Below are 55,663 nucleotides of genomic sequence, written 5' to 3'. Positions count from 1 at the left end.
ACGATCTTGAATGCGCAGTTCCGAGGCGCCGAGGGGAGCTGTGGGAAAAGGCGAGAAGAGCCCGAAGCCGCCGGGTCGATACTCCGAACTGCCCTCCGCGGAATTGGGCGATGAATTTATTTCTCGACGATGAACGTCTCCGGGGTCAGCGACTTGATTTTTCGTCCCAGGAAGCTTTTCAAGGCGGTCTCGGCGGCTTTCTGCTCGGCCGCTTTCCGGGACGCCCCCTTGGCCTTGGCCAGCGAGGTCCGGTTGGCGAAAACCTCGACGGTGAAGACCCGGTCATGGTCGGGGCCGGTGCAGGAGACCACTTTGTAGCTGGGCGAGGGAAGGTCCTCCTTCTGGAGGTATTCCTGGAGCGCGGACTTGTAATTGTCGACGGTGTAACCGATCGTCTGAACTTTTTGGAAGGTCGACTCGATCAGAGGCAGGAAGAAGTAGCGGGCGGCCTCGAATCCGCCGTCCAGGTAGATGGCCCCGATCACGGCTTCGAAGACGTCGGCCAGGATGTTCGACTTGTGGCGGCCGCCGCTGCGCTCCTCGCCCCGGCCCAGCCGGATATGATTGTCGAGGTGGATCTGCTTGGCGAACTCGGCCAAGGCGACCGTGGACGAGGCGGACGACTTCAGCTTGGACAGGTCGCCCTCGGTAGTGTCGCGGTAGTTGGAGAAGAAGTAATCGGCCGTGATGAGCCCGATGACCGAGTCACCCAGGAACTCGAGCAGCTCGTTGTCGCGGCATTGACCCTGGTTCTCGTAGGCATAGGAGCTGTGGGTCAGGGCCTGCTCGCGAAGGTCTTTGCTCCGGAAGAAATAATGGATCTGCTCTTCAAACGGGGTGGTCCGAGGCACCGGAGCCTGGCGGGGCGGGCGCGCCGCGGGCGGCGGCGGCGCGGGCTTAGCCTGGACGGGGTTTTCGGGCAGGGCCTGCGGCGGCCGCTGCCCTTGGGGCGATTTTCCCCGCCGTCGAGGCCGGGGTTGACCGCCCGACTGGTTTCGCTGCGGACTCCTCCCCCCCCGGCCCTGGGATTGTCCCTGGGGGTGGGGTTGGCCTTGCTGACTCCGTTGCCGGCCCGAGAGCTCCGGGCGCGGCCCTGACTGAATGCGGGGCGTAGCGGGATTGGGTTCCGGCTTGGGAGGATCCGGGAGCGTCGAGGGTGCGGGGGGCAGGCCGGGTTCGGCCGGCGACGGCTTGGCTTTTGGCTTTCCGAAGATTCTCATGGCTGTTCCTTTGGGAAAACGGGATGTCCGCCCACGATCGTCCGGACGGCGGCGCCCCGCAGGGCCCAGCCGTCGAACGGCGTGTTGCGGCTCTTGGAATGGAAAGCGCCGGAATCGACGACGACGGAACGGTCCAGATCGAGGATCGTCAGGTCGGCGTCGGCGCCGGCGGACAGGCGGCCTTTGTTCCGGAGGCCGAGGATCTCGGCCGGTCGGGTCGACCAGAGGGCCACGAAACGGGCCAGGCCGATCAGGTTCCGGCCGACGAGACGGTCGAGCAGGAGCGGGACCGCCGTCTCAAGGCCGACGATGCCGAATGGGGCGGCGGCGATCCCAACCGCTTTCTCGGCCGTCGTGTGGGGCGCGTGGTCGGTGGCGAGGACGTCGATCGTCCCGTCCGCCACGGCCTCGAGGAGCGCCGCCACGTCCTCCTCGCCGCGAAGCGGCGGGTTCATCTTGAAGCGGGCGTCCCCGGTCTCGAGGGCGGCGTCGGTCAGGGTCAGATGATGGGGGGTCGCCTCGGCGGTGATCGGGACGCCCCGCCGCTTGGCCTGGCGCACGATCCGGACCGATCCGGCCGTACTCAAGTGGGCGATGTGGACGGGCGCGCCCAGGGCCTCGGCCAGGATGGCGTCCCGCGCGACCATGACGTCCTCGGCGGCGGCCGGGATTCCCGACAAGCCGAGGCGGGCCGCCCAAGGCCCCTCGTGCATGACTCCGGATCCGGCCAGGGAGGCGTCTTCGCAATGGTCCGTGATCGGCTTCCCCAGGCCGCGGGCGGTTTCCATGGCCCTCCGCATCAGGGCGGCGTTTTGGAGGCAGCGGCCGTCGTCGGAGAAGGCCACGGCCCCGGCGGCTGCCAGGGCGGCCATATCGACGAGCTCCATTCCCCGAAGCCCCAGCGTCATGGCGGCGATGGGGAAAACGTTGACAACGGCTTTGCCGGCCGCCCGGGCCAGAATCAGCCTGGTGATCTCGGGGCGATCGTTGACCGGATTCGTGTTGGGCATGGCGCAGATCGAGGTGAATCCTCCGGCGGCCGCCGCCCAAGCCCCCGTCTCGATCGTCTCTTTGTGCTCTTGGCCGGGCTCGCGCAAGTGGACGTGCATATCGATGAACCCGGGGGCGACGACGAGCCCGGAGGCGTCGATCAGGAGGGCTTCCCCGGCCTCGATCCGGGGTTCGACCGCGACGATGCGGCCGTCTTCGATCAGGACATCGCGGCAACCGTCGACGGCGGTTCCCGGGTCGACGACCCGGCCGCCTCGGACGAGGAGCTTCAAGGCCGCGGCATCCTTGCCCGTTGCCGCGCCGCCGGCCGGCTCAGGGCGACCGGCTCGGCGATCAGGACCTCGTCGCTCTTGTCCGTCTCCCGAAGCCGCACCTGTACGATCTCGCGGCGGGAGGTGGGCAGGACTTTGCCCACATAATCGGCCCGGATGGGCAGCTCCCGATGGCCGCGATCGATGAGGACGAGGAGCTGGATCGTTTCGGCCCGGCCGATGTCGAAGAGCGAATCCATGGCCGCCCGGATGGTCCGGCCTGTGAATAGGACGTCGTCCACCAGGATGACGTTCTTGCGGGCGATCGGGAAGGGCAGAACGCTCCGGCCGGCGGCCGGAACGGGATGAGACGCGCTCCGGTCGTCGCGGTAGGGGGAGATGTCCAGGGCCGCCACGGGGATCTCCACTCCTTCCATGTCCCGGATCAGGCCCGCGAGACGGCGGGCCAGGGGAAGGCCCCGAGTCGGGATGCCGACGATGACCAGGTTCTTGAGGTCGCGGTTGCGCTCCAGGATTTCCGTGGCCAGGCGGAACAGAACCCGGCGAATTTTTGCCGCATCCATGATGGCGGCTTTGATTTTTTCTTTCAACTCGGTCTCCAGCGTTATTTATATCATTGAACGGGGTTTGGCCTCAAATGCCCTGGCCCAGAACCCGGCGGCGGAAATAACCCCTGGCCGCCTCCGCGTCGCGGGCGATCTGGGCTCGCAAGGACTCGGCGTCGGGATAGCGGGCTTCGTCGCGGAGCTTGCTCAGGAAGGCCAGCCGGACTCCGACTCCGTAGAGGTCGCCATGAAAGTCCAGGATATGCGTCTCGATGGTGACCTCGTGGCCGTGGAAGGTCGGGCGCACGCCCACGCTGGTGACCGAGGGGAAGACCCGCTCGTCCGAGGTTAGGACGGAAACGAACACGCCCCGAGGGATGAGCTCGTTGGGGGTGATCAGGTTGGCGGTGGGGAAGCCGATGCGGCGGCCCCGCCGGGCGCCTGCGACGACGTCGCCTTCGACGGCGTAGGGGCGGCCGAGCAGGGCGTTGGCCATCTCGATTCTCCCACTCATCAGGAGATCGCGGATCCGGCTGGAGCGGACGATCCGCCCGGCTCGTTTGACATGGGGGATGGTCCGCACGGCCAGGCCGTCCCGCCGCCCCCAGCGGCGGAGGTCGGCCACGGCGGCCGAGCGATCGGGGCCGAACCGGAAATCCGCGCCGACCACCACGACCCGGGCGTTGATTCCGGAGATCAGGGTTTCCCGGACGAATTCCTCGCCGGGGCGGCGGGCGAACTCCAGGCTGAACGGCACGATCACGACCGCATCCAAGCCGAGGTTGGCCAAGCCTTCGAGGCGCTGGTCGAGGGTTTGCAGCATGCAGAGCCGGTGGGGGCCGAAGACCTTCTCCGGGTGCGGAGCGAAGGTCACCGCGGCCGCCGGGAGTCCTCGTCGGGCGGCCGCGGCCTTGAGCCGGTCGATGATCCGGCGGTGGCCGAGGTGAAGGCCGTCGAAGTTGCCGATGGCCGCGGCCAAGGGCGGCTTGGAAGGGGGGATGGCGGCCAACGAGCGGAAAATGCGCATGCCGGGCGTCCGCTCAGACCTTGAGAATCTCCGCCTTCTGCACGTAATGGAGCTTCAGCTCCGACAGGCAGCCATCGAGGAAGTCGAATTCCGCAGGCCGCAGCCGGCCCTGGGTCCGGTCCTTGAGCAGGTCCAAAAGGTCGATCATCCGTTTGGCGTATTCGAGGTTCATGTCGGAACCGCCCTTAACGGGGTCCTCGTACACGAAGAACCGGGCCGCGTCCAGAAGCGATCTCGGCGGCGGCTTGGCCGGGGACCGAAGGTATGCTAAAAGATGGACCATGGAAGTCAGGGAACGAGAAAACATCGTAACACGGAATCCCGGCGAAGGCGCCGGCCCCAAGTTTCAGCGCCTGGTCGATATCCTGGCGGCTTTGCGCGGCCCCGGCGGATGCCCCTGGGATCGGGAACAGGACGCCAAGTCCATCGCCGGCTATTTCCTGGAGGAAGTCTACGAGGCCGTCGACTCCTTGGACCAGGGCGATCCCAAGGCCCTGGCCGAGGAGTTGGGGGATGTCCTGATGGAGGTCGTCTTCCTGGCCCGGATCTTCGAGGAGAAAGGGGACTTTGACGCCGCCGCAGCCCTGGACGGCATCAACGAGAAGCTGATCCGCCGCCATCCCCACGTCTTCGGCGGCCCGCCGGTGCAGGACGCCGCCGGGGTCCTCGTTGTCTGGAACCGGGAAAAGCGCAAAGAGAAGAACCGGACTTCGCCGTTCGAGGGCATCCCGGAATCGGCGCCCTCGCTGCTGCGGGCCTTTCAGATCGGCCAGCGGGCCGCCCACGAAGCCTTCGATTGGCCGGCCGCCGGCGATGCCCTGGCCAAGGTCCGGGAGGAGCTGGACGAGATCGACGCCGCTCTGGCCGGCGGCCGAAGCGGCGAGATCGAGGAGGAGATCGGGGACGCCCTGTTCGCCCTGGCCCAGGCCGCCCGCCTGGCGAAGGCCAACCCCGAGCTCGTCCTGCGCCGGGCCAACGCCAAGTTCATGGCCCGGTTCCTGGAGCTTCAGAAGGATTTCGCCGCCCGCGGCCGGGCGCTCCGCGACGCCACGCCGGCCGAGATGGACGCCGTCTGGGAGGAAATTAAAAAAGGTGCTTCTCCCATCTCCGGGAAATAAGCGCGGTTAGGGGTATTGGCCAACGGCGAAATTGCGAGGGCGGCGCCTTTTTCCACAACTCTCTGAGGGAACCTGGCTCTGGCCAGGCGCCGAGGGCTGTTTGAGCATGCGACTATTTAACGAAATCGAAACGGAGTGGGTGATCTCCAAGACCGGATGATCTCGAATGCGCAGTTCCGTAAGATCCTTAATTCCGAAGGCGCCGAACACTTTTGATTTTATTGATATCACCTCCCCAGCCCCTCCTTCCAAGGAGGGAGCCGGTTAGCGCCTTCGGCTGCATGTGCCGAGACGAGCTGTGGGAAAAGGCGAGAAGAGCCCGAAGCCGCCGGGCCAATACCCCGGACTGCGTTTCCCGGAGATGGGAGAAGACCTGAATAATTAGGCGGCCGGCTTTTTCCGCAGGAAGAGGGCGGCCTTGACGAACTCGTCCAAGCCCCCGTCCAGGACCCGCTCGGTGTCGCCGGTCTCGACCCGCGTTCGGAGGTCTTTGATCATCCGGTAGGGGTGGAGGACATAGGAACGGATCTGGTTGCCCCAGGCGATCTCGGTCTTGGCGTCCTCCATCTTGTCGATCTTCTCCCGCTTCTTGCGCTGCTCGAGCTCGTAGAGGCGGGCTTTGAGGACCTTCATGGCGGCGGCCTTGTTCTTGTGCTGGGACCGCTCGTTCTGGCACTGGGTGACGATGCCGGTGGGCATGTGGGTGATGCGGACCGCGGAGTCCGTGGTGTTGACGTGCTGGCCGCCCTTGCCGCCGGCCCGGTAGGTATCGATCTTAAGATCATCGGGGCTGATGGCGACTTCGACATCGTCGTCGACCTCGGGATAGACGAAGACCGCGGCGAAGGAGGTATGGCGCCGCTTGGCGGCGTCGTACGGAGAGATGCGGACGAGCCGATGGACGCCGTTCTCCTGGCTTAAGTTGCCGAAGGCAAAATCGCCCTCGATCCGGATGGTGGCGCTTTTAATGCCCGCTTCTTCCCCCGGCGTCACGTCCAGGGCCTCGGCCTTCCAGCCTTTCTGCTCGGCGTAGCGGAGGTACATCCGCAGCAGCATCGAGGCCCAGTCCTGCGATTCGGTTCCGCCCGCCCCCGGGTGGATGGTCAGGATGGCGTTGCGGGGATCGTCGGTTTCGGAGAACAGGGCCTGGAGCTCCGCCTCTTCCAGATTCTTGGCGAAGGCGGCGACGGCTTGCTCGAAGTCCTGGTCGACCGGCTCGCCTTCGCGGGCCAGCTCCAGCAGGACGTCGATGTCGTCTTTCTTGCCATAGAGGCTGGCCAGAAACTGGATCTCGCGTTCCAGCCGCTTCTTGCTCTGCTGCAGGGTTAGGGACCGCTTCTGATCGCCCCATACGGCCGGGTCGGACAGCTCTTTGGTCAGGGCCTCGAATTCGGTTCGCCGGGAGGCCAAGTCGAAAAAGGCGCGCAGCTCTTCGAACTTGGTGAAAAGGACTCGGGCTTTGGCCTCGAGGTCGTTGAAATGGCCGGAAGTGGCCGCGTTTTGCTGGGTCATGGGCGTCTCTTGATGAGGGCTAGGATTAGGGAAAGGCCCGCAATCGCCACGGAGGCGACGGAGAAGGCGTCTCCGTAGCGGGAATAGAAGGTGGTCTCGGTCTGCGGCGTCACGTCGCCGGCCAGGAAAGTCCGAACGCCGACTTCGCTCTGGGCTACGACCCGGCCGAAGGGGTCGATGATGCCGCTGACTCCGGTCGTGGCGGCGCGCAGGACGAAGCGGCGATTCTCCACGGCCCGAAAGACGGCCTGGGCGAAGTGCTGGTAGGGGGCCGATGTGGCTCCGTACCAGCCGTCGTTAGTGATGGTGACCAGGAAACGGGCCCCGTTCTTGACGAAGCGGCGGACCTCGTCTGGGAAGGCGATCTCGTAGCAGATCGGCGATCCGTAGGGGATGTCGCGGAAGGAGTGCAGCGTCCGCCCTCGGCCGGGCGTCAGGGCGCCGACCGCCGGAGCCAGCCGCTCGACGAACCCGAAGATCGGGCGATAGGGGATGTATTCCCCAAAGGGCACGAGGTGCATCTTGGCGTATTTGGAAACGGCCCGGTCCGGCGATAATTGGAGAGCCGAGTTGTAAAATCGCCGCGCGTCGGGTTCGCCCGACGTCTCGATGGTGCCCAGCAGTAGGCTCGCGCCCGATTCCCGGACGAACCTGGTCAGGATGGCCTCGAGCCGGTCATGAAAGGAATCGTCGCAGCTGAAGCACAGGGGTACGGACAGCTCGGGCCAGACGATGAGCTTGGCGCCCTGGTCACGGGCCTGCCGGGTCAGATCCATGTGCTCCTCGAAGAGAGCCATGATCTTATCGGCCCCGGCGCCGTTCCAATCCATGTCCGGCGAGACGTTGCCCTGGATGACCGCGGCCCGGAATGTCTGGGGGCCGGGCACGACCTTGGCCTGGCCCAGAAATCCCGCCACATGCACGGCGGCTAGGGCGATCGTGCCGAAGGCGAACGGCAGGCGTTTCATATGGGTGATGGAACCGGCGAACAAGGATTGGAACATGACCAGGAGGAACGACACCCCATAGACGCCCGTGACCGCGGCGACCTGGATGAAGGCCGTGTTTTTATATTGGCTCAAGCCCAGAAGGCCCCAAGGGAAGCCCGTCAGGACATGGGTGACGCCGTACTCCAGGGCGACCCAGAGAAACGGCGCGACGAAGAACGCGGTTTCACCCAGCCGGCGGCGGAGGATCGCAAATCCGAGGCCGAAGAGGGCCCAAGTCGATGCCAGGAGCAGGATGAGAAGCAGATAGACGAGCAGGCTGACGACGATCGGAAGATTCCCGTAGTGGGCCGGGACGTTGGGAATCCAGTAGAGGAGAAGGCCATAGAAAAAAGCGCCCGCAACCCAGCCCAGAACCAGGCCCTGGCGCGGCCGGGCTTTGACCAGCAGGAAGAGCAGCGGCAGGAGCGAGATCCAGGCGAAGAACATCAGGTTGAGCTTGGGGAAGGCGAGGGCGGTCAGCGCTCCCGAGGCCGCCGCGCCGAGCAGGTCAATCACCGCCAGCCGGCCGGATTTGGGATCGTTCGTCATGCGGGATGGCCTCAACGCCGGCGGAAGACCGGTCAGCCCTTGACCAGGAAATAGTCGGCGTTCTTCTTTTTGGCCGCTTCGGCCAGCTTGATCCTGGCCTTGTCGGCCTCGGCCTTGTTTTCGTAGGGACCGACGCGGACGCGATAGACCGTCCTCTTGTCCCGGGCCAACGGATCCAGCACGAGAGTCGGAAAGCCGTCTTTCTCCAGCTTGCGGGCGACCGATTCGGCCGCGGCCCTCTCGTCGACGGCGGCGACTTGGACGTACCATACGCCGGCCGTGACGGCGGGCGCTTGAGCCGGCTTCTTGACCTCGGCCGAAGGCGCGGTCGTTTTGGCGGCCGGTTTATCCAGGGGCTTGTTCTCGGGCTTATCGGCAGGCTTATCAGAAGGCTTAACGGCCGGCTTCTCGCCGGGGCCGGATGCGGGAGCGGCGGCCCCCGATTTCACAGCCGGGGGGTCGGCCTTCGGCACGATCGCGCCGGGCTTGGCTTCGGGACCGGCGCTGCGCGCATGGGCGTCGAGCTCGGACTGGATCGTTCCGGCGGGTATGGCCGGTTTGGCTGTTTTCTCCCCAGCCTTGGCGGCCAGGGACGTCTTTTTGCTGCCCATGGAGATGCCCAAGAGGAAGACGAAAGCGCACAGCGCGATCAGGCCCAGAAAGACCCCTACCAGCTGGTGGGTGGCGAACTGCAGTTCACGCCCGCGCTTGGCCATGTCAGTGTTCTTGCTCGGATGTCTTCACGCTGATTCCATTATAGAAAGGGCATTAGCGGAAGTCAACCGAGCCGAGCGGGAGTCTTGACATTTGGGGGGCGAAAAACTAAAGTAAGGCTTTCCACGCAGGAGATTTCAATGATCAAGAACGATATAGCCCTGGCCATCGAGAAGAAGTCCAGCTTCAATGCGGCGAAATCCCTTCTGATTGTGGAAGCCATTCTCGATGCCCTCAAGGACGCCTTGGCCAAGAAGGAAAAGGTCGAGATCCGGGGCTTCGGCAGTTTCAAGGTCATGGCCAAGAAGACCGGCTACGGCCGCGATATCCGCCGCAAGAAGCAGATCCACATCACCGAAGGCAAGCGTATCAAGTTCCGTTGCGGCCAGGAGCTGAAGAACATCCCGTCCGAATGACCGGGTCCTGTCCCGAGGCTCCGCCTCTTCCCGATACGCCGGAGGAATATCCCATGGCCCGTATCGTCCGCCCCCTGACTCCAGACGGCATCCGCACCTACCCCCTCCGCTCCCGGCCCAGCAAGGTCGGCCTGGCTGATTTTGCCCGCCCCCTGGCGCCGGGCGCGTCCGTCGCCGAATTCTTTGAGTCCCTGCCGGGCTTCTTGGCGGCGGCGGACTTTCGGGCTTTCGTGGCGGCCTGCCGGGCCGGGCGCGACCGGGGCAAGCCGTTGGTGTGGGGCATGGGAGCTCACGTCATCAAGGTCGGATTGAGCCCGATCATCCTGGACTTGATGCGGGAGGGATGGGTGTCCGGGCTGGCCCTCAACGGCGCCGGCATCATTCATGACTTCGAAATCGCCTTCGCCGGCCGCACCTCCGAGGATGTCGAAGCCCGCATCCGCGACGGCCGCTTCGGCATGGCCAAGGAGACCGGCGAGCTTTTGAACGTGGCCATCCGGTCGGGCGCCGCGGCGGGGCTGGGGCTCGGCGAATCCGTCGGCCGGATGATCGCCGGATCGAAGTTTCCCCATCGCGACTCGAGCCTGCTGGGCACCGCGGCCCGCTTGAAGATCCCGGTCACCGTCCATGTGGCCATCGGGACCGATATCATCCATGTCCATCCCCAGGCCAGCGGCGAGGCCATCGGCCAGGCCTCGCTGCGGGATTTCTTCCGCCTGGCCGGGCTGGTGAAAGAGATGAACGGCGGCGGCGTCTACCTCAACGTCGGATCGGCCGTCCTCCTGCCCGAAGTCTTTCTCAAGGCCGTCTCCTTGGTCCGTAACAAAGGCCACAAGCTGGACGGCTTTTCCACCGCCGTCTTCGATTTCATGCGCCACTACCGGCCGTCCGAGAACGTGACCAAGCGGCCGCTGGGGAAGAAGGGGAAAGGCTATTACTTTGTCGGCCCGCACGAGATTCTCATCCCGCTGCTCGCGGCCGCTCTCAAGGAATCAAAGTCCTAAGCCGATACTTACGCAAGAACCCTTGATTCAAGGCTCGAGACAAGGGGGTTCGCTATGGCGGAAATTTTTGCGCCGTGGCGTCTCGTTTTTCTCGGCGGCTCGGAACTCGCGTCCCGCATTGATTTTACGGTCTTTGTACGGTCCACTCAGACATCCTCACCGGCCGGCCTCTTTCCGGGCCGCACCTTTCGGAGCCGCATGACGAATCCTCCCCTGTTATAGGGGAGGCAGGAGGGGTAAGACCAATAAGAGAAATTGGAATGCGGCTCCGCTTGGGCGAAATTTCCGCCCTCGCGACGACGGGCGAGGCGCCGGTCGTTACGAGGACTGCGAAGCGACCGCATCGGCGCTCACCCCCATGCTCTTCGCCCAATTTAAGAAAACAGCCATTTCTGAAGAACTTGAGAATTAGACAAACGAGAAAAGCTAAAGGAAATATGATCCGGCTACTCGGGATTATTTTCGTTTAGCGGAGGCGGACTCGTCCAAGAGAAGCGTGTATACCGCTTCGGCCCGGGCCAGGGTCTCTTCCAAGGCGCCCGAAGTATTGATCACGTAATCGGCCCGGCGGGCTTTTGCCGCGGGATCCATCTGCGCCGCCAGTCGGCGCTCGGCCTCGGCCTTGGTCAGGCCGTCCCGCTCCATGAGCCGCTTGGTCTGCGTCCGGCGATCGCACTTGACCACGACCACCCGATCGAAGAAATTCTCCAACCCCGTCTCGTAGATCAAGGCCGCTTCCGAGACGAAAATGCGGACGCCGCCGCTCGTCTCGGCCTTGGCGGCGGCGGCCCGCAGGTCCGCAAGGACCAGGGGGTGCAGGATTTTTTCCAAGTCGCGCCGGGCTTTGGCGTCCCGGAAGACGACCGCTCCCAAGACCTTGCGGTCGATGGTCCCGTCGGTGCGGACAATGCGGGCTCCGAAACGATCCCTGACCGCGGTCCAGGCGGGCCCGCCGGGATTCATCAGACGATGGGAGGCCTGGTCGGCCCGGTGGAGATACGCGCCCCGGCATTCGAAGACGGAAGCGACGACGGTTTTGCCGCAGGCGATGCCGCCGGTCAGGCCGACTCGCAGCATGACGGTTCGTTTAGGACTTGGCTTCGAACTCAAAGTCTTTGTCGAAACGGACGGCGACGCCCTGTTTCTTAGCTTTTTTGTCGGGCTTCTCCAGGCGGATGGTCAGGCCGCCGATGCGGAGCTTGACCTTCTTGCCGTCGGTGGCCTTGGGCGGAATCTCGATCACCAGGTGGATTTTAGACCCGACAATCACGCCGGAGTCCAGGCAAAGGTACGCCCCGGTCGAGCTGATGTTCTCCAGGGTGGCCTCTTCCTTGAATTTCTTGCCCTGGGGCAGGCGGCCCTCGACGACGGCCCGCAGGGGCAGGTAGAACCGCCATTCGCGGCGGCGGTTCAGTTCGGCGGCGGCGGCTGCGGCGGCGGCTGCGGCGGCGGTCTGGCGTTTCCGGGGCTTGCTCTTGGCTGCGGTTTTCGTCATGGGGCATTTCCCTTGTCGGATGGGATTAAAACAAAGCCGAGTTGATGGCGTAGAGAGCCAACTGAAGGCGGCTGTGGGTGTCCAGCTTGGCGTAGATGCTCTTGATATGGGAGCGGACGGTGTTTTTGCTGATGAACAGGGTTGCCGCGATCTCGTCGTTGCTCCGGCCCTGGCCGATGAGCTTCAGCACCTGGAACTCGGTCGGAGTGAGCTGGTCGAGGGTCTTTTCCTTCATGTCGCGGCCGACGACGGCGATGATGCGGTCCATGATGCTGCTCATCTTGTCCCGCGGCAGCCAGATCTCGCCCCGGGCGATCACCCGGATGGCCTCGGGCAACTGATGGGCCTGATCGTTGAGGTCGAAATAGCCCCGGGCCCCGACGTTGATGAGGCCGACGATCTCCTCGTGCGACGGGATGTTGCCCAGGATGAGCATCTGGGTTTTGATTGGGTCCTTGGAGGCCTCCCGGATGGCCTTGCAGATCTCGCGCATATTGGGCAGGGTTTCGATACTGGCGAAGAGGACGACATTCGGCTTGAGCAGGCGGAGCGTCTGCATGAGCGAATCGATAGTCGTCTTTTCGACGTTGACGACTTCGATCTCGGGATCGGCCTCGATGGCCTTGAGGATTCCGGACAGAATCAGGTCGGAGGGGCAATAAACCAAAACCTTGACGCTGGCGGCCGCGACGGCGGGAGTGGGTTTCTTTTTGTTCATACAGGCCCCTTCATGGGAGTTCGATCATCTGACTGTATCGTATTCGAACACCCCGGGCGTGTCAATAAACCCGCTCGATACCCCGGGCTTCGGCCCGTCCTCATTCGCTTCGCGAGGGAGGACTGCAACCCCGTCGTCGAACCGCCGGGGCGGAAGCCGAGTCCGGGGTACTTATGGGGTTAATGCTGAGCGGCGCTTATAAACCCGATTTGAAAACTGGGATTCGGCGCCGCAAATGTATCGAACCGGTGAGAGAAGGGGCGAAACGCCGCCTCAGGCGGTGTTGGGGGTGACGCGAAAGCCGGGATTGAGCCGCAGGCTGACGAGCCGCTCGGGACGGCCCGCCGAGGGGCACGGATGGATGTCCAGGACGGTGCCCGAGAGGGACAGGCGGAACGACGAGCCCAGGAACGTCGTCCTCGGCACGGCCATGGAGAACAGGAGCTTGGCTCCCGGCTCCACCGCCGATTTCAGCCATAACCGGGCTTCCTCGGCGCTGACCGAGGCCAAACGGGCCGGCTCGACGAAGTCCTCCGCCCTGGCGTCGCGGCCTCTGACTACGGTCGGCAGATCGAGCTCGAAGGCTCGTTCGCGTTTGTCCATGCGGTCCTCAGGCATCCGGCTTGATGATGTAGCGGCTGTCAAAGTGAACGGTCACTTTTTGGCCGGCGGCCGGATTCCGCTTCATTTCGACCATGACCACCCGGCCCTTGATTGCGAGCTTGAGGCTCTTATCTTCGGCCAGCTTCTCCGGCAGGTCGATGACCAGCTTCAGGCGGGCCCCGATGGCCACCGGGCTTTTAAGGCTGAAGGTCGATCCCTGGTGGTTGATAAACGTCAGGACGGTGCCTTCGCTGAACTCCAGCCCTCTGGCGTTCGTGCCCTCGACCTGGGTGGGGAGGGGGAAGCTGAACCCTCTCTCTCCTTCAGTCAGGTCGGAGGCCTCGTCCGCGGGCCATTTTTTCATCATCTCGAGTTCCTCTAAGATCCTTTACTTCCTTGGCGGGTATAGAATGACATGACCCTCCCGGGTGGTCAATCACCCCCAAGGGTGATGAAAAGGGTGAAAAACCGTTTCCAGGCCCTCCCCCCCTGGCTTGGTTGACAACCCGGCCGGCCGGGTCTAGAATGACCGAGCATTTTCCTCCTTGGAGCCCTCCATGAGCAAAGACGAGCGTTTGGTCCGCCAAATTACCCCGAAAACAGAGGATTTTTCCCGCTGGTACCTCGAGGTCGTTCAGAAAGCCGAGTTGGCCGATTACACCCCGATGAAGGGGATGATGGTCATCCGCCCGTACGGCTACGCCGTCTGGGAGAACATCCAGCGCTTACTGGACCGCCGGATCAAGGACACGGGCCACGTCAATGCCTATTTCCCGCTGTTCATCCCCGAAAGCTTCCTGCAGAAGGAAGCCGAACACGTCAAGGGCTTCTCGCCCGAAGTGGCCTGGGTCACGATCGGCGGCAAGGAAGAGCTGGAAGAAAAGCTGGCCGTCCGCCCGACCTCGGAGGCCATCATCGGGTTCATGTACTCCAAATGGATCAAATCCTGGCGCGACCTGCCCGTCCTCTACAACCAGTGGGCCAACATCGTCCGCTGGGAGAAGGTCACTCGGCCGTTCCTGCGGACGACCGAGTTCCTCTGGCAGGAAGGCCATACCTGCCATGAAACGGCCGAAGAGGGGGAAGCCGAAACCCTGAAGATTCTGGACATGTATAAGGAATTCTGTGAGACCGAGCTGGCCGTCCCGGTCATCGCCGGGCGCAAGACCCTGCGTGAGAAGTTCGCCGGAGCCAGCATGACCTACGCCATCGAGGCGCTCATGTCGGACGGCAAGGCCCTCCAGATGGGCACTTCGCACAACCTGGGCCAGCATTTCTCCAAGGCTTTCGACATCAAGTTCGAGGATCGCAATCAGACGATCCAATACGTCTGGCAGACCTCCTGGGGCATGACCACCCGGACGATCGGGGCCCTGATCATGGCCCACGGCGACGACTCCGGGTTGCGCCTGCCGCCCCGGATCGCGCCGATCCAGGCGGTCATCGTCCCCATTCCGGCCGCGAACTGGAAGGACACCGTCCTGCCGGTCGCCCAGAATGTCCGGGATACGCTGCGGGCGGCCGGATTCCGGGTCGACCTGGATGCCAGGGAGGAATTCACCCCGGGCTGGAAGTATTCCGAATACGAGATGCGGGGCGTCCCGGTGCGGATCGAGATCGGCCCCCGCGACGTCAAGTCCGGCCAGGCCGTGCTTGTCCGGCGCGATCTCAAGAGCAAAGAGTTCGTCAGCCTGGACGCTCTGTCGACGCGCCTACCGGTCCTGCTCGACGAGATCCAGGCGACCCTTTTGAGCCAGGCCCGCGAGTTCGTGGCCGCGAATACCCGAACCGCGTCCAACTATGAAGAGTTCAAGGAAGTCCTGGAGTCCAAGCGCGGCTTCATCCAGGCCCCCTGGTGCGGCGGCGAGGCCTGCGAAGACAAGATTAAGACCGAAACCATGGCCACGATCCGGGTCATCCCGTTGGCCCTGGACGGCGTTCCCGTGACGGGGGGCTGCATCTGTTGCGGCCAGCCGGGCCAGGCCACGGCCCTCTTCGCCCGGGCGTACTGAAGCTCCACGGCTCATGAGCCGCTCCGTAGATCAGGAATGGGCCGACCGCCGCGAGGCTATGGTCTCGGACCAGATCGAGGCCCGGGGCATCGCCGACCCGCGCGTTCTGGCCGCGATGAGGAAAGTCCCCCGTCACGAATGCGTCCTTGAAGCTACGCGCGGCGCGGCCTATGCCGACGAGCCTCTGCCCATCGGCTATGGGCAGACGATCTCCCAACCCTACATCGTGGCCTATATGTCCGAAGCCTTGGGCCTAACCGGGAACGAACGCGTCCTGGAGATCGGGACCGGCTCCGGCTACCAGACGGCCGTGCTGGCCGAGTTGGCGGCCGAAGTCTTCACCATCGAGACGGTCGGCCCTCTTCTGGAGCGGGCCCGCGGTGTCCTCGGGGGACTGGGATACCGAAACGTCCGGTTCCGGGAGGGCGACGGATCCGGCGGCTGGCCGGAAGAGGCGCCTTTCGACGCCATCCTGGCGGCGGCCGCGCCGGCCGCCGTGCCGCCGGCGCTCCGCGACCAGCTCGCCCCGGGCGGCCGTCTCATCCTTCCCGTCGGCTCGGCCCACCAAGATCTCGTCCTGATCCGGAGGCGGGCAGGCGGCTTCGAGGAACGCATCCTGATCCCGGTCCGCTTCGTGCCCATGATCCAAGGAGGTCCCGCGTGAAAAAGATACCGGCCCTGATCGTCTTGGCCGCCCTGGCCGTTGCCGCGCCTGTCTTCTCTGCCCAAAACGGCCCTGAGTTCCTGAAGGTCTATATGCCCGACGGGCGCTCGATCACCGCCGAGCTGGCCGCTACCGAGGCCCAGCGGGCCCGCGGCCTGATGGGCCGGCCCCGGATAGGGCCCGACCAAGGCATGCTCTTTGTCTTCGACACCGAGGGCATCCACTCGTTCTGGATGAAAAACACCTTGGTGGCGCTGGACATGGTCTGGCTTGATCGCGACCACCGGATCGTTCATATCGCCGCCGACGTCCAACCTTGCCCCCGCGATCCCTGCCCCTCCACGACCCCGGCCCGGCCGGGGCTCTATGTCCTGGAGCTCAAGGCGGGGATAGCCGCGGAATTCAAGCTCAAGCTTTTCGACCGGTTGGATTTCGCCCTGCCGCGCCGTTGAGGCCAAGGCGGCCGTCGGCGCGTTGACCCTCTCCCGGCGAAGGGGTATAATTTCCCGCTTGGCCGCGCCGATTGTCGGGCGCGAGCCCTGTGAACCCAACCCCGAGGGAGAGAGAACTTGGCCCAAGACATTATCTATCTGGACCGCAACGAGAACAACTACGGCCCGGCTCCGGCTTGCTACGAAGTCCTCCGGACCGCCACTCTCGAGCAGATGAGCTGGTATTCCAAGGATTTCGCCCGCGGCGTCAAGAGCTCCCTGTCGGAGCGGCTGGCCAAGGAATACGGTGTCCCCGAATCCATCGTCCTGCTCGGCTACGGCGGGGAGGATCTTCTGAAGCAGACCGTCCACTGCTACCTGGCCAAGGGCGACACGATCATGATCCCGACCCACTCCTGGTGGTACTACAAGGCCATCGCTGCCGAGAAGGGCGGGTTCACGGTCGAGTACCCCATGCTCCCGGGTCCCGACTCGTTCGTCTACGACGTGGACGGGCTGCTCCGCCTGGCCCGCCAACACGGCCCCCGGGTCGTCCTGATCAGCTCACCCAACAATCCGACCGGCAACTCGCTCGAAACGGCCGACCTGCGCCGGGTCCTGCACGAGCTCGTCGGCAGCATTGTGGTGCTGGACGAGGCCTATTGGGGCTTCGGCGGCACCCGGACCAACTATGTCAAGGAGTTGATCAACGACTTCCCCAACCTGATCATCATCCGGACCTTCTCCAAGTTCTTCGCCATGGCCGGGATCCGCATCGGCTATGCCTTCATGGGCCGCGGCCTGACCCAGCTGGCCCAGTTCAGCGCCCGCTATTTGGGCTACAACAGGCTTTCCGAACGGCTGGCCTTGGCCGCCCTCGACTCGCCCGAATATTACAATGGCATCAGCGCCCGGATGATCGAGGACAAGGAGATGCTCTACCGGGAGATCAACCGCATCCCCGGTTTCAAGGCCTATCGGTCCAACGCCAACTTCATCCTGGCGGACATCCCGCCCGCCCAAAAAGACGCCCTCAAAGACGACCTGACCAAGCGAGGCCTGATCATCAAGTTCTTCAAGAACGAGCCGTTCCTGGACTACTGCGTCCGGATCACCATCGGCACCCGCGAACAGAATCAGGCCCTGGCCGCCGCCCTGGCCGCCTTCGCCGCGGAGAAGAGACTGCGGTGAGCCTATTTGCGGACTTCAAACGGTCCCTCAAGATGGTTGAGGTCGAGGAGATTTTCGATCTCTATCTCTTCCGGCCGCTGGCGTATCTCCTGGTCAAGGCCATCTACAGGACCAAGACCACGCCCAACCAGATCACCCTCTTCTCGATTTCGGTGGGTGTCGCGGCCGGGGTATGCTTCGGGCTCGGCAATCGTGATGTTGTCATCGCCGGCGCCCTGCTCTACGCCGGGTCGGTCATCCTGGATTGCGCCGACGGCCAGCTGGCCCGATTGAAGAAGAACGGCACCCGGATGGGCCGGCTGCTGGACGGCCTGGTGGACTACATCACCGGATTCGCGGTCTACCTCGGCGTCGCCATGGGCCTGCAGCCGGAGGGCTGGAAGGACGGCCGCTGGTGGCTCCTGATGGCGGCCGCCGTGGCCAGCAACGTCTTCCACTCCATGCTCATCGATTACTACCGCAACCGCTTCCTCAACGTGGTCAACGGCTTCCCCGCATACGAGAACGAGGATTACCATAGCTTTAAGGTCGAAAGGGAAGGCCTGCGCGCTTCGGGTCGGCATTCGATCCGCCGCTCGTTCATCAGCTTCTATCTGGGCTATTTGGAGCTGCAGCGGCGGCTGACTATGCGCTGGCAGCCGGACAGCCCCTTTCGCCGGGTCGCGGCGGCTGATTTCCGGACCGCCAACAAGGCCATCATGCGCGGCTGGACGTTTCTTGGATCCACCACCCAAATCGTCCTCCTGATTGCCGCCATCCTATTTGGCCGGATGGACATCTATTTCTGGATGATGATCGTGGTCCTCAATGTCGCCGCCGCCGTGCTGTTTCTCATCCAGGCCCGAATCGACATCCACCTGGAGGGGAGCTCGATCGAATGAAGGGCGTCATCCTGGCCGCCGGGATCGCCTCGCGGCTGCGGCCGCTGACCGACGCCACGCCGAAATGCCTGCTTCCGCTCGGCGGCAGCACTCTGCTTGGCCGAACCCTCGACAACCTGGCCGCGGCTGGCATCCGCGACATCGTCATCGTCACGGGCTACCTGGAAGACCAGATCCGCCGCTATGTCGGGGCGAATCATGCCGGCTTGAAGACGACCTTCATCCGCAATGACGTTTACGCCTCCACCAATAACATCTACTCCCTCTGGCTGGCCCGCGAAGCGGTCCGGCGGGAAGGTATGGTGCTTCTCGACAGCGACATCCTCTTCGACCCCTCCGTTCTTCCGGCCGTGCTGGGGGCGGACGCTCCGGCCGGGCTGGCCGTCAAGACCGGGCGCGAGCTGGGGGAGGAGGAGATCAAGGTCGAGGTCGACGACCTCATGCATGTGCGGATGATCGGCAAGCATGTGCCGCCGGACTTGGCCGCGGGGGAATCGATCGGGATCGAGGTTTTCTCTCCTGCCGCCATGGAACGGCTGTTCGCGGCCATGGAGCGCAAGGTCGTGGCCGAGGGCCAGGTCAACGTCTTTTACGAAGCCGCCTTCCAGGCCATGATCGACGCCGGGGGCACGATCATGGCCGTCGACATCGGCGACGCGCTGGCCATCGAGATCGACACCATCGACGATTTCCGGCGGGCCGAACGGGATATCCTGCCCCAACTGCCGCGAACCCGCTGAGCCTCAGACGGGCGGGGCTTCGCGCTTCGTCTGTTTCAGGAGATCCGATAATTCCCGAGCCGCATTGAGGGAGGCCGGCCGTCCGCCCAGGCCGGCTCGGATGTCGGCGAAGCGGACTTTCATCCGGTCCCTGCGCTCCGCGGACCCCAGCCATTCGATCGCCGCATCGGCCAGGCGGGCCGCCGTGAAGTCCTTCTGGATGAGCTCTGGCACGAGCGGCTCCCCGGCCAGGATGTTGACGATGCTGAAGAGCCGGATGCGGATGAGCTTGACGCCGAGCAAATAGGTCAGGGGGGAGACCTTGTAGAAGGCGATCAGGGGAACGCCGAGCAGGGCGGCCTCCAGGTTGGCGGTGCCGCAGGCCGAGAGAGCGAGATCGGAGGCGGCGATGGCGTCGTAAGGCGACCGGTCGACGACGGTCAGCCCGACCAGAGAGGGGGGGATGAAGCTGCGCAGGAAGCCCTCGTCCAGGTCTTCGGCTTTGATCAACGCGAAGCGGGCGCCCGTGGCCGCCGCGATCCGCGGCACGGCCTCCATCAGCGTCGGCATGTGGCGGGCCACTTCGCCCCGGCGGCTGCCCGGCAGGAGGGCGACAAGGGGGCGGCCCGGCTCGACCCCCAGGCCGGCCCGGACTTCGTCGCGGCCTTTTTCCGTCCGGACGCGCTCGAGCAGGGGGTGGCCGATGAATCGGGCTGGCACGCCCGCCTCGGCGTAGATCTTCTCTTCGAACGGAAAGATAAGCATCATCCTAGCGATGTTGCGGCGGATCGTCTTGATCCGCCCCGGCCGCCAGGCCCAAATCGTGGGGCTGACATAGTAGAGCACCGGGACGCCCAGCTTCTTCAAGCGGGCCGCCAGCCGGAGATTGAAATCGGGCGAATCGATGAGGACCGCCGCGTCGGGCCGCCGGCGGCGGACTTCCGCTTCCAGAGAACGGAAGAGTCGGCGCAAGCGGGGCAGGTGGCCGACGATCTCGGCCAGGCCCATCAGGGCCAGGTCCTCCATCGGGTAGAGCCGCTCGAGGCCCGCGGCCTGCAGGGCCGAGCCCCCGACCCCGAAGGCCGTGGTCTCCGGATGACCGGCCCGGAAGGCCGTGAGAAGGGCCGCGCCGTAGTTGTCGCCCGATTTCTCGCCGGCGACGATGAAGATCGACGGACCGCTCATTTATCGGTCCGTCCGAAGCGGATGATTTCCGGCTCCGAGTCCGGGCTCTGGCCGTAAAAGAACAGCCAGGCGTCGTAGGTATCCCGGTCGTTGTAGATGCGCAGTGAAGTCTTGGTCGAGCGGCTGACCACGCCGAGGATGCGGGCGTTCTCCACCGACCTTACCGATTCCTGGGGCACCACGAAGATGCGGTTGACGGCGGGACGGCCCGCCGCACTGGTCCCTTGTCCGGTGCGAGCGGCAGCCCCGCGTCCCGAGGAAGCCTGGTTTCCTCCGGATGCGGAATCGGCCTGCAGAATCAAGTCCCATTTGCCGTCGCGGGTCATGGGATCAGGGAAAGGCTTGCGGAGGCAGCGGGCTTTGATCAGGTCATCGATCGAGGCCGGGAACTTGCCCGGGTTTTTGATCTGATAGATCCGGACGGCTTCGACATATTGCCGCCCCCGGAAGATGAGCTCCTCCTCCGCTTCGCGCTGGATCTGGGTCTTCCAGACCGGCACCGCGGCCAGCAGGCCGATGGCCAGGACCGTGATCATGGCCATCAGGATGATGAAGGTGTATCCGGCTTGGCGTTTCATCACCAGGTGTTGTAGGCCGTTCCGTCCAGGCCGACCCGTTCGGAGCCCGAGTGGACGTCGGTGATGCCGGGGACGTATCCAGGCTCGATCTCGTCCGCCTTGGGCTCTTCCCTCACCTCGATCCAGGTGTCGGCGCTGCCGGTCATCGGGTCGACCGGCTTTTTGAGCAGGTAGCCGTCGTCGACGAGAGCCTGCAGGGACGAGGGGTACTTGGACTTGTCGGTAAAATACTGGCTGATGAGCTTGCGGATCGTGAAGAGGTCTTCCTTGAGCGTGGATTCGCGGGCCTTAGTGGCGGCGTTCTTGAACTGGGGCAGGGCCAGGCCGACCAGGATCCCGATCATGGTAAAGACGATGATCATCTCGATCAGGGTGAAGCCTTTTTCCCGCATGAGTCCCCCGTTATCACCAGTCCCTGTACTTGGTCCCGTCGATGGCCGTGCCGCGGGCCCGGGTGTAGACGTCGTAGACATCTTCTTCGCCCCAGGTCGTCGCGTCCGGCGGGTCTTGGGACGAAAGCAGCCCCCAAACCGCGGTCCCCGTCATGGGATCGACGGGAATGCGGCGGAGGAACTTGATGATCCGGCCCTCGCCCTTGCCCTCGGAACGCCCGGCCGTCGGGCCGGCGGCTTGGGTCGCGGCCAGAAGCTTGACGCCCTTGACCAGGACATCCAGGGTCAGCGGGTAGCCGTCCTTGGCCTCGCCGACCTCGATCTTCTTCTCGTCGGCCATCTTCTTGTAGGCGTCGATGGCCTCCCGAATCTCCCGCAGGCTGCGCCGCAGCTCGATCTCCTTCTCCCGCTTGACGGCCGTCTTGGCCAACGGCAGGGCGGCCCCGGCCAGGATGGCCAGGATGGCCGCCGCCACCGTCATCTCGGCGAGGGTGAAACCCGCCCGCCGACGGAAGAAGCTGCGCATGGCGCGCGCCTCCTTGATCTGTTTTTAATACCGGTTGCGGCGGCCGCCGCGGTCTCCGCCGCGATCGCCGGACGGACGGCCGCGATAGCCGCCCGCCTCGCCTTCGGGCCGTCCAGCTTCGGGGACGAATCCCTCGGGCGGATCGGTCAGGGCCTTCATGCTCAGCCGGATCCGGTTGTCCTCGACGCTGAGGACCTTGACCTCGATGGTCTGGCCGAGCTGGAGGACGTCGCCCACACTGCGAGTCCGCTGGTGGCTGATCTCCGAGACGTGCATCAGGCCGACCAGATTGGGCATGATCTCGACGAAGGCGCCGTATTCCTCGATCCGGACGACGCGCCCGGTGTAGGTCTTGCCCACCTCGGCTTCGGCCGTGATGTCGTTGATCATCTGCTTGGCCCGCTCGGCCGCCTCGACGTCGTTGCTGGCGATGACGATGCGCCCGGATTCTTCGATGTCGATCTTGGCCTTGGTCGCGGCCACGATCCGCTTGATGACCTTGCCGGCCGGTCCGATGATCTCGCCGACCTTTTCGGGGTTGACGTAGATGAAAAAGATGCGCGGGGCGAAGGGGGAAATGTCCGGCCGCGGGGCCGGGAGGGCTTCCTTCATAGTCCGCAGAACCCGGAGCCGGGCGTCGCGGGCCTTCATCAAGGTCTCGCGGCAGATGTCGAGCGAGATGGCTTCGATCTTTAGGTCCACTTGGACGGCGGTGACGCCCTTTTCCGTGCCGGCGACCTTGAAGTCCATGTCGCCGAAATGATCCTCGCCCCCGGCGATGTCGGTCAGGACGGCATGGCGATCGCCTTCCTTGACCAGGCCCATGGCCATGCCGGCCGGGATCATGGTCAGGGGGACGCCGGCGTCCATCAGGGCCAGCACGCCGCCGCAGACCGTGGCCATCGAGGAGGAGCCGTTGCTCTCCAGGATGTCGGAGACGATCCGGATGGTGTAGGGGAAGGTGTCGTCGCTCGGGATGGCGGGGAGAATGGCCTTCTCGGCCAAGGCGCCGTGGCCGATCTCGCGCCGGCCGGGGCCTCGCAGAAAGCCGACTTCGCCGACCGAGAAGGGCGGGAAGTTGTAGTGGAGCATGAACCGCTTCTGGGTTTCCTCGCCCATCCCTTCGATGCGCTGGGCGTCCACGGTCGTGCCCAAGGTGACCGTGGCCATGGCCTGGGTTTCGCCCCGGGTGAAGAGGGCCGACCCGTGGGTCCGGGGCAGGAAGCCGGTCTCAATCGTGATCGGCCGGATTTCATCGAAGGCCCGGCCGTCGGCCCGGACGCCTTCCTCGATGATCATCTTGCGGGTGATCTTTTCCTGCAGCTTTTCGAACAGGGACTTGGCCGATTTGCGCTCGTCCTCGTTCTCCTCCGGGATGCCGGCCAAGAGATCAGCCTGGACCTTGGAGACGGCCGCTTCGGCGGCCAGCTTGCCCGTCGTCCGGATGGCGATCTTGAGGGCCGGCCCGAAGGCGGCTTCGATTTCGGCCCGCTTGGCCTCGTCGAGAGGCTTGGGCGTGAAGGGCCGCTTCTGGATGCCGAGCTTGGCCATGCCTTCCTTCTGGACGGCGATGATGCGGCGGATGGGCTCCATGGCCGCCTCGAGCGCGGCCATGATGAGCTCCTCGTCGACCTCGCGGCCGGCGGCTTCCAACATGGTGACGCCGTGTTCGGTGCCGACCACGAGCAGGTTGAGGGGGCTCTGTTCGAGCTCCTTGGCGGTGGGGTTGACCACGTAGTGGTCCTCCAGCCGGCCGATCTTAACGGCCCCGATCGGGGTGGTGAAGGGAATCTCGGACAGGCAGAGGGCGGCCGAGGCGCCGATCAGGGCCAGGGTGTCGGGCTCGTTCTCCAGGTCGGCCGAGAGAAGCATGGCCACGATCTGGGTCTCGTTGAAGTAGCCCTCGGGGAAGAGCGAGCGGACGGGCCGGTCGATGAGACGGCTGACCAGGATCTCGCGCTCCGTGGGGCGCCCTTCGCGCTTGAAGAATCCGCCGGGAATCTTGCCGGCGGCGTAGGTGGCTTCGCGGTAGTCGACGACCAGGGGCAGGAAGGGCTTGTCCTCGCGGGGCTCCTTCTTGGAGGTGGCGGCGACGAACACGACCGTGTCGCCGTAGCGGACGAAGGCCGAGCCGTCGGCCTGTTTCCCCATTTTACCGATTTCGATGGATAGAATGCGGTTCCCGATTTCCAGACTGAGAGTATGGGACATGGTTGGGTGCGTCCGTTACTTGCGCAGGCCGAGCTTGAGGATGAGCTGTTCGTAGCGTTGGACATCCTCCCTCTTGAGGAAGCCCAAGAGGCGTTTGCGCTGGCTGACCAGCGCCAGCAGGCCGTGGCGTGAGGTGTGGTCTTTTTTGAACGCGATCAGGTGGTGCGACAGCTGGCTGATGCGTTCGGACAGCAGCGCGACCTGGACTTCGGTGGACCCTGTGTCTTCCGGGTGGCGCTTGTGGGCGCCGACGATGGTGCTTTTTTTCTCTTTTGCGAGCACGTGTATCTCCTTTAAATCGTTGATAATCCTAACAGAAAGCAGGGTCCGGATCAATATACCGGGACCCGCAGGGGAAGGTTAAGGGCGACAAGAAAGCTTATTTACCCAGCGTTTTTTTGCGCTGGAGGATCATATGGGCATACTTGGATTGGAGTCCGCCCTGGCTTGTCTTCAGTTCGTTGAGCTTGTTGTCGAGATCGGCCGCCTTCATCTTGTTGAGCTTCTTGTTCTTGGCGGCTTTTTCTTTTTCGTCGGCCATAGTGATCAAATCCTTTGAATGTGGAGTCTTATTGATACATTCGCGCCGCCAAACCCCGATTTTCAAATCGGGGTTATAAGCACCGCTCAGTACTAACCCTATAAATACCCCGGGCTTTAGCCCGAGGTATCGAACGGGTTTGTTTTTTCCGATATATTTTAACATGCGAAATCAACGAACGCAAGGATTTATATCGGTTGTCTCGCCCGACGGCTTTCGGGTATATTCGAAGCCGTGTACGCCCTGTATTCGCTCCTCCTGCTGCTGGCCTTGGCGATCGTCTTTCCGGCTTATGCCGTGAGACTCCGCCTGCGGCGCGGCGATCCGCTCCGGTTAGCCGAGCGGTTGGGGCGCAGGCTTCCCGACCGCCCGCCGGATCGTCCGCTCCTCTGGATCCATGCCGTATCGGTGGGCGAGGTCCTGTCGCTTCAGAGCCTGACGACTGCGATCAAGGCCCGCCATCCGGAGTGGCTCCTGGCCGTCTCCGTCCTGACCGAATCCGGCCACCGGATGGCTCGGGAGAAGCTCGGCGCGGCGGACCTCGTTTTCTTCGTCCCGCTGGATTTCCGCTTCAGCGTCAGGCGGGTGATACGCCGCCTCGACCCGTCGTGCCTGGCGCTGGCTGAATCCGAGTTCTGGCCCCGCCTCCTGCGTGAGGCCGAGCGCCGGCGGCTCCCCGTCCTGGTCGTCAACGGCCGCGTCTCGACCCGGACCGGCGCCCGCATGAAGAAGCTTAGGATTCTCATCCGCCGGATGCTGAAGCCCGTGACCCGATTTCTCGTTCAAACCGAGCGCGACCGGGCGCGGCTGGTCGAGGCGGGCCTCCCAGTCGGGAAGATCGAAGTTGCCGGAAACTTGAAGTGCGAAGTCCGCCTGCCGCTTCTCGGACCCGAGGAAGCGGCCGCCGCCCGGGCGGCGCTCGGCCTCGCGGAGAGCGACCTCCTTGTCGTCGCCGGCTCCATCCACCCTGGCGAGGAACAGGCCCTTCTGAAGGCATTTCGGGCCGCCCGGCGAAACGGCCGTCCGATCCGGCTCGTCCTGGCGCCGCGCCACCCCGATAAGTTTGCGGGACTCGAGAAGGACCGCCTGGTCGAGGGCCTGTCGCTGCGAAGGAAATCGTGCCTCCGTCCGAACGAAGCCTGGGACGTGCTGCTCCTCGACACCATCGGCGAACTGGCCCGCTTCTACGCCCTGGCCGACGCCGCCTTCATCGGCGGCAGCCTGATCGAGTGGGGCGGACAGAACCTGCTCGAACCCGCCTTCTACGGCAAGCCCATCTTTTTCGGCCCGCATATGGACAACTTTGCCGCCCTGGCCGAGGCCTTCGTGCTCGACGGGGGGGCGCGGATCGTTCGAACCGACGGCGATCTGAAAGCGATGTTCGAGCTGGCCGGCACCGTCGAAGCCGGGGCGATGGGGCGGAAGGCCCGGGCGACCTTGGACTCCCTGTCGGGCGCGACGGAGCGGACGCTGGCGGCGATCGAGCGGGAGATGTCCCATGGCCGGATACGGGATTGACCGGCCGGCGTTGTCGAACTGGAAAGGAGATCCGCGCATGGCCCAAACGATCAGCCGCAGGCAGTTTCTTCGTCGGACGGGAGCGGCGGCCGCCGCCGCCTCCCTGGCCGGAGCGGGTCCGCTTCTGCAGGGCTGTGCGACCGGAAAAGCTTTCGACCTCGTCATCGTAGGGGGGCTCGTCTACGATGGCCTGGGCGGGCCGGCGACGGCCGCCGATCTCGGCCTCGTCGGTGGAATGATCAAGGCCGTCGGCCGCATTCCCGCCTCGCGGGGTAGAGCCGTCATCGAGGCCAAAGGGCTGGCCGTCGCCCCGGGCTTCATCGACGTCCACGATCACACCGACCTCGCCCTGATGGCCGATCCCAGGGCCGAGAGCGCCGTCCGCCAAGGGGTGACGACGCTGATCAGCGGACAGTGCGGATCGTCGCTCTTCCCCCTGGCCGAATCGGTTTTGGAAGAGGTCCGGAGCAACGCCAAAGCCCAGTACGCGGTGGAGGTGGATTGGCGCGACCTCAAAGGACTGCAGGCCCGCCTGGAGAAGGGCGGCACAGCCCTCAATTTCGCCACCCTGTCCGGCCACGGCTCTCTGCGCGGGGCGGCTATGGGCTTCAACGACCGCCCGCCCAAGCCGGAGGAGATGGAACGGATGAAAGCGCTCCTAGCCGAGGATCTGGCGGCCGGGTCGTTCGGACTTTCGACCGGGCTGGAATATACGCCCAGCGGCTTCGCCACGGCGGACGAGATCATCGCCCTCTGTCGGATGGTGGCGGCCCGCGGCGGCGTCTATGCGACGCATCTACGGGACGAAGGAGACCGCCTGGCGGAGGCGGTGGAGGAGGCGATCGCTGCCGCTCGGGCTTCCGGGGCATCCCTTCAGATCTCGCACTTGAAGACGGCTTTTCCGCGCAATTGGGGCAAGATCGACGAGGTTCTTGGCCTTATCGAGCGGGCCCGGGCGGAGGGGATCGATGTCACGGCCGACCGATACCCCTATATCGCCGGCTCGACCGGGCTGGACATCAATTTCCCGGCCTGGGCCCGCCAAGGCACGACCGACGAGTTCCTGGCCCGGCTGAAGGACGAGAAGCTGGACAAGCGCCTGCGCGAATATACGGCCGAGCGCGAGCGCAAGCTCGGCTCCTGGGATAAGGTGGTGATCTCGGGTGTCGTCGGCGAGAAGAACAAAGCTTATGAGGGCTTGGATGTCTTGCAGGCCGCCGAGCGGGCGGGGAAGCGGCCGTATGAATTCATGCGCGACCTGATCGTGGAGGAACGGGACAACGTGGATACGGTCATCTTCATGATGAACGAGGACAACCTGAAGCGGATCCTGGCCCATCCCCTGGTCCTGATCGGATCGGACAGCTCGGTCAGGGCTACGGACGGAATCCTGGCTCAAGGCAAGCCCCATCCGCGCGGCTTCGGCACCTTCCCGCGCGTCCTGGGCAAATATGTCCGTGAGGACAAGCTTTTCAGCTTGGAGACGGCCGTTAAGAAAATAACCTCGGCGGCGGCCGCGAAGTTCAAGCTGGAAGGGCGCGGGATCGTCAAGCCGGGCGCTTTCGCCGACATCGTCGTCTTCGACCCGGCCGCGATCGCAGACAACGCCACCTGGAAAGACCCGCACCGATATCCCACCGGCGTCACCCATGTCCTTGTCAACGGAAGGCCCGTCATCGCGGAAGGGCGGCACACCGGGGCGGCTCCCGGCCGCGTCCTGCGCAAGGGCGGGGCGGCATGAGGCGGTCGATCCTCCGAACCGCGGCGATCGCTGCGGCCTTCCTTGCGGCCGCGTTCGCCGGCTTGATCCCGGCTCAGGAAAGAGCTTCCTCGGCGGCGGTTCAAACGCTTGCTCCGGCCGAAGCTCCCTTCGTCCTCTCCTTCCGTTCCCTTCAGCCTGGCGAGGCCATTCTGGCCAGACTGAAAGACGATGCTGCCGTCAAACGGGTCACCCTGACCCTGGGCGACCAGGTTCGCGTTTTGGAGCCTGCCACAGACAGTGCAGGGACGCCCCTGGCCCTTCTGGGGATCGATCTCGGCAGGAAAGCGCAGCCGATGGCGCTAAAAGTCAAGATCGAGCGCGCGGACGGCACGACGGCTTTCCAGGAGATACCCTTGGTCGTGGCGTCCAAGGAATTCCCCTCGACCAATCTTCAGGTGTCGTCGACTATGACCACCCCGCCCAAGGCGCTGCTGGAGACGATTCGCCGCGAAAGTGAGCTTGTGGCCGAGGTCCTGGGCCGCGTCTCACCCGATTGGCTGGCCGAAGGGCCGTTCCAGTCGCCGCTTCCCGCGTTCGAGCCGTTCCCCAACTTCGGCCAGCAGAGGCTTTATAACAAGGTCTTGGGGTCGGTTCATTCCGGGATCGACATCGCCGCTCCCCGCGGGACGAAGGCCGCGGCCCCCAACTCGGGCCGGGTCGTCCTGGCCAACCGCCTTTATTATTCCGGCTGGACGGTCATCATCGATCACGGCCGGGGCGTGTTCACCTACTGCTGCCACTTCGACCGGCTGCTGGTCAAGCGCGGCGACGCCGTCCGCAAGGGGCAGGCCATCGCCGAGGTCGGCAGCACGGGGCGCTCGACGGGGCCGCACCTCCATTGGAGCGTGCGGATTCTCTCGGCCCGGGTCGATCCATTCTCGCTCGTCGCCCTGCCGCTTTGATCAGGCCGTCGCATTGAAGACTCCGAGAGTCAGTCCAACTCGATGCCCACCGGGCAATGATCCGATCCGAGCACGTCGGCTCGGATGAACGCCCGCTTGAGGCGCGGCCGCAGCGCCGCCGAAATCAGGAAATAGTCGATCCGCCATCCCACGTTCCGGGCCCGCACACCGGGCATCGGGCTCCACCAAGTGTAATGGCCGCCGCCGGGCTCGAATTCGCGGAAGGTGTCCACGAAGCCTCTCTTGATGAGAGCGCTGAAGCCGGCGCGCTCCTCGGGGGTGAAGCCGTGGTTGCCCTCGTTGGCCTTGGGATGGGCGAGGTCGATCTCCGTGTGGGCCACATTCAAGTCGCCGCAGAAGACGACCGGCTTGCGCCGCTCCAGCCTCTTGAGATACCGCAGGAAATCGGCATCCCATTGTTGACGGTACGCCAGCCGAGTCAGCTCGCGTTGGGAATTGGGCACGTAGACGTTCACCACGAAGAAATCGTCGAACTCGGCCGTCAGCACCCGGCCCTCGGAGTCGTGCGCGGGCCGGCCGATCCCGAAGCCGATGTGGAGGGGAGAAAGCTTGGTCAAGAGGGCCGTACCGGAATAGCCTTTCTTGCGGGCCGGATTCCAAAAAATCTTATAGGCGGAGGGCCAAAGCGCCTCCACCTCGTCGGGCTCGGCCCGGGTTTCCTGGAGACACAGCACGTCCGGCTGTTCCTCGGCCAAGTAGGCGAGAAAATTCCGCCGCAGGACGGCCCGCAGTCCGTTGACGTTCCAGGAAACCAGCTTCAAAGATTGCCTCCGGAAGGAATCGCTCCCCGGAATTATTCCGACCTGCCGTCGCTGCGTCAACCGTTTTCTACCTGCCCACCAACCGGGTGGATTCCGGCGGGGGAGGACTCGGAGCCCCGGCGCTCCGGACGCGCGGCGGCGCTTAGCCGCCGAGAGGTGTTGCCGAGAGGTTGAAATCGAGCCCGAAAAATGAGAGAAAAGGAGCGCTCTCTCGATGCCGGGAGCAAACGAGGCCGATCATGAACAGAAAACGAAAGCGCGCTCTTCGGGCGCTTTCCGTTGCCATCCCGATCGTCGCCATAGCCCTGGCCGCGGCCGCCGGATTATGGGCCCAGTCGCAGACTCCCGAGACGACGATCAATCTGGTCCGGCATGCCGAGAAGCGGGCCTCGCCTCCAGACGATCCGCCCCTGACTGAGGCCGGCCGAGCCCGGGCGGCGGAGTTGGCCCGCCTCTTGGGTCCGCTCGGCGTCACGACCATTTTTATTTCCCAATATCAGCGTACCGCAGAGACGGCCCGCCCTCTGGCCGAAGCCCTGGGTGTGATGCCGCTCGTCGTGGCTATGACCGCGGACAGGTCCGCCCCGGGCGGGATCGCGGAAACATCGATCAAGGAGCTGGTCGATCGGATCCTTGAACACAAAGGGGAGTCCATCCTGGTGGTCGGCCATTCGAACACTTTGCCCTTGATCATCAAGGGTTTAGGGGCAACGCCGGTTCCGGACATTCCCGACACGGAGTACGACAACCTGTTCATTGTCACGATCTCGCTTCAGGGGGAAGTCGCTCTGGCCAGGAAGAAATTTTGATTCGCTTCACGGTCGCCCGATTTTTTGGCTTGCCAATTTTCTCCGAGCGTGACAAATTAGGGCTCGGAAATTCATGAGCGGATTCCTTGTTTTCGACTGCGAGACGACCGGCCTGCCCATCCGCCGCAATCTTTCCGTCCGGGACGTGGACGGCTGGCCTCGCCTTGTCCAGCTGGCCTGGGCGGTCTATGACGCATTCGGCCGCCTCGAGGCGGCCGAATGCCGCATGGTCCGGCCCGACGGATTTCTGATCCCGCCCGACTCGACCCGGATCCACGGCATCAGCCACGAACGGGCTCTGGCGGAAGGGAACGCGGTCGGCGACGTGCTGGGGCTTTTCGCCCGAGCCTTGGATTCGCCCTTCGACGCCGTCATCGCCCACAATCTCGAGTATGACCGCAATGTCGTCGGGGCCGAGCTCATCCGGGCGGAATTGCCCAGCCGGCTCTTCGAGCGGCCCGGGCTCTGCACGATGAAGACGACAACCGACCTTCTCAAGATCCCCGGGCCCTATGGATATAAATGGCCCAAGCTGGAGGAGCTGTATCTATTCCTCTTCGAGGCGGGCTACGAAGGCGCCCACGACGCGGCCCTCGACGTCGAGGCCACCGCTCGCTGCTTCTTCGAGCTGCGACGCCGCGGCCATTACCCGCGGGCTTGATCGGCGCGGGCGGGGCCGCCGGCCCTTAATTCACAACCGAAAAATCCGTCCATTTCGAGGCCAGGACACGGTTGTTCGGGCCGACGATGTTCACCTGGATGGCGAAGGCGCCCGCATGGGCCGCCTTTACGTTGATGACCGGGAAGGTGTAGGTCCCCTGATTGCGCAGAACGATCGAGTCGCCGCAGCCCCCGCTCACTTCAGCCAGGCCGCCAGCCAGTCCAGCTTGGTCTTCCACCACAGCTCGGCGTTCTGGGGTTTGCTGACGAAGTGGTCCTCGTCCGGGAAGTAGAGGAATTTCGAGGGGACGTTCATCCGCTGCAGCGAGGTGAAAAGCTGGAGGCCCTGCTCCAGCGGCACCCGCAGGTCGTTCTGGCTGTGGATGACCAGGGTCGGCGTCTTGAAATTCTTGACGTAATAGCTGGGCGACCACTTGGTGTACTGTTCCGGGTTGGTCCAGGGCGTGCCTTTCTGCTCCCATTCCGGGAACCACAGCTCCTCGGTCGAGCCCCACATCGAGCGCAGGTCGAAAACGCCGTCGTGCGAGATCAGACACTTGAAGATGTCCGTATGGCCCAGAATCCAATTGATCAGGTAGCCGCCGTAGGAGGCGCCGGCCGCGGCGTTGCGGTCCATATCGATGAATGGATAGCGGCCGTGCAGGTATCCCAATCCAATAATAATGTCCGAGTAAGGCTTGCCGCCCCAGTCGCCGACGATGGCGTCGGAAAAGGCCTGGCCGTAGCCGCCCGAGGCGTGGAAGTTGATCTCGGCCACAACCCAGCCGCGGGCCGCGTACATCTGGGTGTTCCAGCGGTAGTGGAACTCGTCCTTCCAGGGGCCGTGCGGACCGCCGTGGATGAGCATGACCAGGGGATATTTCTTCTCGGCGTCGAACGCGGGCGGCTTGACCAGAAAGCCGTGGACTTGGTCCTTGCCCGCGCCCTCGAACCAGAACTCCTCGGCCGGGTTCATCTCCAGGCCGGCCAACAAGGCCTTGTTCACGTCCGTGATCCGTCGCGACGACTTGGCCGCCGCGTCGTAGGCCCAGACGTCGGCCGGCCGGTTCATGGCCTGGTCGAGCATGATGAATGTCTTGCCGTCGGGCAGAAGGTTTACTCCGGAGAACGTCCGGCCGCCCATGACCCGCTCGATCGTTCCGGCCGGGGCGGCGACTCGATAAAGCGCGTTGCGGCCTTTCTCGTCGGTGTTGAAATAGACGGCCGACCCGTCGGCCGCCCAGAATGTCTCGTCCACCGAGACATCGATCTTCTGGGTCAGATTAACCGCTTTCTTCATCGCGCGGTCATAGAGCATCAGGTCCAGCTTGTCCGATTCATATCCGGGCCGGGCCATGGCCTTGTAGGCGAGATACTTGCCGTCGGGGGAATAGCTGGGCTGGTTGTCGTTGGCCTTGCTGGTCGTGACGGCCGTGATCGTCCCGCCGGCGGCCGGGGTGATGAAGACATCGTTGTTGGTGCCGATGCCCTTGTTGAGATCGGGGTCGACGTTGCGGACGAAGGCGACCTCCTTGCTGTCGGGGGAAAAGGCGTAGTCGAGGTGCCCGCCCAAGTCCATCGGCGGCGCGTCGAAGTCGCCCGGGGTTACGTCCACGGCCTTGCCGCCCGCGGTGGGCGTCACGAAGACGTGATTCCGCGTCCCGTCCCGCCAGGCGTTCCAGTAGCGGAAGAAGAGGGTTTCAAACACGCGGCCCTTGACCTTGCTCTTCTCGGCCGCGTCGGCCAGCTTCTTGTTGGCCTCGTCGTCCTTGGCTTCGGGGTAGACCGAAGAGGTGAAGGCCAGGCTCTTGCCGTCCGGGGACCAGAGAATTCCAGTCGCCCCGGTCGAAAGGGTTGTGACCTGCCAGGCTTCGCCGCCTTCCATATTGATCCTCCAGATCTGGGGGGCGCCGGACCTCGTGGAGACGAAGGCGATGGATTTGCCGTCCGGCGACCAGCGCGGGCTATTGTCGGCGCCGGGGGCTGCGGTCAGCCGGCGCGGCTCGCCGCCCGCCGTCGGGACGATCCAGACGTCGCTGTTGCTCCGGTTGGCCTCCTTGTCCATGACGGTGACGACGAAGGCGATCCACTTGCCGTCCGGCGAGGGCTGGGGATCGGTCACCCGCTGGATCTTGATGAAGTCATCGAAACCGAGCGGCTTGCCGGCCTGGGCCGAGGCCAGAGATGCGGCCAGGAAAAGGCCGAGGGCGAGGATGGCGGCGCGATGTCTCATGGGAGCCTCCCGATGTTCGAAGTCCGGAACCCGATTATATGCCAGCCCCGGCCCGGGACAAAATATAGCGGTTCTCCCACCTCGTTCCCGATGATCCTCACGTGCTCAAACATCCCTCGGCGCCTGCAAAGCCAGGTTCCCTCGAAGAGGTTCGCAAAAAACGCTAAACCCGCGCGGTTTCGCCGTTGGCCGGATACCGTGACGCTTGACCATCCCCCGGAGATGGGGAAAACGCTCGATTTTATTTCTCGATTGAACTCCGGCCGGGAAAAAACGTAGATTAGGATGACGAACGAGGATCATCCCAGTGACCGCGACCGCCGAAACAAACATCGAGCTAAAAGGAATCCGCTTCCGCTACGGGGCCGTGCAGGCCCTGGATGGGGTGGACCTCACGATCGGTGGCGGGGCCTGCGGCTTGCTCGGACCTAATGGGGCGGGGAAAAGCACGCTCCTCCGCGTCCTCCTGGGTTTCCTGGTTCCGGACAAAGGCGAAGGCCGGGTTCTCGGGCATGACATCCGGCGCGACCCCTTCGCCATCCGCCGGCTGGTCGGCTATATGCCCGAGGACGATTGCCTCATCCCCGGCCTCGACGCGGTGTCTTTCACCGCCTATTTCGGGGAGCTGTCCGGCATGCCCCGCGGTGAAGCCATGAAGCGGGCCCACGACGTTCTTTTTTACGTCGGGTTGGGCGAAGCCCGCTACCGGCTGCTGGAAACCTATTCGGCCGGGATGAAACAGCGCATCAAGCTGGCCCAAGCCTTGGTCCACGACCCGCGGCTCCTCTTCCTGGATGAGCCGACCTCCAACCTGGATCCCCGCGGCCGGGACGAGATCCTGGCCCTGATCAAAGACATCTCCTCCAAGAAAGATATCAACGTTCTCATTTCGTCCCATATCCTCTCCGACATCGAGGCGACGTGCAGCACCGTCGTCATCCTGAATAAAGGGCGGGTGGCCGCCCAGGGCGAGCTGGAGGTCCTCCAACAGGTTGATTACAGCCTGTTCGAGCTGCGGCTCAAAGGCGAGGCCGAGCCCTTCCTGGCCGCGTTGCGAGACGCGCGCTGCCGGGTCGAAGAGACCGAAGACGGGCTGTTTAAGCTTTTTGTTCCGCCCGACGTCGGTCGCCTCGGCGTCTTCCGGGCGGCCGCCGCGACCGGCGTTCAAGTCCGCCACTTCGTTCAGAGCCGGACCTCGCTCGAGGACCTTTTCGCGCGCACGGTGGGAGCCGACTGATGCCGATCGCCGAACAGGGATATCTCCACTGGCAGGGCCGCCCGACGGAAACCCATCGTCCCTGGCGGGCCATCACTCGGCTCGGCCTGCGCCTGGCATTCAAGCGGAAGAACTTCAAGTTCGCCTTCGGCGTCTCGCTCATGCCGGCAGTTGTCTTCTCGATCGGCGTCTACTTGGCGGAGACGATCAATAACTTCAAGGTCACCATGGGCGGGCGCCGTCAGCTGCTGGCCGTCGATCCAGCCTACTTCCGGACCTACTTCACCTCCGACTTTCTGCTCTTCATGATGCTCATGCTGATGGTCTTGGCGGGGGCGGGGCTCATCGCCGACGACCTGCGGTCCAATAGCCTGCAGCTCTATTTCGCCCGGCCCATCCGCAAACGCGACTACCTGCTGGGCAAGGCGGGGGTGACCTCATTCTTCCTCCTGCTCATGACCCTGGTCCCGGGCACCCTATTCATCATCCTTAAGCTGATCTTCTCCGGAAGCCTGCGCTTCCTGGGCCAGTACCCCTGGCTGCCGCTGGCGGTCGCGGCCTACTCCCTCGTCCTGACCGTGTTCTTCACCCTGTTCACCCTGGCCGTCTCCTCGCTAGGCAAGAACCGGCGCTTCACCTCGATAATGCTCTTCCTGATTTACATCTTCTCGGACGTCTTTTTTGGCGTCTTCTCCGGAAGCTTCCACCGGCCGGAGTTCTGCTGGCTATCCATCAAAGCCAACCTGCAGCAGGTCGGAGCGGCGATCTTCCGGGCTCCGCTGCCGTATGACGCCTCATGGATCGTGTCCGCGCTCATCCTGGCCGCCCTTTCCGTGGGGGCCGCTCTGCTCCTTGTCCGCCGCGTCCGGAGCGTCGAGGTGATCCGATGACCACTCTTATCCGGGCCGAGGGGCTGGGCAAGTGGTACGGCAACGTCCTCGGCCTGTCCGACGTCAGCCTGGAGATCCAGCCGGGCATCGTCGGCCTGCTGGGCCCCAACGGGGCCGGTAAGTCGACCTTCATGAAGCTGCTGACCGGCCAGCTCAAGCCCAGCCTGGGCCGCATCCTGATCGACGGCCGCCCGGTCTGGAACAATACGGCCCTGTTCTCCCGCTTCGGGTTCTGTCCCGAACAGGACGCCTTCTACGAGGACCTGACCGGCTGGGAGTTCCTGTCGCGCCTCCTCCGCCTCAACGGCTACGGCCGAACCGAAGCCGAGGCGCGGGCCGAGAAGGCCCTGGCCTTCGTCGACCTGAGCAAGGACAAGGACCGTCTGATCCGGGGCTACAGCCGGGGCATGCGCCAGCGGGTCAAGCTGGCCCAGGCCACGGCCCACGACCCCGAGATTCTGGTCCTGGACGAGCCCCTCAACGGGCTCGACCCCCTCGGCAAGCGCAAGATCATCCGGCTGATCAAGGAGATGCGCGATCAGGGCCGGACCGTTCTTGTCAGCTCCCATGTCCTGCCCGAGATCGAGGCACTGACCCGCGAGATCATCCTCATCCACCAAGGCAAGATCCTGGCCCAGGGCGACATCCATGCCATGCGCGACCTGATCGACAAGCATCCCCATATCGTGGCCGTCAAGTGCGACCGGCCGCGCGACCTCGCCGTCCGGCTGGTGGGAGAGGCTTCGCTGGTCGACTTCCGCTTCGAGGGCGACGACACCGTCATTGTAGAGACCCGCGACCGGGACCGACTGTTCGCCCGTCTGCCGGCGCTGGCGGTGGAGAACGGCCTGGACATCCGCGAGATTACCTCGCCCGACGACAACCTGCAAGCCGTCTTCGATTATCTGGTGGGAAAATGAGGACCTTCGCCGCCTCGCGCTCCGTCTTCTCGTTCTTCTGGTTCGCCGGCCGCAAAGCCCGCCGCACCCGGCTGATGGCGGTCCTGGGCGCTCTGCCCGTCTTGGCCGCCTTGGCCATTCAGATCCAGCGCTGGGCCGCGGCCGGCTCCGGCCCGGACGGCGTGCGGATCTTCTCCAACGTCATCCTGGCCTTCTACCTGCAGTTCCTGGTTCTCGTGCTGGCCCTGTTCTACGGAACCTCGATTTGCTCGGAGGAGGTGGAGGGGAAGACCCTGACCTACCTGACGACTCGGCCGATTTCCAAGACCGCCATCATCCTGGGCAAGTACGCAGCCTATGCCGCTTGGTCCGCCATCCTGGTCGGTGCGGGCGTCCTTCTCTCGTTCCTCATCCTCGCCTCGGACCGCCTGGGCGATCCGGCCGCCTGGGGTGTCCTGGCCGAGACACTGGCCGTCCTTCTGCTGGGCCTTCTCGTCTACACCGCGCTCTTCACGCTGGCCGGAGCGGCCCTCAAAAAGTCCGTCCTGTTCGGTCTCTTCTTCTGCTTCGGCTGGGAGACGATCGTCCAATACTTCCCCGGTTCGACTCAGAAGCTGACCGTGATGCACTACCTCAAGTCCATCCTTAAGCCCGAGACTTCCGGCCCGGGCGGGGTCCTGTCCTTCCTCTTCGTCCGCCTCGAGCCGACTTCCGTCGTCGTTTCCGTCCTGACGCTTCTCCTCATCGCGGCCGCCGCCCTAGCCTTGGCCGCCTCCCTCTTCACCCGGCGCGAATACCTCTTCGAGGAATAGCCCGCCGTCCTTGACAGCCCGTTGAGCGGCGGATACCATCGCCGCGACGCAGCCTTCCCGCCGAGGAGAGAGCCATGTCCATCGCCCGACGCTTCCTGATCCCCCTTTTATTGTTAGCCGCTCTGGCGCCGGCCCGCGGCCAATATGCCAATTCCTATGGCTACACGTTCAACAACCCGGTCTCGGCTTCCTGTAACCAGATGTTCTGGGACAAGATGAATGCCCGCCAGACCTACAAAGCCCTGTTGAAGAAGAAGGGGTATTCGGACGCCCAGCTCGAACGGCTGTCGACCGAGACGATGGAAGCGCTCCTGGCTGGGAAAGAAGGAAAGGCGGCGGAGACCCCTGCCATGGCCGCTCCGGCGGCGACGCGATTCAAGCCGGCCCGGTCGCGTCTGCTCCTGCCCGCTTTGGCCGGAAGCCTGGGTACGACCGCCGAGCAGAAAAAGGCACTGACCGAAGTCTTTGAAGCCGGCCTCGAGGGCTACGAGAAGGAAGCGGCTTCGTCCGGGCTGATCAACGACGTGGCCGGCGCCATCGCCTATTTTATCGGCGTCGGATACTACGTCATCCACGACGGCGACGAGCCCGACGGCGACGGTCTAGAGGCGATTGGGCGGACGCTCCAACACACTCTGGATACGCCCCCGTTTCGGTCCATCGCCGACCCCGACAAGCAGAAATTCTATGAGCTGATGATCGGGCTGGGAACCTATTTCGCCGTCGCCTACCGCCAGGCCGCCGAGGGCGGGGACGCCAAGGCGGCCGCCGTGATCAAGGACGCGGCGAGCGAGAGCCTGAAGGGCTTCCTTAATTTGGAACCTTCCACCATCCGGATCACGCGGGAGGGGATGGAGATCGTCCGGTAAACAAAAAAGCCCTAGGCCCATCCGGGCGGATGGACCTAGGGCCGGTGAATACGATCGCGCCGGCGGTCCGGCTTACTTCTTGATCTCTTCGGCCTTCTTCTCTTCGGCCGGCTTTTCGTCGGTCTTGACCTCGGCTCCCACCTTGTTCTTGAGCTCGGACTCGACCGTCTTGCTCAGCTTGGTCAGGAGCTCCTCGGGCAGGAGGGCCTTGATGGTGACGTTGTCCGTGCCGGAGGTGATCTCGATCTTGTTCAGGAGCTCTCCGATCTCGGGCTTCTCCCCGGCGGCTAGGGCGCCCATGGACTTGAAGCCGTTCAGCATATCGGCGATTTCCTTGTTCTTGCCGGCATCGGCCGTGACGGCCCGGATGGCCATGTCCAGGGTTTTGTTGGCGTAGTCGAAATGCATGGTGACGGCCTTGAGAGACGCCAGCGAGCTGAGCATGGGCGTCGATTCGATCATCTTCTTGATGTCCTCGGGGTTGAAGGAGACAACACCCCAGGCGATGGCGGTCTTGTTGACGTCCTTGATCAGAGCCGCCAGCTCGACGTTGTCCTTGGCCGAGGGGCCCTTCTTCTTCAACACGTCGATGACGGACTTGACGTCGTCGACCGGGCCGACGGCGATGTTGGAGGCGTCCAGGAAGGCGCCCAACATCGGCTTTTCGGGCTTCTCGGGCGTCTCAGGGGTCTTCTCTTCGGCTTTAGGCTCGACGTCCTTGCCTTCGGCGGCCTCGGCCTTTTCTCCCTTGGCCTCTTCGACCTTGGGTTCCTCGATCGGCTGAATGGTGGCGATGCCCTCGTATTCGCCCTCGATGAACTTGGCCTCGTTCTCCTTCATCTTGGCCAGAAGCGCGGCCTTGTCATACTTGAGGTTGATGATGGCGAACCCGGACGGAGTGCCCGAGAGGCTGCCGGTCATGCCCAGCGCCACATAGGAGATGTCCTTCTGCGGGTCGAGCCCGGACTTCTTGATGAAGTCCTGTAGGCCCGCGGCGTTCTTGGGGTCGGCCAGGGTCTTGGTGACGAATTCGGTGTTCATGGCCCGGTTGACGTCGATGAACAGGACGCCCGCGACGTTCTTGGGCATGAAGGCCAACATATCCTGGGATTTGGAAGCGCCCGGTGCGCCGCCCTTGTTGCAGGCGGCGAAGGCCAGGAGCCCGACGGCCAGGACGAGAGTCCAAACAGCGATTTTTTTCATGAGATATCCTCCTCTCTCTTCCATACGGAAATGACCCTGTCAGGGTTCTACTGAGAATCATAGCACAGCCTGCCCGATTCCGACAATGGCGTCCTGGCCGGGGGCCTTTCCGACGGCGGACTTAGGGAGGGTTGGCGTTCGGGGCGGCTTGGTATATATATCTCAAGCCGCTCTCCCATGGGGGAGGGCGGGACTGGAGACCCGATCATGTCCGAAAAGACCCCCTTCCAAGCCCTGATCGAACAACGGCGGAGCATCCGCCGCTTCCTGCCGACGCCGGTCGAGAAGGAGAAAATCTTGTCTTGTCTGGAAGCGGCCCGGGTGGCGCCTTCGGCCGAGAATGCCCAGACTTGGCGATTCCTGGTCGTCGATGACTCCGAGGCCAAGGATCGACTGGCCAAGGCGGCCTTCTCCGGGATCTATCGGATGACCCAGTTCGCCGCCCAGGCCCCGGTCTTGGTCCTGGTCCTGGCCAAGCTCGACATCCTGGCCAACCGCCTCGGCAAACAGATTCAGGGCGTGCCGTTCTTCATGCTCGACCTCGGCATCGCCGGTGAGCATTTCGTCCTGCAGGCCGAAGAACTGGGGCTGGGGACGTGCTGGATCGGCTGGTTCAACATGCGGGCGGCCCGCAAAGAATTCCGCATCCCCCGCAAATACAAAATCGTGTCGCTGTTCGCGCTGGGCTACCCCGCCAGCCGGCCGGCCAAAGACCGCGTGCGCAAGCCGCTGGAGGAGATCGCCTGGTTCAATAAATTCGGGCCCTGATCCCGTCCTAAGGATAATCTCCCAACTTCGGGAAATGAACGCGGCTAGGGGTATCGGCTAACGGCGAAATTGCGAGGCCGGCGCCTTTTTCCATAGCTCTCTGAGGGAAGCCAACGGCCGCCGAGGGCTGTTTGAGCACGCTACCATCTGACGGAATCGAATGGGAGTGGGTGATCTCCAGGACCGGGCGGTCTGGAATGCGCAGTTCCGAGGCGCCGAAGAGAGCTGTGGGAAAAGGCGAGAAGAGGCCGAAGCCGCCGGGCCGATATCCCTAGCCGCGTTTCCCGAAGATGGGAGGTGAACAAAAAAAGGGCCGGTCTTCCGACCGGCCCTTGGAATGACGTCCGCGCCGCTTACTTGGTCTTGTTCTTGTAGTTGGCCGGAACCTGCAGCGACTCGGCCTCGACCGCGGCCGCTTCGAGCGACACGACTTCGGTCTTGAACGCCAAGGCCGGGGCGTTCTCTTCGGCCGGATCGGGCTTCTTCTTCAGCAGGCCTTTGCCCAGCTTGCCCAGGGCGCCGCCGACGCTGCTGACGCTTTCCTCTTTCTCCTCGGCCGGCTTGGCCTTGGGGGCGGGGGAGTACTTGCCGTCGATGACGATGGGATAGCCCTTGATCTTGGCCATTTCGCGGGCTACCACACCCGGCTCGAGCTTCATCTTTGAGCCGCCGCTCATGGGATCGAGGCTGGTCATGATCCCGATCCACTCCGTGCCCAGGATGTCGCGCTGGAGCTTGTCGGCATCCAGGCCCATGGCCTTCAGATAGGCCTTGCCGAAGGCCATCTCCTCGGCCTGGGCGCTTTTCAGGGCCGCGGTTTCGGGGGTGGCCCAAACGTCCGTCTCGAGCTTGTCGGTGCCCTTCTCGCCCGTCTTGACGTTCTCCCAGTCCACGATCCAGCGGACTTCGAACTTGCGGCAGTCGAAGCCGTTGACGGCTTTAGTTTCGCCGCTGTCCGTGACCTTGAACTCGCTCTTGACGATGCGGATGTCGGACTCCGTCTGGCCCTTGTCGGCGGGCTTCTGCCCGGCGTCGGCCAGGGCGGCCTGGCGGTCCTGGGCGAACTTCTCGATCGAGGCCACGGTGTATTCCTTGCGCTTGTGGTCGATCGTGGTGATGGTCTTGGCGGCCAGGTCGACGAGCTCGCCGGTCTTGCCCGAGCGGAAGACGGTCTTGCCGGCCAGGCTGCCCAGCAGGCCCTTGCCCTTGAATTCGCTCTCGGTCTCGGACAGCTTGCGGTCCGCGGTCAGGCGGTCCGTGGTCACGGCCGTCCACGAGCCCAGGCTCTTGAAGGCCAGGGTGCTTTTCTGGGTTTTGACGACGCCTCCGAAGGCGGGGGCCAGGACGGCGAGCCCGGCCAGGATGACGATTCCGATGCGTTTCATCTTGATAAACTCCTTTCCGATAGAAATAGTATGATATATTTGGCTTCCCGTCAACTTCTCCTCGCCATACGTTCGCGGATCTGCGATGAGCGACGCGGCAGTGTACCGCAGGTCGGAGGCCGCGTCAAAGTCGGGAGGCGGGATTACCCCCGGCGCAACGAAAACGGTTATTACGCGTTCTATTTCTTGAAGCCGGAATTGCGCGTCCGGATGGCCCGCCTATCCCGTATCGCTTTTTCCTCGTCCGAGGCGAGGGCCGAGCGGGACGGGACTACGAGCGGTCCCGGGGACCGTTCGATTGTGCTACAATATCGGCTTCATTGCCACGGAGATCGACCCATTTTCGAGCCGAGCCAGCCATTGGACCAGGCCGGACGCGTCCGGCGCGCGGCGCTCTTTTTTCTCTCGGTCCTCGCCCATGCCGTGCTGATCTTCGCAGCCTTCAATGTCCGCGGCTACTACAAAATCTTCACTTATGCCGATAAAGCCCGGGACGCTTTCCTGGCCCCGCGGGAGATCTTTCGCTACCCCTTGGCCCTAAGATCCTCGCCGCGTCCGACGGCCGGCCGACCGGGATCGGAAGCGATCGCGGCCACGATCGGCCCGGGTGTTCAGCCGGATCGGACCGCCGCTCCGCCCGCCGCGGGCGCCCGCCAGACCGGAAGCAAAACGGCGGCCGCCAATCCCGCCGTCGGCTCCGGAGAGCCTTCAGGCGCCGGGCCCGGCGGTGAGGCCCGTTCAGGCGCGGGCGGCGGCCGCGACGGATTCAAGCTCGCCTACCCCTCCGCCGACGCCAAGATCAGCCTGTCCAAGTCGGCCGCCTCGATCGAGGACAGTCTTGTGCCGCCCGGCCTGTATCGGGACTATTCGAAAGTCGATCTGAACAAGACCAGCGGACGCGGTGAAGGCCCCGGAGGGGGCGGCGGGGGAGGCCCCGTTGTCGGACAGGCGGTCCCCCGGGCCAAGCGGCAGACCGGCCGCGACGCCGTCGTCGTCAAGCTCCCCGGAATCGATTTCAAGCCGTGGGCCGAGATCGTCCTGAACAAGATCCAGAAGAACTGGGCCCTGCCTCTCTCCGCCGGATCCGGCTGGCTCGGTGAGACCGGCGTCCGCGTCCTGGTGGCCAAGAACGGCCAGGTCTTGAGCGCCGAGCTGGACGCGCCGACCAAGGTCGAGATCCTCGACCAGGCCGCGCTGCGGGCCATTCTGGCATCCGGGCCGTTTCCCGCCCTGCCCGCGTCTTATCCCCAATCCAGCCTCGAGGTCTATTTTGTCTTCCGTTACGGCGGTTAAGCGGGTCCTGCTGGCCGTGGCCGCCTTGGCGGCCCTCCACCCGGCGCTCTCCGCCCAGTGGAAGGAGGATGCGGCCAAGCTGATCGGCAAGGAGAAGAACTATCGGACGGCGGCCCAGATGCTGGCTGCGGGGATCGACGGCTTTCCCGGACCCGAAAAGGCCGATGCCGCCGCCTTGCTGGCCTACTGCGCCTCCCGGACGGGCGACCTCAACGCCGAGACGCGCTGGATCGTCGAGTACTTCGACACTTACCGGGCGGCCGACTCCGGGTTCGTCTTTCTCGATCTGATCGCCCAGTCCGAAGTCATTGGGTTCATCAACAGCTGGCGCGTCAAGTATCCCTGGATCATGGGCATTTCGCTGATCAAAGGCGTGGGAGACGACGTCATCATGCCTGAGGGCATCCTGCCCCTGGTCATCGAGATGGCCAACCCCGGCTATTATAAATTTTCCGAGAACGGCAGCGTCATCAAAGCCGGCCTCTTCAACCCCGGATTCAACATCATCGCCCTGGACGCCAACGCCCTGTTCCTGGCGTCGGGCCGCCATACCTATGGGCTCGAGATCAAGTCGGAAGGCTTGATCCTGACCCGGGCGATCGACCTCGACATCGAGGTCTCTTCCTCGCGGGCCCAGCCGGTTGCGGCCCCTCCGGGGCAATCGGCCCGGCCCTTGGAATATACCCTCATCGTCTACATCGGGGGTGAGCCCGTCCTGGAAAGCCGCAAGACGATCCGGACCGTCCCCCTGCAGTTGGGGATCAGGCCGAACCAGAATCCCTTCGGTTTCAAGCCCGATTACATGCTCAATCGGGACAAGCCGAACCCGGCCAACTCTTTCAATATCCTGAACGCGGTCAGTTTCCTGTACTCCCTGCTCAAGGACTTGGTCAAAAAGCGGGGCCGCAAGGACCTTCCGCCGCCCAAAGTCGAGACCGTGCAGGACTTGGTCCTGACGTTTCGGTCCAAGGATTTCGACGGCGTCGACTACGAATCGAAGATCACCCTCAAGCTGGCCTCCCGCGTCCGCCCCCTTGCCGTCCGCGCCCCCTGAACGGCCGGCCGATGTCATCCCGAGCGCCCGCGAAGCGAAGGCCTGGGGACCTCTTTCGCGAGCAGATCCCCACATCGCTGTTTCGTCATCCTCGCGATGACAAACCATTAGGCCGGAATTCCGTAGGATAGAAAGATAAAGCCTCGGGGGACGCGGCTTGCGCCGGCGGTCCCGCCGGGGTCATAATGGTTCCATTCTCGACGGGAGGGCCGCCATGCTTAGAGACATCATCAAGAAAGAGATCATGGAGACGATCACCAGCCCCAAGTTCGTCTTCACCTTTCTCCTTTGCACCGTCCTGATCCTGCTGTCCGTCTACACCGGGATCAGCAACTTCCAGGCCGAGAAGAAGGAATACGACGCGGCCGTCGGCTTGAACAAAAAGAACCTGGAGAGCCAGCCCAGCTACCAGGCCCTGGCCGGGCTGGGGACGAAGATCAACCGGCCGCCTCAGGTTTTGAGCACCATCGCCAGCGGCGTCAGCGAGGCGGTCGGGCGGGTGGCCACGGTCAACGTGGCCTATGATCCCAATATGGTGGACAGCAAGTACGAGAGCAACCCGGTCTTCTCGATCTTTGGGGCCCTCGACCTGTCTTTCATCGTCAAGATCGTCCTGAGCCTTTTCGCCATCCTCTTCACTTACGATGCCATTGTCGGCGAGAAGGAGCGGGGCACGCTTAAGCTGACGCTGTCCAACCGGGTCCCTCGCGACCGCTTGATCATGGGCAAGTTCATCGGCGGCTACATCAGCCTGCTCATTCCGCTGATCATCCCGCTTATCTTGAGCCTCCTCATCATGCTGGTTTATCCCAATATCTCCATGGCCGGGGAGGACTGGATCCGGCTGCTGCTGATGTTCCTGATATTCTTTCTATACCTCTCGGTCTTCTTCACCCTGGGGCTGTTCGTCTCGGCCCGGACCAGTAAAAGCGCCACCAGCTTTCTCATCCTGCTCTTTATCTGGGTCATCTTCGTCACCATCATCCCCAAGGTCTCGGTCCTGGCCGCCTCTCAGATCAGGCCCATCCCCTCGGTCCACGAGATCACGGCCAAGAAGGACGCTTACCTGCAGCAAATCCAGGGGGGGAGCCAGAAGGTCGTCATGGATTGGATGAAGCAGAACCAAACCAAGCCCGGCGAGGACCCCAAGGTCTTCCAGGAGAAGTTCAAGAAATACATCGAGGACCTCCAGAATGAGCTGACCGGCAAGATCGATGCCAACAACGCCGCTCTGGAGCGCGACTACCAGATGCGCAAACGGGCCCAGGAGAGGCTGGCCGTGAATCTGTCCCGCATCTCGCCGGCCTCGGCCCTGATGTTTTCCTCGATGAGCCTGGCCCGCACGGGGCTCGAGGAGCACGATCGGTTCGTGGCCTCGGTTCGGGCCTACAAGCCGATTTTTACCAAGTGGATCAACCCCAAGATGATGCAGGCCATCAATTTCCAGACGGGCGAGATGACCGGCAAGGTCTTGCTCTCGGACATGCCCCAGCACAGGTTCGAGCCGGAGACGCTGGGCAAATCGCTGGCCCGGACCCTGCCGGACTTCCTGGTCATGATCGGGCTCATCCTGATCTTCTTTGTCGGGGCCTACGTCTCGTTCCTCAAATACGACGTGCGCTGAGAGGCATCCCATGCTGGAAACCATCAACCTGACCAAGCGCTACGAGGACGGCCAGCTGGCCGTGGATCATCTGACCCTGAAGGTCGAGCCGGGCGAGATCTTCTGCATGTTCGGGGCCAACGGAGCCGGCAAAACGACGACCATCAACATCCTGCTGGGGTTCCTGCCGGCGACCGAGGGCCAGGCTCTGGTCGAGGGCATCGATGTGGCCAAGGAACCGCTCCGGTCCAAGGATTATCTGTCCTTCGTTTCGGAAAACGTCATGCTCTATGGCAACTTCACCGCCTATCAGAACCTGGATTACTTCTGCAAGCTGGCCGGGAAGCGCAACCTGACCAAGGCCGACTTCGCCCGCGTCCTCACGAGCGTGGGTTTGCAGGAGGAAGCCTTCAACGCCCGGACCCGGAACTACTCCAAGGGCATGCGGCAGAAGCTGGGGCTGGCCATCGCCCTGCTCAAGGATTCGCCCAACATCCTGCTGGACGAGCCGACCTCGGGCCTCGATCCCAAGTCGGGGCAGGAGTTCCTGAACCTCCTGGTTCAGATGCGGAACCAGGGCAAGTCGATCTTCATGTCCACCCACGACATTTTCCGGGCCAAGCTGATCGCCGACCGGGTCGGATTCATGAGGCGGGGCAAGCTGGTCATGCTCAAGACCAAAGCGGAGCTCGAAGGCGAGGATCTGACCGCGCTCTACATCCAGTATATGGACGAGCAGGACGGCTGAGCGTCATTTCGAGATCTATGAGGCGGCTGCGATCAAGAAGCTCCCGATCGCCGCGTTGATCAAAGAGGCCGTAGCCCTAGACGCGGCCGATAATAAGTGATCCGCGTCAGCGTGCGTCGTAACGGATGAACGAGACGAACGCGCCGATAAAAAGCCCCACGGTCATGATCATCAGCACGGCCAGTGGAGCCAAAATGCCCTTGAGCCGGGCCGCCAGCGATTCTTCCGTGTAACGGAAGCGCGGCATGTCGCGGACATCGGCGGCGATATTCCATGCATCCGCGGTCGGATTCGCTTTTTTCAGCTCTTCCAGGCGTCGATCCTGATAGTCCCCGTAGATCCGCCACCAGCCCTGCCGGAGCGTATCGAATCGGCGCTGGTTCCTCATGCCGGTATTGGAGAGATCGGTGGCCAGATAAGTAAAATCGGCCAGGGGGGAAGCCATGGACAGCTCCACCGCGAGCTTGGTTTGGGCCTTTTCCCGGCGATCGAGCTCTTTTTGAAGGACCTCCGCCTTGGCGGACTGCCTGGCGTTGGCCTCGTCCCAGCCTTCTTGGCTCGCCTTCCGGTAAAGGCTATAGGCCGCGGCGAACTCGGGATCCTTGCGGATCGCGTCCGCGACGTCTTTTTCCGACATCCGTTCCACTCCGGAGAGGAGGGGGCGCCCCTTGAGCACGACGTCGGTCTTGGCCTTGGCCAACTGGCGGCCGAGCACGTCTCGTTCATCCTGCGTCAGCCGGAAGACCTCCCGTTCGATCTTGAGGCGGGATGGGGCGGGCCGGAAAAACGAAGCGGCATAGGGGCTCAAGTTGGGGATGACGAGGACCATGAGGACCCAGACGAAAAGCGAGGTCATGATCGAGGCCGCGCTCGAGCGGTGCCGGGCGGAGATCAGGGTGCCGAGCGTAACGAACAAGCCGATGTAGAGGAGGACCCCGACGAGGAGCACGGCCAAGGCGCCGAAATCCGCCCCCTTCCAGCCGACCCGCGGGTTGAGGAGGACGATGAACAGGCCGGCGATCGTCGATATCAGGAAGGGGATTAAAAGGGTGGCCGTGCTGCCGACGATTTTGCCGAGCAGAATCTTGGCCCGCGGTACGCCGTTGGCCAGCATCAGCTTCAACGTCCCGTCCTCCCTCTCCCCGGAGACGGAATCGTAGCTGAAGACGAGAGCGGCCAGGCTGAAAAGAATAGCCACGATGAACGTCAGATCGAGAAAGGGGAAGACGATCGGGAGGGGATCATTGCGGAAGGAGCTCATATCGACGTCGGCCGACAGCCCCCGGACCATGGTCATGAACGGGACGGGCGGCTGGGTGGGCGTGATGATGTTCCCGAGCCTGTTGAAGTGGGCGTAGCGCTGAAGGTAATGCTCGATCTCGACCTGGCGGCGGGAATAATCGTCCAGCTGCCGGACGTAGTCGTTGGTTAGAACGAGGACCGTCGCCGGGATGACGATGAGGAGAAGAAGCGCCGTGACCAAAAAACGGAACGACAGGATGTGGTTGTGGATTTCCTTGCGGACGATGGTCGCGAACATGGCTTTTCCTTCTTATCGGACGTCGTAGCGACGCAACGCAACGGCGGCGGCGCCAAACGCGATGACGGCAGCTGCCACAAGCCAGGCGATGTCGATCAGTCCGCCCTCGGCCAGGGCCTGTCCCACCGAGCGGGGGCGGTAGGAGAAGGCCGGGAACGGCCGTTTTTTCCGGATGATGTCGTCGATGATCTGGTTTTTGTAGCGGACAACGTCTTCCTTGACCCGGGTATCTTCGTCGATCCCCGTGCCGGCGATGTCCGTCGCGGCGTAGACGAAGCCGGCGGCCGGCGAGAGGCGGTTGATCGTCTGGCTCAACCGCACCAGGCGCGCGGCTTGGCGGCCGTAATCCTCCTCCAGGCGGTCGAACTCCCGATTCATGCTGAGGATCCGTTCATCCCAGGTCTCCTGATTCCACCCGCCCGTCTGGGTATAAGTCTTCAGGATTTCGCTCGTCCAGATCTGCTGGCGCTTCTCGCTCAAGGCCTTGGTCGATGGCATCTGGACGATCTGGCGCGCTACGAGCGTCCCCAGGTTGGGCAGGACGAAGACCAGTCCTGCCCAGAGGAGGAGGAGGACGACCAGGGATGAGGCCGAGCGTTGGGTCAGAGCGGAGACGAGGAACCCCAGGCTCAGGAACAGGGCGATGTAGATAAGGCTCAAGCCGAGGAGGCCGGCCAGGCGGCCGAGATGCCCGGCCGAAAACCGGATCGCGGGGTCCAGGCCGATCAGGGCGACGCCAAGGCCGGTGACGAGGGTGAAGGGGGCGGCCAGGCTGAGGAAATTCCCCAGCCATTTCCCGGCCAGAAGGGAGGAGCGGGAGACGGCGTTGGACAGCGCCAGCTTGAGAGTCCCGTCCTCCTTCTCTCGGCTGATCTGGTCGAACCCGAAGAGCAGGGCGACGAGCGACATCACCAGCTTGACGATGTAGACGAAGTCCGGGGCCGGGAAGAACCCGTAGACGACGTTGCCGGATTTCTGGCCGGATCGGACGTTGAAGCCGGTGGCTCCGATGTCGATCGAGCGAGAGATGGACTCGTCCAGCCCCTTGGCCAGGATCGAGAGCGGATTCGGGGGCCTGACGGCGGTCGGATCGCCGGCCGCCGGCCGGTTAAGCTGATAATCGGCCAGGCGGGCCTTGTAGTCGCGGCCCATGACGAATAGCGAGGTGAAGATCAGGACCGAGGCCAGCAGGATGACGATGAAGAACTTATAGCTCAGCAGGTTGGCGGTGATCTCTTTTCTTACGATGGTGCCGAGCATGATCCGTCTCCTTTTTGCCCTCTCTTACCTCAGGTCATACTTCAGAAACGAGACGTAGGCCCCGGCCAAGAACAAGATGCCGTAAAACACAAGCAGGGCCATGTCCGGCCAGACGCCCGGCAGCGCGTCGCGCAGCGTGCCCTCGCGATAGACGAGCTTGGGCGCGGGCGTCTCGCGGTCGAAGTCGCTCATGTCCAAGTTGCCGAAACGGAGCATCTTCATCTTGCGGCTGATCTCGTTCTCGAGAAGGATCGCGAACGCCCTCTTGTTCTCCTTCAGCCGGCCGACCTCGGCCAGCCCGGTGCCCGCGATCTCCGTGACGCCGTGGAGGAAGCAGCTGACCGGCGACAGCCGCGATAAATTCCGCGCCAGCCGGGTTTGGCCGTCGCGCTGCGTCCCGTAGAAGGCGTCGAGCTTGGCCATCTCCGCGTCGATTCGCTCGCGGGATGAGCTCTGGATCTCGTCCTGCTTCTTCTGGTACTCGTCGATGAGCGGGTTCTTGCCGCGCTGGGCTTTGAAGAACGCGTCTATAGTCATGTCCTTGATGCCGGGCATCGTCTTGCGCAGCTTGTCGATCTCGCCGTCGCCCTCCTTCTCCAGCTGGGCGCGGGCCTGGCCCTTTTCGAGGTCCACGACCTGCTGCGACTTGACCGGCCGGGCGACCTTGGAGGCGATGATCGCGGCCTTGGGCACCAGCATGAACAAGGCGACCCAAGCCATAACCAGGGTCACAATGGCCGAGAGCGAGCTGCGGGAGCGCGTCGAGACGAGCAGCCCCAGATTGACCATGACGAAGATGTATACCAGCGACAGCCCCGCCGCGATCAGGAACGGAACGAGGGTGGCGGTCTTGGCCCAGACCTCGAAGCCCTGAAGGGCGAGGGTCAGTGCGCCGAGAAGCAGCCCGACGAGGAAGGCGGCTGCGATCAGGACGAACGCCGCGCCCATCTTGGCCGTGATGAGCGTGGATCGCGGGACGGAATTCGAAAAAACCTGGGCCAGCGTCCGGCGCTCCTTTTCGCCGCTCACGCCGTTGAAGGTGAAGAGCACGGCCAGGATCGACAGGACGACCGCCGCGATCGTGGCCAGATCGAGCGGGCCATAGAGAAAACGGAAGGGATCGCCGAGGCCGCCCGTGTTGGCATAGCCGAGCGTGGGCCCGTTCCCGCCGACGGAGCCGACAGTGTCGATCGACGTCGGCAGCAGCGCTTCGACCCCGGCCGAGAGCGGGGTCAGAGGCGACGGGGGCCGGAACATCGAGGCGCTCTGCATGAAGTCGGACAGCATCTTGTGGCCCTCCTCGAAGGTCCGGACCGCATCCCGGTAGGCCGCATCCTTAGCCGCGTAGTCCGTGTACTGGACGGCGAACCCGAGCGGGATCAAGATGACGCACAGACCCAACGCCAGAAGGAAGCGCTGGTTGCGGATGTTTTCGAGGAGCTCTTTCCGGAAGATGGTGCCGAAGGGAGTATGTCTCATAGTGTCACCTCGGCCCTACCTGGGATCGTATCGTAGGAAGGCGACGAACGCCCCCGCGAAGAAGAGCGCGTTGAAGAGGAGAAGCAGGACGAAGTCCGGCAGCACGTCGCGTGCCACGTCGCCGAACGGGATGCGGACATCGGGCATCCGCGGCGCCGGGTCGGTGTCCTTGCCGGTGAAGCGGATTACGCCGCCGCCCTCCATCGAAGTGAACTGGTTCTTGCTGTAGACCTTGTCGTTCAGCGCGCCCAGGAACCGGTCCACCGCCTCGGAGAAGCGCTTGTATTCGAGCCACCCCGTGCCGGCGATCTCGGCCATGGGCCGGACGAAGCAGCTGACCGGGGAGATCCGGGAGACCAGCATCGACGTCTTGATCTGGGCATCGCGCTTCCGTTCGTACGCCTGGCGGGCCTTGCCGATCTCGGCCGCGAGGTCGCTCTGGTACTTGGCCCGGATGGCGTCCTGCTTGGCCCGGAAATCCGCGGTCAATTTCTGCCATTCCAGGCCGATAGTGTCGCGGTCCCGGGGGATGGGATTAGCCTTGATGAGCGCATCGACCTCGGCCTCGCAGGCCTTCTCGTTGGCCAGGCGGATGCGGAACTTTTCCTGGCCGAAGGCCTGTTCCGACGGCGCCGGGGCGAGGAGGCGCGTGGCGATGACGCTGAGCCGCGGCACGACGGCGAAGAGCGCCGTCCAGACGAGGAGGAGGACGACAATCGACGTGACCGCCTGGCGGGTCAGGCTCGAGACGAGCAGTCCCAGGTTGAAGAAGACGTCGATGGTCAGCAGCGAGAACGCCACGGCGGTCAGGACGGCCGGCCAGGGCGAGGCCGCGCCGGCCGCCGCGGCCGGGGGCGGGGCGAGCGCCAGGCTCAGCGCCACGCCGGCCAGGAACGGCACGGCCAGCATCAGGAACTGGGCCGCGGCCTTGGCCGTGACGATTCGCGAGCGCAGGACCGAGTTCGACAGCATCAGGCCCAGCGTGCCGCTCTCCTTCTCGCCCGAGACGGCGTTGTAGGAGAAGGCCAAGGCCAGGAAGGTCATAACGACGGTGACGAGGAAAGAAAAGTCGAGCGGCCCGTGGAAGAAGCCGTAGAGGTTGTCGAGGCCCTGGGTGTTGGTCAGGCGCATCTCCGCGGCGGACGAATTGAACTTGGCCACGGTTTCGGCCGCGTCGGGCAGAACGATCTCGAGCCCGGTCGAAAGGAAGCTGAGGCCGGACGGCGCGCGCAACGCCTTCGCCCCGCCCGGCTTGAAGAGGATGTCGCCGACCGTCTTTTTCGCGCTCTCGTAGAGGCGCTGCGCCTCCTGGAAATTCTGGAGGCGGGACTGGTAGTCGCGCCGGCTCATATAGCTGCCCACGGGAAAGACGATCAGGCACAGGATGAGCACGGCGAGGAACCGCCGCGTGATGAAGCCTTCGAGAAGCTCCTTGCGGAAGATCGCCCGGAACGTGTGATCGCGATCGCGTTTGCCGCTCATAATTTTACTCGGCGGTAGCGGCGGATGTTCTCCAGCAGCTCCTTGCGGAGAATGGTTTTCAGCATGGCGGACTCCGGAACGGGGCGCGGCGTCGGCGGCGGGGCGGGAGCGAGGGCGCCCGCCTCAGGCGGTCAGCGGCTCGGACTTCATGTAGTCGATGTAGATCTTGACCAGATCCTCGACCTGGAGCTCCTCGCGGGTCCGCTCCATGACCAGGCGGCCCTCCTTCATGATCCCGACCCGGTCGCCGATCTCCTTGGCCCGGAAGATATCGTGGGTCGACATCAGGATGGCCTTGCCCTCGGCCTTCAGCTCGTGCAGGATCTCCTGGAACTCCTCGGCCGCCTTGGGGTCGAGGCCCGAGGTCGGCTCGTCCAGCAGAATGGCCGCGGCGTCCTTGAGTCGGGCTTGCCGCCCAGCTTGGCGAAGAAATCCAGGTTCTGGCGGGCCGTGAAGTTGCCATAGAGCATGACGTTCTCGGAGACGAAAGCGACGTGCTTTTTGGCCTCCAGGGGGTCCTTGTTGACGTCAATGCCGTTGATGGTGCAGACCCCGGTCGTCGGCGGGATGAACCCCAGGAACAGGTTGATCGTGGTCGTCTTGCCGGCGCCGTTGGCGCCCAGCAGACAGTAGACCTCGCCCGCCCGGACGGTCAGGTTCAGGTGGTCGAGGGCCAGGACGCCGTCCTCGTAGCGCTTGGACAGGTCGTCGGCCTTAAGAATGGGGATTGGCGTCGTCATGGAAAGCCTCCTTTATTATCGAACGTCATATCGGGAGAACGAAACATACGCCGCGGCGAAAAAGACGAGGTTGAAAAGGCAGAGCAACAGAATATCCGGCCATTCTCGCTGCAGGGCCTTGTCCAAGGACGCGGGCTGGTAAATCATCTGCGGGACAGGCTCCTTCGAGGCGTCGAATCCGGGCGCATCGTAGTCTTCCCGCCAAGCCCCCGGCCCGGCCGCGGATCCGTACCATTCATGGCGCTGTTGGCTGTAGAGCCGAGCGGCGACCTGGCCTTGGAAGCGTCGACTATTCTCCCAGAAGTTCTCCATCTCCAGAGACCCGGTCCCGGAAACCTCGCTGACGATATAAGCGAAGCTCGTCACGGGTGAAAGGCGGGAGATGTTGCGGGTCAGAGTCGACTGGGCTTTCTGCCGGTTCATGTATTCGCGGTCGAGCTTGTCGAGTTGGCTCCTCAGACGCTCTTGAGACGCGCGCTCAAGCCCTTCCCGGGCGGCCCCGAACGCGGCTTTGGCCTTGGCCGCCCGGGGCGATGATTCGGTCTTGAGCCGGTCCAGGCTCAGGCCAAGCTCGTTCACGACAATGCGATCGAACAGCGTCCGCCTGGCGCTGTCCAGATCTCGCTCGGCGGCCTGGCGGACCATCGTCTTCTCGGCCAGATGGACTTGTTGCGATTTCACCGGCGCCAGCATCGTGGCGATCATCGGGCTGATGCGGGGCCAGGAGAGGACAAGCACCGTCCAGACGAAAAAGGCGATAATCATCGAAGTGATCGACCGATGGGTCAGCGTCGAGATGAGCAGCCCGAGGTTGCACATGGCCAGGATGAACAGCAGCGAGACGGCGATCACGACGGCCAGCGACGGCAGAAACGGCCCGGAAAAGACGGCTCCCGCTCCCGACAGGCTCAAGATCAAGACTCCGATCAGAACGGATGCGAGGAAGGGCATGATCAGCACGAAGCCGTTGCCGATTAATTTCGCCGCGATGATCTGCCAGCGGGGCACGGCATTGGTCATGATCAAGCGGAGCGCGGAGCTCTCTTTCTCGCCGGAGATGGCGTTGAAGGTGAAGATCAAGCCGAGGAGCGAAAGGACGAAGCCGATGTTGAACAGCAGATCGACTTTGCCGAAGAGGAGCGAATCCGGGTTTCCGGTCTCCATCTCCTTGGCCACTCGGAAGTCGCCGTCCGGGGAAGTCGTGACTTTGTTCGGTAGAAACGCTTCCAGGCCCAGCGACAGCACGCCCAATGCCGACGGCGGCCGAAAGCCTTCGGCTTGCATGGCGGTGGACACCTCTCCTCTGGTGCGCTCCGTATAAAGCCGGACCGACTCCTGATAGGTAATGCGCCGTTGCTCATATTCTTTGCTGCTGACGAAGACGCCCAGGGGGATCAAGACCAGGCAGAGAAGGGCCCCGAATAGGAAGCGAAAGCTCAACAGGGCTTCGTGGATTTCCTTCCGGATCAGCGTTCCGAGCATCGGATCACCTTACGTCGTACTTCAGGAAGCGGACATAGGCCAGGGCGAAAGGCGCGATCAGCCAGAAGGCCAGCGAGATCAGGCTGCCGGCGTTGGCGGCCAAGGCCTCGCCGAGCCGGGCCTTCTGGACGTTGAAGGCCGGCAGCGTCTTCATTTCGACCATCTTGGTGATGCTGGACGAGCTGCTCGATCCGCCCGTGGGAAACAGCAGGGTATGCTTCTGGACGTACTGATAGAGGGCGGCGTCCATGGAGCGCTGGTGGTCCAGGACGGACTGGTCGTAGCGCGCCCGGTCGAGCTCGCCGGTCCCGCAGAGGTCGGTGACGAGCCGCGAGAAAGCGGCGCTGGGCGAGAGGAGCGAGAAGCCGGCGGCCAGCCGGCGCTGGCGGCTCTTCTCCCGCTGAAAGGCGACCTCGATGTCGCGCAGCTGGGAGGCCTTGAGGTCGCGGACGCGGGCGTCCCAATCGGCCTGGAAGGCGTCATACTCCTTCTGCTTGTCCTCGGGGTGGGGCGGAGCCGGCTGGTTGTTCGCCGGCGGCGGCCCGAACAGGGCCACGTACTCGGTCCCTAAGGCGATCGCCCTCTCCCGGTCGATCGTCTTCACGGCCAGCGACTTCTGCATCGAGACGACCGTCTCGGTCCGGGCCGGATGGACGACGGCCGCGAACATGTCGCTGAGGCGGGGCGAGACGAGCTGGAAGACGATCCAGACGAGCAGAACGGCCACCAGCGAAGTGCGGGAGCGGGCCGAGCTTGCCGAGACCATCAGGCCCAAGGCGTAATAGACCAGCAGGAAGACGGTCGTCGCCAGGAAGACCGCCAGCAGGCGGGCCGGGTAGTCGCCGGAGGTCAGGGGAAATGACAGCAAGCCGAGCACGATCAGGCCCAGGACGAAGACCACGGTGAAGGGGAGCCAGACGGTCAGGAACCCGCCCGTCAGCTTGCCCATCAGGACCGTGTGGCGCGGCACGCTGTTGGCTAGGGTCGCCCGCAAGGTTCCCATCTCCTTTTCTCCGGCGATGAGGTCCGAGGCGAAGAGGAGCACGATCAGGCTGACCACCATCTGGATGATGAAGAGGTAGTCCAGCCGGCCAAAGACCGAGAGGATGGATTCCTCGCCGCTCGAGGAAGGTCCCGGCTTGGGCCCCTCGGGGTCGAAGTCGTAGTATCTCGGCAGGGAGGTCTCGAATCCGGCGGCCAGGATGGACAGCGGGACGGGCGGAAGGAAGCCGCGGACCTTGATCCGCCCCATGAACAAGTCCGACATCCGGGAGGCACCCAGCTCCTCCTGCGCCAGCCGGACCTGTTCGCTGTAGTCGCGAACCTGCTTGTCATAGTCCAGGCTGTGGACATAGATCGAGACGAGGATCAGGACCGCGGTGATCAGAAAGAACATCGGGAACCGGTAGCTGAGGATGTTCTCCAGCAGCTCCTTGCGGACGATGGTCTTGAACACGGCGTTCTCCTTTGGGCCGGGCTTCACCGCCGGGTCAGCTTGATGCCGAAGACCACGACTCCGACCAGCAGCCCGACCAGGAGCAGGACCAGCAGGCCGATGCCCAGGACGTTGGTCTTGGAGGCCACGTGGACCCGGACGATCTTGTCCTCGGACTCGACCTTGCGGTTGTCGGCGCTGCACTCGGTCTTGAGCTTGGGCTCGTAGTCGCCCACGGCCACGTCGGCCGGCGGCTCGAAGCGGATCCGGACGACCTCTTCTTTGCCTTGTTCGAGCGAAGCGATCAGGTCGGGG

General features: G+C 63.9%; 56 protein-coding genes and 1 pseudogene. 24 read left to right on the top strand and 33 right to left on the bottom strand.

Features of this window, described 5'->3' with window-relative positions; translation table 11 throughout:
- Window positions 1-116: 116 nt before the first annotated feature.
- The 5 genes from rnc to NTZ26_07435 form a co-directional block, all read right to left on the bottom strand.
- Window positions 117-851, bottom strand: coding sequence for a ribonuclease III (rnc, locus tag NTZ26_07455; GenBank protein MCX6560336.1), 735 nt, complete (start codon window positions 849-851; stop codon window positions 117-119).
- A 365-nt stretch (window positions 852-1,216) separates the two neighbouring features.
- On the bottom strand, window positions 1,217-2,503 hold the full coding sequence (locus NTZ26_07450) for a dihydroorotase (GenBank protein MCX6560335.1): 1,287 nt from the start codon (window positions 2,501-2,503) through the stop codon (window positions 1,217-1,219).
- Window positions 2,500-3,093: a bifunctional pyr operon transcriptional regulator/uracil phosphoribosyltransferase PyrR gene (gene pyrR, locus NTZ26_07445; protein ID MCX6560334.1), complete on the bottom strand. Its 594-nt coding sequence runs from the start codon at window positions 3,091-3,093 to the stop codon at window positions 2,500-2,502. The genes NTZ26_07450 and pyrR overlap by 4 nt, the downstream gene beginning before the upstream one ends.
- Window positions 3,094-3,136: 43 nt before the next feature.
- Window positions 3,137-4,075, bottom strand: coding sequence for a riboflavin biosynthesis protein RibF (ribF, locus tag NTZ26_07440; GenBank protein ID MCX6560333.1), 939 nt, complete (start codon window positions 4,073-4,075; stop codon window positions 3,137-3,139).
- 13 nt (window positions 4,076-4,088) lie between these two features.
- Window positions 4,089-4,382, bottom strand: coding sequence for a DUF1844 domain-containing protein (locus tag NTZ26_07435; GenBank protein MCX6560332.1), 294 nt, complete (start codon window positions 4,380-4,382; stop codon window positions 4,089-4,091).
- Here NTZ26_07435 and mazG point away from each other — a divergent pair.
- Window positions 4,357-5,193: a nucleoside triphosphate pyrophosphohydrolase gene (gene mazG, locus NTZ26_07430; protein MCX6560331.1), complete on the top strand. Its 837-nt coding sequence runs from the start codon at window positions 4,357-4,359 to the stop codon at window positions 5,191-5,193. The two genes, NTZ26_07435 and mazG, sit on opposite strands and share 26 nt — an antisense overlap.
- 381 nt (window positions 5,194-5,574) lie before the next feature.
- On the opposite strand, the gene prfB is transcribed toward mazG, so the two are convergent.
- The 3 genes from prfB to NTZ26_07415 are packed head-to-tail and all read right to left on the bottom strand — an operon-like array spanning window position 5,575 to window position 8,959.
- Window positions 5,575-6,705: a peptide chain release factor 2 gene (prfB, locus tag NTZ26_07425; protein ID MCX6560330.1), complete on the bottom strand. Its 1,131-nt coding sequence runs from the start codon at window positions 6,703-6,705 to the stop codon at window positions 5,575-5,577.
- Window positions 6,702-8,243 (bottom strand): apolipoprotein N-acyltransferase, encoded by a 1,542-nt coding sequence (gene lnt, locus NTZ26_07420; GenBank protein MCX6560329.1) that lies wholly within the window; start codon window positions 8,241-8,243, stop codon window positions 6,702-6,704. Before lnt ends, prfB begins: the two co-directional genes overlap by 4 nt.
- 32 nt (window positions 8,244-8,275) lie before the next feature.
- On the bottom strand, window positions 8,276-8,959 hold the full coding sequence (locus tag NTZ26_07415; GenBank protein ID MCX6560328.1) for an SPOR domain-containing protein: 684 nt from the start codon (window positions 8,957-8,959) through the stop codon (window positions 8,276-8,278).
- Window positions 8,960-9,097: 138 nt separating this feature from the next.
- Between NTZ26_07415 and NTZ26_07410 the strand changes: the two genes are divergently transcribed.
- Window positions 9,098-9,373, top strand: coding sequence for an HU family DNA-binding protein (locus NTZ26_07410; protein MCX6560327.1), 276 nt, complete (start codon window positions 9,098-9,100; stop codon window positions 9,371-9,373).
- Between the two features lie 53 nt (window positions 9,374-9,426).
- A complete protein-coding gene (locus tag NTZ26_07405; GenBank protein ID MCX6560326.1) occupies window positions 9,427-10,377 on the top strand; it encodes a hypothetical protein in 951 nt (316 codons plus the stop codon).
- A gap of 456 nt (window positions 10,378-10,833) precedes the next feature.
- Here the strand turns inward: NTZ26_07405 and coaE are convergent, their stop codons facing one another.
- The 5 genes from coaE to NTZ26_07380 all read right to left on the bottom strand — a co-directional run bounded on the left by coaE (window position 10,834) and on the right by NTZ26_07380 (window position 13,560).
- The gene (gene coaE / locus NTZ26_07400; GenBank protein ID MCX6560325.1) at window positions 10,834-11,454 is read right to left on the bottom strand and encodes a dephospho-CoA kinase; all 621 of its coding nucleotides are present in this window, start codon (window positions 11,452-11,454) and stop codon (window positions 10,834-10,836) included.
- Window positions 11,455-11,464: 10 nt separating this feature from the next.
- Window positions 11,465-11,872, bottom strand: coding sequence for a PilZ domain-containing protein (locus NTZ26_07395; GenBank protein ID MCX6560324.1), 408 nt, complete (start codon window positions 11,870-11,872; stop codon window positions 11,465-11,467).
- Between the two features lie 25 nt (window positions 11,873-11,897).
- Entirely contained in the window at window positions 11,898-12,590 is a 693-nt protein-coding gene (locus NTZ26_07390; protein ID MCX6560323.1) for a response regulator transcription factor, read from the bottom strand.
- A 273-nt stretch (window positions 12,591-12,863) separates the two neighbouring features.
- Window positions 12,864-13,193 (bottom strand): hypothetical protein, encoded by a 330-nt coding sequence (locus NTZ26_07385; protein MCX6560322.1) that lies wholly within the window; start codon window positions 13,191-13,193, stop codon window positions 12,864-12,866.
- Window positions 13,194-13,200: 7 nt separating this feature from the next.
- Window positions 13,201-13,560 carry a PilZ domain-containing protein gene (locus NTZ26_07380; GenBank protein MCX6560321.1) on the bottom strand — a complete coding sequence of 120 codons (360 nt, stop codon included), beginning with the start codon at window positions 13,558-13,560 and terminating at the stop codon, window positions 13,201-13,203.
- 190 nt (window positions 13,561-13,750) lie between these two features.
- Here NTZ26_07380 and proS point away from each other — a divergent pair, with 190 nt between their 5' ends.
- The 6 genes from proS (at window position 13,751) to NTZ26_07350 (ending at window position 19,112) form a co-directional block, all read left to right on the top strand.
- Entirely contained in the window at window positions 13,751-15,205 is a 1,455-nt protein-coding gene (proS, locus tag NTZ26_07375) for a proline--tRNA ligase (protein MCX6560320.1), read from the top strand.
- Window positions 15,206-15,218: 13 nt separating this feature from the next.
- Complete coding sequence (locus tag NTZ26_07370) at window positions 15,219-15,869, top strand: protein-L-isoaspartate(D-aspartate) O-methyltransferase (GenBank protein MCX6560319.1); 651 nt, start codon at window positions 15,219-15,221, stop codon at window positions 15,867-15,869.
- A complete protein-coding gene (locus tag NTZ26_07365; GenBank protein ID MCX6560318.1) occupies window positions 15,866-16,321 on the top strand; it encodes a DUF192 domain-containing protein in 456 nt (151 codons plus the stop codon). Before NTZ26_07370 ends, NTZ26_07365 begins: the two co-directional genes overlap by 4 nt.
- A gap of 117 nt (window positions 16,322-16,438) precedes the next feature.
- Complete coding sequence (locus tag NTZ26_07360) at window positions 16,439-17,491, top strand: histidinol-phosphate transaminase (GenBank protein ID MCX6560317.1); 1,053 nt, start codon at window positions 16,439-16,441, stop codon at window positions 17,489-17,491.
- Window positions 17,488-18,372: a CDP-alcohol phosphatidyltransferase family protein gene (locus NTZ26_07355; protein ID MCX6560316.1), complete on the top strand. Its 885-nt coding sequence runs from the start codon at window positions 17,488-17,490 to the stop codon at window positions 18,370-18,372. The genes NTZ26_07360 and NTZ26_07355 overlap by 4 nt, the downstream gene beginning before the upstream one ends.
- Window positions 18,369-19,112, top strand: a complete 744-nt coding sequence (locus NTZ26_07350; GenBank protein MCX6560315.1) for a phosphocholine cytidylyltransferase family protein — start codon at window positions 18,369-18,371, stop codon at window positions 19,110-19,112. Before NTZ26_07355 ends, NTZ26_07350 begins: the two co-directional genes overlap by 4 nt.
- 3 nt (window positions 19,113-19,115) lie before the next feature.
- On the opposite strand, the gene lpxB is transcribed toward NTZ26_07350, so the two are convergent.
- From lpxB to NTZ26_07315, 7 genes are all read right to left on the bottom strand, one after another.
- Window positions 19,116-20,276 (bottom strand): lipid-A-disaccharide synthase, encoded by a 1,161-nt coding sequence (gene lpxB, locus NTZ26_07345; protein MCX6560314.1) that lies wholly within the window; start codon window positions 20,274-20,276, stop codon window positions 19,116-19,118.
- Window positions 20,273-20,854 (bottom strand): type II secretion system protein, encoded by a 582-nt coding sequence (locus NTZ26_07340; protein ID MCX6560313.1) that lies wholly within the window; start codon window positions 20,852-20,854, stop codon window positions 20,273-20,275. Before NTZ26_07340 ends, lpxB begins: the two co-directional genes overlap by 4 nt.
- Window positions 20,854-21,246 carry a prepilin-type N-terminal cleavage/methylation domain-containing protein gene (locus NTZ26_07335; protein MCX6560312.1) on the bottom strand — a complete coding sequence of 131 codons (393 nt, stop codon included), beginning with the start codon at window positions 21,244-21,246 and terminating at the stop codon, window positions 20,854-20,856. The genes NTZ26_07340 and NTZ26_07335 overlap by 1 nt, the downstream gene beginning before the upstream one ends.
- Window positions 21,247-21,259: 13 nt before the next feature.
- Window positions 21,260-21,772: a prepilin-type N-terminal cleavage/methylation domain-containing protein gene (locus tag NTZ26_07330; GenBank protein ID MCX6560311.1), complete on the bottom strand. Its 513-nt coding sequence runs from the start codon at window positions 21,770-21,772 to the stop codon at window positions 21,260-21,262.
- Window positions 21,773-21,796: 24 nt separating this feature from the next.
- A complete protein-coding gene (gene pnp / locus NTZ26_07325; GenBank protein MCX6560310.1) occupies window positions 21,797-23,983 on the bottom strand; it encodes a polyribonucleotide nucleotidyltransferase in 2,187 nt (728 codons plus the stop codon).
- A 15-nt stretch (window positions 23,984-23,998) separates the two neighbouring features.
- Window positions 23,999-24,265 carry a 30S ribosomal protein S15 gene (gene rpsO, locus NTZ26_07320; protein MCX6560309.1) on the bottom strand — a complete coding sequence of 89 codons (267 nt, stop codon included), beginning with the start codon at window positions 24,263-24,265 and terminating at the stop codon, window positions 23,999-24,001.
- Window positions 24,266-24,362: 97 nt separating this feature from the next.
- The gene (locus NTZ26_07315) at window positions 24,363-24,524 is read right to left on the bottom strand and encodes a hypothetical protein (protein ID MCX6560308.1); all 162 of its coding nucleotides are present in this window, start codon (window positions 24,522-24,524) and stop codon (window positions 24,363-24,365) included.
- Window positions 24,525-24,758: 234 nt separating this feature from the next.
- Between NTZ26_07315 and NTZ26_07310 the strand changes: the two genes are divergently transcribed.
- Genes NTZ26_07310 through NTZ26_07300 form a run of 3 tightly spaced genes read left to right on the top strand, consistent with a single transcriptional unit; the run spans window position 24,759 to window position 28,706 of the window.
- On the top strand, window positions 24,759-26,042 hold the full coding sequence (locus NTZ26_07310; protein ID MCX6560307.1) for a hypothetical protein: 1,284 nt from the start codon (window positions 24,759-24,761) through the stop codon (window positions 26,040-26,042).
- Window positions 26,043-26,079: 37 nt separating this feature from the next.
- Window positions 26,080-27,783 (top strand): D-aminoacylase, encoded by a 1,704-nt coding sequence (locus NTZ26_07305; GenBank protein ID MCX6560306.1) that lies wholly within the window; start codon window positions 26,080-26,082, stop codon window positions 27,781-27,783.
- A complete protein-coding gene (locus NTZ26_07300; protein ID MCX6560305.1) occupies window positions 27,780-28,706 on the top strand; it encodes a M23 family metallopeptidase in 927 nt (308 codons plus the stop codon). The genes NTZ26_07305 and NTZ26_07300 overlap by 4 nt, the downstream gene beginning before the upstream one ends.
- 29 nt (window positions 28,707-28,735) lie before the next feature.
- Here NTZ26_07300 and NTZ26_07295 read toward each other — a convergent pair whose 3' ends face one another.
- Window positions 28,736-29,488: an exodeoxyribonuclease III gene (locus tag NTZ26_07295; protein MCX6560304.1), complete on the bottom strand. Its 753-nt coding sequence runs from the start codon at window positions 29,486-29,488 to the stop codon at window positions 28,736-28,738.
- 239 nt (window positions 29,489-29,727) lie between these two features.
- Here NTZ26_07295 and NTZ26_07290 point away from each other — a divergent pair, with 239 nt between their 5' ends.
- Entirely contained in the window at window positions 29,728-30,297 is a 570-nt protein-coding gene (locus NTZ26_07290; GenBank protein MCX6560303.1) for a phosphoglycerate mutase family protein, read from the top strand.
- Between the two features lie 73 nt (window positions 30,298-30,370).
- Complete coding sequence (locus NTZ26_07285; GenBank protein MCX6560302.1) at window positions 30,371-30,958, top strand: 3'-5' exonuclease; 588 nt, start codon at window positions 30,371-30,373, stop codon at window positions 30,956-30,958.
- 25 nt (window positions 30,959-30,983) lie between these two features.
- Here the strand turns inward: NTZ26_07285 and NTZ26_07280 are convergent, their stop codons facing one another.
- Both NTZ26_07280 and NTZ26_07275 read right to left on the bottom strand, forming a co-directional pair.
- Window positions 30,984-31,196, bottom strand: coding sequence for a hypothetical protein (locus tag NTZ26_07280; GenBank protein ID MCX6560301.1), 213 nt, complete (start codon window positions 31,194-31,196; stop codon window positions 30,984-30,986).
- On the bottom strand, window positions 31,154-33,190 hold the full coding sequence (locus NTZ26_07275; protein ID MCX6560300.1) for a S9 family peptidase: 2,037 nt from the start codon (window positions 33,188-33,190) through the stop codon (window positions 31,154-31,156). Before NTZ26_07275 ends, NTZ26_07280 begins: the two co-directional genes overlap by 43 nt.
- A gap of 307 nt (window positions 33,191-33,497) precedes the next feature.
- On the opposite strand from NTZ26_07275, the gene NTZ26_07270 reads away from it, so the two are divergent.
- The 5 genes from NTZ26_07270 to NTZ26_07250 all read left to right on the top strand — a co-directional run bounded on the left by NTZ26_07270 (window position 33,498) and on the right by NTZ26_07250 (window position 37,876).
- A complete protein-coding gene (locus tag NTZ26_07270) occupies window positions 33,498-34,427 on the top strand; it encodes an ABC transporter ATP-binding protein (GenBank protein ID MCX6560299.1) in 930 nt (309 codons plus the stop codon).
- Window positions 34,427-35,296: an ABC transporter permease subunit gene (locus tag NTZ26_07265; GenBank protein MCX6560298.1), complete on the top strand. Its 870-nt coding sequence runs from the start codon at window positions 34,427-34,429 to the stop codon at window positions 35,294-35,296. The genes NTZ26_07270 and NTZ26_07265 overlap by 1 nt, the downstream gene beginning before the upstream one ends.
- Window positions 35,293-36,216, top strand: a complete 924-nt coding sequence (locus NTZ26_07260) for an ABC transporter ATP-binding protein (protein MCX6560297.1) — start codon at window positions 35,293-35,295, stop codon at window positions 36,214-36,216. Before NTZ26_07265 ends, NTZ26_07260 begins: the two co-directional genes overlap by 4 nt.
- Window positions 36,213-37,007: an ABC transporter permease gene (locus NTZ26_07255; GenBank protein MCX6560296.1), complete on the top strand. Its 795-nt coding sequence runs from the start codon at window positions 36,213-36,215 to the stop codon at window positions 37,005-37,007. The genes NTZ26_07260 and NTZ26_07255 overlap by 4 nt, the downstream gene beginning before the upstream one ends.
- A gap of 74 nt (window positions 37,008-37,081) precedes the next feature.
- Window positions 37,082-37,876: a hypothetical protein gene (locus NTZ26_07250; protein MCX6560295.1), complete on the top strand. Its 795-nt coding sequence runs from the start codon at window positions 37,082-37,084 to the stop codon at window positions 37,874-37,876.
- Between the two features lie 72 nt (window positions 37,877-37,948).
- On the opposite strand, the gene NTZ26_07245 is transcribed toward NTZ26_07250, so the two are convergent.
- Entirely contained in the window at window positions 37,949-39,079 is a 1,131-nt protein-coding gene (locus NTZ26_07245; protein ID MCX6560294.1) for a hypothetical protein, read from the bottom strand.
- Window positions 39,080-39,286: 207 nt separating this feature from the next.
- Between NTZ26_07245 and NTZ26_07240 the strand changes: the two genes are divergently transcribed.
- On the top strand, window positions 39,287-39,847 hold the full coding sequence (locus NTZ26_07240; GenBank protein MCX6560293.1) for a nitroreductase family protein: 561 nt from the start codon (window positions 39,287-39,289) through the stop codon (window positions 39,845-39,847).
- A gap of 353 nt (window positions 39,848-40,200) precedes the next feature.
- On the opposite strand, the gene NTZ26_07235 is transcribed toward NTZ26_07240, so the two are convergent.
- Entirely contained in the window at window positions 40,201-41,232 is a 1,032-nt protein-coding gene (locus NTZ26_07235; GenBank protein ID MCX6560292.1) for a hypothetical protein, read from the bottom strand.
- A 360-nt stretch (window positions 41,233-41,592) separates the two neighbouring features.
- Between NTZ26_07235 and NTZ26_07230 the strand changes: the two genes are divergently transcribed.
- From NTZ26_07230 to NTZ26_07215, 4 genes are all read left to right on the top strand, one after another.
- Entirely contained in the window at window positions 41,593-42,525 is a 933-nt protein-coding gene (locus tag NTZ26_07230) for a TonB C-terminal domain-containing protein (protein ID MCX6560291.1), read from the top strand.
- Entirely contained in the window at window positions 42,503-43,579 is a 1,077-nt protein-coding gene (locus NTZ26_07225) for a hypothetical protein (GenBank protein MCX6560290.1), read from the top strand. The genes NTZ26_07230 and NTZ26_07225 overlap by 23 nt, the downstream gene beginning before the upstream one ends.
- Window positions 43,580-43,793: 214 nt before the next feature.
- Window positions 43,794-45,203, top strand: a complete 1,410-nt coding sequence (locus NTZ26_07220) for an ABC transporter permease subunit (GenBank protein MCX6560289.1) — start codon at window positions 43,794-43,796, stop codon at window positions 45,201-45,203.
- A gap of 10 nt (window positions 45,204-45,213) precedes the next feature.
- Entirely contained in the window at window positions 45,214-45,930 is a 717-nt protein-coding gene (locus NTZ26_07215; GenBank protein ID MCX6560288.1) for an ABC transporter ATP-binding protein, read from the top strand.
- A gap of 106 nt (window positions 45,931-46,036) precedes the next feature.
- Here NTZ26_07215 and NTZ26_07210 read toward each other — a convergent pair whose 3' ends face one another.
- The 8 genes and pseudogenes from NTZ26_07210 to NTZ26_07175 all read right to left on the bottom strand — a co-directional run.
- The gene (locus tag NTZ26_07210; protein ID MCX6560287.1) at window positions 46,037-47,470 is read right to left on the bottom strand and encodes an ABC transporter permease; all 1,434 of its coding nucleotides are present in this window, start codon (window positions 47,468-47,470) and stop codon (window positions 46,037-46,039) included.
- Between the two features lie 12 nt (window positions 47,471-47,482).
- Window positions 47,483-48,730, bottom strand: a complete 1,248-nt coding sequence (locus tag NTZ26_07205; protein ID MCX6560286.1) for an ABC transporter permease subunit — start codon at window positions 48,728-48,730, stop codon at window positions 47,483-47,485.
- A gap of 24 nt (window positions 48,731-48,754) precedes the next feature.
- Entirely contained in the window at window positions 48,755-50,209 is a 1,455-nt protein-coding gene (locus NTZ26_07200; protein MCX6560285.1) for an ABC transporter permease, read from the bottom strand.
- A gap of 15 nt (window positions 50,210-50,224) precedes the next feature.
- Complete coding sequence (locus NTZ26_07195; protein MCX6560284.1) at window positions 50,225-51,691, bottom strand: ABC transporter permease subunit; 1,467 nt, start codon at window positions 51,689-51,691, stop codon at window positions 50,225-50,227.
- Window positions 51,692-51,814: 123 nt separating this feature from the next.
- Window positions 51,815-52,413, bottom strand: a pseudogene (locus NTZ26_07190) (ATP-binding cassette domain-containing protein).
- 33 nt (window positions 52,414-52,446) lie between these two features.
- Window positions 52,447-53,913 (bottom strand): ABC transporter permease subunit, encoded by a 1,467-nt coding sequence (locus NTZ26_07185; protein ID MCX6560283.1) that lies wholly within the window; start codon window positions 53,911-53,913, stop codon window positions 52,447-52,449.
- Window positions 53,914-53,917: 4 nt separating this feature from the next.
- A complete protein-coding gene (locus NTZ26_07180; GenBank protein MCX6560282.1) occupies window positions 53,918-55,369 on the bottom strand; it encodes an ABC transporter permease subunit in 1,452 nt (483 codons plus the stop codon).
- A 23-nt stretch (window positions 55,370-55,392) separates the two neighbouring features.
- A partial coding sequence (locus tag NTZ26_07175; GenBank protein ID MCX6560281.1) for a hypothetical protein occupies window positions 55,393-55,663 on the bottom strand: 271 nt, incomplete at its 5' end.

This window comes from Candidatus Aminicenantes bacterium, assembly GCA_026393855.1.
Lineage (GTDB): Bacteria > Acidobacteriota > Aminicenantia > Aminicenantales > UBA4085 > UBA4085.
This window is presented reverse-complemented; position numbering and strand designations above follow the sequence as displayed.

What these genes read in the sequence shown, in the direction of transcription:
- NTZ26_07275 (MCX6560300.1), bottom strand. Translation starts at nt 33,190, where the DNA reads ATGAGACATCGCGCCGCCATCCTCGCCCTCGGCCTTTTCCTGGCCGCA.
- NTZ26_07195 (MCX6560284.1), bottom strand. Translation starts at nt 51,691, where the DNA reads ATGAGCGGCAAACGCGATCGCGATCACACGTTCCGGGCGATCTTCCGC.
- NTZ26_07380 (MCX6560321.1), bottom strand. Translation starts at nt 13,560, where the DNA reads ATGATGAAAAAATGGCCCGCGGACGAGGCCTCCGACCTGACTGAAGGA.
- NTZ26_07390 (MCX6560323.1), bottom strand. Translation starts at nt 12,590, where the DNA reads ATGAACAAAAAGAAACCCACTCCCGCCGTCGCGGCCGCCAGCGTCAAG.
- lpxB (MCX6560314.1), bottom strand. Translation starts at nt 20,276, where the DNA reads ATGAGCGGTCCGTCGATCTTCATCGTCGCCGGCGAGAAATCGGGCGAC.
- proS (MCX6560320.1), top strand. Translation starts at nt 13,751, where the DNA reads ATGAGCAAAGACGAGCGTTTGGTCCGCCAAATTACCCCGAAAACAGAG.
- NTZ26_07220 (MCX6560289.1), top strand. Translation starts at nt 43,794, where the DNA reads ATGCTTAGAGACATCATCAAGAAAGAGATCATGGAGACGATCACCAGC.
- NTZ26_07185 (MCX6560283.1), bottom strand. Translation starts at nt 53,913, where the DNA reads ATGCTCGGAACGCTGATCCGGAAGGAAATCCACGAAGCCCTGTTGAGC.
- NTZ26_07285 (MCX6560302.1), top strand. Translation starts at nt 30,371, where the DNA reads ATGAGCGGATTCCTTGTTTTCGACTGCGAGACGACCGGCCTGCCCATC.
- NTZ26_07250 (MCX6560295.1), top strand. Translation starts at nt 37,082, where the DNA reads ATGTCCATCGCCCGACGCTTCCTGATCCCCCTTTTATTGTTAGCCGCT.
- coaE (MCX6560325.1), bottom strand. Translation starts at nt 11,454, where the DNA reads ATGCTGCGAGTCGGCCTGACCGGCGGCATCGCCTGCGGCAAAACCGTC.
- NTZ26_07335 (MCX6560312.1), bottom strand. Translation starts at nt 21,246, where the DNA reads ATGCGGGAAAAAGGCTTCACCCTGATCGAGATGATCATCGTCTTTACC.
- NTZ26_07405 (MCX6560326.1), top strand. Translation starts at nt 9,427, where the DNA reads ATGGCCCGTATCGTCCGCCCCCTGACTCCAGACGGCATCCGCACCTAC.
- pnp (MCX6560310.1), bottom strand. Translation starts at nt 23,983, where the DNA reads ATGTCCCATACTCTCAGTCTGGAAATCGGGAACCGCATTCTATCCATC.
- NTZ26_07200 (MCX6560285.1), bottom strand. Translation starts at nt 50,209, where the DNA reads ATGAGACATACTCCCTTCGGCACCATCTTCCGGAAAGAGCTCCTCGAA.
- NTZ26_07410 (MCX6560327.1), top strand. Translation starts at nt 9,098, where the DNA reads ATGATCAAGAACGATATAGCCCTGGCCATCGAGAAGAAGTCCAGCTTC.
- NTZ26_07205 (MCX6560286.1), bottom strand. Translation starts at nt 48,730, where the DNA reads ATGCTCGGCACCATCGTAAGAAAAGAGATCACCGCCAACCTGCTGAGC.
- NTZ26_07290 (MCX6560303.1), top strand. Translation starts at nt 29,728, where the DNA reads ATGAACAGAAAACGAAAGCGCGCTCTTCGGGCGCTTTCCGTTGCCATC.
- NTZ26_07330 (MCX6560311.1), bottom strand. Translation starts at nt 21,772, where the DNA reads ATGCGCAGCTTCTTCCGTCGGCGGGCGGGTTTCACCCTCGCCGAGATG.
- NTZ26_07395 (MCX6560324.1), bottom strand. Translation starts at nt 11,872, where the DNA reads ATGACGAAAACCGCAGCCAAGAGCAAGCCCCGGAAACGCCAGACCGCC.
- NTZ26_07435 (MCX6560332.1), bottom strand. Translation starts at nt 4,382, where the DNA reads ATGTTTTCTCGTTCCCTGACTTCCATGGTCCATCTTTTAGCATACCTT.
- NTZ26_07245 (MCX6560294.1), bottom strand. Translation starts at nt 39,079, where the DNA reads ATGAAAAAAATCGCTGTTTGGACTCTCGTCCTGGCCGTCGGGCTCCTG.
- NTZ26_07300 (MCX6560305.1), top strand. Translation starts at nt 27,780, where the DNA reads ATGAGGCGGTCGATCCTCCGAACCGCGGCGATCGCTGCGGCCTTCCTT.
- lnt (MCX6560329.1), bottom strand. Translation starts at nt 8,243, where the DNA reads ATGACGAACGATCCCAAATCCGGCCGGCTGGCGGTGATTGACCTGCTC.
- NTZ26_07265 (MCX6560298.1), top strand. Translation starts at nt 34,427, where the DNA reads ATGCCGATCGCCGAACAGGGATATCTCCACTGGCAGGGCCGCCCGACG.
- NTZ26_07240 (MCX6560293.1), top strand. Translation starts at nt 39,287, where the DNA reads ATGTCCGAAAAGACCCCCTTCCAAGCCCTGATCGAACAACGGCGGAGC.
- NTZ26_07340 (MCX6560313.1), bottom strand. Translation starts at nt 20,854, where the DNA reads ATGAAACGCCAAGCCGGATACACCTTCATCATCCTGATGGCCATGATC.
- NTZ26_07210 (MCX6560287.1), bottom strand. Translation starts at nt 47,470, where the DNA reads ATGTTCGCGACCATCGTCCGCAAGGAAATCCACAACCACATCCTGTCG.
- NTZ26_07255 (MCX6560296.1), top strand. Translation starts at nt 36,213, where the DNA reads ATGAGGACCTTCGCCGCCTCGCGCTCCGTCTTCTCGTTCTTCTGGTTC.
- ribF (MCX6560333.1), bottom strand. Translation starts at nt 4,075, where the DNA reads ATGCGCATTTTCCGCTCGTTGGCCGCCATCCCCCCTTCCAAGCCGCCC.
- prfB (MCX6560330.1), bottom strand. Translation starts at nt 6,705, where the DNA reads ATGACCCAGCAAAACGCGGCCACTTCCGGCCATTTCAACGACCTCGAG.
- NTZ26_07315 (MCX6560308.1), bottom strand. Translation starts at nt 24,524, where the DNA reads ATGGCCGACGAAAAAGAAAAAGCCGCCAAGAACAAGAAGCTCAACAAG.
- NTZ26_07370 (MCX6560319.1), top strand. Translation starts at nt 15,219, where the DNA reads ATGAGCCGCTCCGTAGATCAGGAATGGGCCGACCGCCGCGAGGCTATG.
- NTZ26_07385 (MCX6560322.1), bottom strand. Translation starts at nt 13,193, where the DNA reads ATGGACAAACGCGAACGAGCCTTCGAGCTCGATCTGCCGACCGTAGTC.
- NTZ26_07235 (MCX6560292.1), bottom strand. Translation starts at nt 41,232, where the DNA reads ATGAAACGCATCGGAATCGTCATCCTGGCCGGGCTCGCCGTCCTGGCC.
- NTZ26_07305 (MCX6560306.1), top strand. Translation starts at nt 26,080, where the DNA reads ATGGCCCAAACGATCAGCCGCAGGCAGTTTCTTCGTCGGACGGGAGCG.
- mazG (MCX6560331.1), top strand. Translation starts at nt 4,357, where the DNA reads ATGGAAGTCAGGGAACGAGAAAACATCGTAACACGGAATCCCGGCGAA.
- NTZ26_07260 (MCX6560297.1), top strand. Translation starts at nt 35,293, where the DNA reads ATGACCACTCTTATCCGGGCCGAGGGGCTGGGCAAGTGGTACGGCAAC.
- NTZ26_07415 (MCX6560328.1), bottom strand. Translation starts at nt 8,959, where the DNA reads ATGGCCAAGCGCGGGCGTGAACTGCAGTTCGCCACCCACCAGCTGGTA.
- NTZ26_07350 (MCX6560315.1), top strand. Translation starts at nt 18,369, where the DNA reads ATGAAGGGCGTCATCCTGGCCGCCGGGATCGCCTCGCGGCTGCGGCCG.
- NTZ26_07215 (MCX6560288.1), top strand. Translation starts at nt 45,214, where the DNA reads ATGCTGGAAACCATCAACCTGACCAAGCGCTACGAGGACGGCCAGCTG.